Origin of the sequence: Streptomyces sp. NPDC005195 (assembly GCF_040608315.1) — a bacterium.
Taxonomy (GTDB): domain Bacteria; phylum Actinomycetota; class Actinomycetes; order Streptomycetales; family Streptomycetaceae; genus Streptomyces; species Streptomyces kaempferi.
The window spans coordinates 1-56274 of the sequence record NZ_JBEXHZ010000034.1 but is presented as its reverse complement, the minus strand read 5'-3'; the positions used below and the strand labels follow the sequence as shown (position 1 = coordinate 56274).

At 70.4% G+C, this 56274-nt stretch carries 58 protein-coding genes (1 of these 58 only partly in view); 4 read left to right on the top strand and 54 right to left on the bottom strand.

Features of this window, described 5'->3' with window-relative positions:
* From ABZV34_RS27275 to ABZV34_RS27210, 14 genes are all read right to left on the bottom strand, one after another.
* On the bottom strand, positions 1 to 793 hold the 5' portion of the coding sequence (locus ABZV34_RS27275) for a type II secretion system F family protein (RefSeq protein WP_356281906.1). It extends 161 nt beyond the left edge of the window; the window shows 793 of its 954 coding nt (coding positions 1-793); its start codon is at positions 791 to 793; the stop codon falls past the left edge of the window.
* On the bottom strand, positions 790 to 2292 hold the full coding sequence (locus ABZV34_RS27270; RefSeq protein WP_356281903.1) for a CpaF/VirB11 family protein: 1503 nt from the start codon (positions 2290 to 2292) through the stop codon (positions 790 to 792). Before ABZV34_RS27270 ends, ABZV34_RS27275 begins: the two co-directional genes overlap by 4 nt.
* Complete coding sequence (locus ABZV34_RS27265) at positions 2282 to 3106, bottom strand: hypothetical protein (RefSeq protein WP_356281900.1); 825 nt, start codon at positions 3104 to 3106, stop codon at positions 2282 to 2284. Before ABZV34_RS27265 ends, ABZV34_RS27270 begins: the two co-directional genes overlap by 11 nt.
* Complete coding sequence (locus ABZV34_RS27260) at positions 3106 to 3810, bottom strand: SAF domain-containing protein (protein WP_356281897.1); 705 nt, start codon at positions 3808 to 3810, stop codon at positions 3106 to 3108. The genes ABZV34_RS27265 and ABZV34_RS27260 overlap by 1 nt, the downstream gene beginning before the upstream one ends.
* Before the next feature lie 24 nt (positions 3811 to 3834).
* Entirely contained in the window at positions 3835 to 4641 is an 807-nt protein-coding gene (locus ABZV34_RS27255; RefSeq protein WP_356281894.1) for an ATP/GTP-binding protein, read from the bottom strand.
* A 35-nt stretch (positions 4642 to 4676) separates the two neighbouring features.
* Entirely contained in the window at positions 4677 to 5276 is a 600-nt protein-coding gene (locus ABZV34_RS27250; protein ID WP_356281887.1) for a hypothetical protein, read from the bottom strand.
* Positions 5277 to 5637: 361 nt separating this feature from the next.
* Positions 5638 to 8262, bottom strand: coding sequence for an ATP/GTP-binding protein (locus ABZV34_RS27245; RefSeq protein WP_356281884.1), 2625 nt, complete (start codon positions 8260 to 8262; stop codon positions 5638 to 5640).
* Entirely contained in the window at positions 8238 to 8888 is a 651-nt protein-coding gene (locus tag ABZV34_RS27240) for a hypothetical protein (RefSeq protein ID WP_356281881.1), read from the bottom strand. The genes ABZV34_RS27245 and ABZV34_RS27240 overlap by 25 nt, the downstream gene beginning before the upstream one ends.
* Positions 8885 to 10033: a bifunctional lytic transglycosylase/C40 family peptidase gene (locus tag ABZV34_RS27235; protein ID WP_356281879.1), complete on the bottom strand. Its 1149-nt coding sequence runs from the start codon at positions 10031 to 10033 to the stop codon at positions 8885 to 8887. The genes ABZV34_RS27240 and ABZV34_RS27235 overlap by 4 nt, the downstream gene beginning before the upstream one ends.
* Complete coding sequence (locus tag ABZV34_RS27230) at positions 10030 to 12789, bottom strand: hypothetical protein (RefSeq protein WP_356281877.1); 2760 nt, start codon at positions 12787 to 12789, stop codon at positions 10030 to 10032. The genes ABZV34_RS27235 and ABZV34_RS27230 overlap by 4 nt, the downstream gene beginning before the upstream one ends.
* Before the next feature lie 3 nt (positions 12790 to 12792).
* Positions 12793 to 15456: an ATP-binding protein gene (locus ABZV34_RS27225; protein ID WP_356281875.1), complete on the bottom strand. Its 2664-nt coding sequence runs from the start codon at positions 15454 to 15456 to the stop codon at positions 12793 to 12795.
* On the bottom strand, positions 15453 to 16037 hold the full coding sequence (locus ABZV34_RS27220; RefSeq protein ID WP_356281873.1) for a hypothetical protein: 585 nt from the start codon (positions 16035 to 16037) through the stop codon (positions 15453 to 15455). Before ABZV34_RS27220 ends, ABZV34_RS27225 begins: the two co-directional genes overlap by 4 nt.
* Entirely contained in the window at positions 16034 to 16363 is a 330-nt protein-coding gene (locus ABZV34_RS27215) for a hypothetical protein (protein WP_356281870.1), read from the bottom strand. The genes ABZV34_RS27220 and ABZV34_RS27215 overlap by 4 nt, the downstream gene beginning before the upstream one ends.
* The gene (locus ABZV34_RS27210; RefSeq protein ID WP_356281867.1) at positions 16360 to 17292 is read right to left on the bottom strand and encodes a conjugal transfer protein; all 933 of its coding nucleotides are present in this window, start codon (positions 17290 to 17292) and stop codon (positions 16360 to 16362) included. The genes ABZV34_RS27215 and ABZV34_RS27210 overlap by 4 nt, the downstream gene beginning before the upstream one ends.
* A 410-nt stretch (positions 17293 to 17702) precedes the next feature.
* On the opposite strand from ABZV34_RS27210, the gene ABZV34_RS27205 reads away from it, so the two are divergent.
* From ABZV34_RS27205 to ABZV34_RS27195, 3 genes are all read left to right on the top strand, one after another.
* Positions 17703 to 17861, top strand: coding sequence for a hypothetical protein (locus tag ABZV34_RS27205; RefSeq protein ID WP_356281864.1), 159 nt, complete (start codon positions 17703 to 17705; stop codon positions 17859 to 17861).
* A 123-nt stretch (positions 17862 to 17984) separates the two neighbouring features.
* Positions 17985 to 18980 (top strand): hypothetical protein, encoded by a 996-nt coding sequence (locus ABZV34_RS27200; RefSeq protein WP_356281861.1) that lies wholly within the window; start codon positions 17985 to 17987, stop codon positions 18978 to 18980.
* A 22-nt stretch (positions 18981 to 19002) separates the two neighbouring features.
* Complete coding sequence (locus ABZV34_RS27195; RefSeq protein WP_356281858.1) at positions 19003 to 20448, top strand: hypothetical protein; 1446 nt, start codon at positions 19003 to 19005, stop codon at positions 20446 to 20448.
* 117 nt (positions 20449 to 20565) lie between these two features.
* Here the strand turns inward: ABZV34_RS27195 and ABZV34_RS27190 are convergent, their stop codons facing one another.
* The 8 genes from ABZV34_RS27190 to ABZV34_RS27155 form a co-directional block, all read right to left on the bottom strand.
* Complete coding sequence (locus ABZV34_RS27190; RefSeq protein WP_356281855.1) at positions 20566 to 21510, bottom strand: replication-relaxation family protein; 945 nt, start codon at positions 21508 to 21510, stop codon at positions 20566 to 20568.
* A 522-nt stretch (positions 21511 to 22032) separates the two neighbouring features.
* On the bottom strand, positions 22033 to 22728 hold the full coding sequence (locus ABZV34_RS27185) for a hypothetical protein (RefSeq protein WP_356281852.1): 696 nt from the start codon (positions 22726 to 22728) through the stop codon (positions 22033 to 22035).
* A gap of 121 nt (positions 22729 to 22849) precedes the next feature.
* On the bottom strand, positions 22850 to 23194 hold the full coding sequence (locus ABZV34_RS27180) for a hypothetical protein (RefSeq protein ID WP_356281849.1): 345 nt from the start codon (positions 23192 to 23194) through the stop codon (positions 22850 to 22852).
* 438 nt (positions 23195 to 23632) lie between these two features.
* Positions 23633 to 24664, bottom strand: a complete 1032-nt coding sequence (locus ABZV34_RS27175) for a phosphoadenosine phosphosulfate reductase (RefSeq protein ID WP_356281846.1) — start codon at positions 24662 to 24664, stop codon at positions 23633 to 23635.
* 92 nt (positions 24665 to 24756) lie between these two features.
* Positions 24757 to 25656, bottom strand: coding sequence for a hypothetical protein (locus ABZV34_RS27170; protein ID WP_356281843.1), 900 nt, complete (start codon positions 25654 to 25656; stop codon positions 24757 to 24759).
* Positions 25653 to 27056, bottom strand: a complete 1404-nt coding sequence (locus ABZV34_RS27165) for a DNA cytosine methyltransferase (RefSeq protein WP_356281840.1) — start codon at positions 27054 to 27056, stop codon at positions 25653 to 25655. The genes ABZV34_RS27170 and ABZV34_RS27165 overlap by 4 nt, the downstream gene beginning before the upstream one ends.
* 175 nt (positions 27057 to 27231) lie before the next feature.
* Positions 27232 to 27996, bottom strand: coding sequence for a hypothetical protein (locus tag ABZV34_RS27160; RefSeq protein WP_356281837.1), 765 nt, complete (start codon positions 27994 to 27996; stop codon positions 27232 to 27234).
* A gap of 104 nt (positions 27997 to 28100) precedes the next feature.
* On the bottom strand, positions 28101 to 30803 hold the full coding sequence (locus tag ABZV34_RS27155; RefSeq protein WP_356281834.1) for a hypothetical protein: 2703 nt from the start codon (positions 30801 to 30803) through the stop codon (positions 28101 to 28103).
* Between the two features lie 183 nt (positions 30804 to 30986).
* On the opposite strand from ABZV34_RS27155, the gene ABZV34_RS27150 reads away from it, so the two are divergent.
* Positions 30987 to 31274 (top strand): helix-turn-helix transcriptional regulator, encoded by a 288-nt coding sequence (locus ABZV34_RS27150; protein WP_356281831.1) that lies wholly within the window; start codon positions 30987 to 30989, stop codon positions 31272 to 31274.
* Positions 31275 to 31292: 18 nt separating this feature from the next.
* Here ABZV34_RS27150 and ABZV34_RS27145 read toward each other — a convergent pair whose 3' ends face one another.
* From ABZV34_RS27145 to ABZV34_RS26990, 32 genes are all read right to left on the bottom strand, one after another.
* Positions 31293 to 31925 (bottom strand): hypothetical protein, encoded by a 633-nt coding sequence (locus ABZV34_RS27145; protein ID WP_356281828.1) that lies wholly within the window; start codon positions 31923 to 31925, stop codon positions 31293 to 31295.
* Between the two features lie 140 nt (positions 31926 to 32065).
* The gene (locus ABZV34_RS27140; RefSeq protein WP_356281825.1) at positions 32066 to 32329 is read right to left on the bottom strand and encodes a hypothetical protein; all 264 of its coding nucleotides are present in this window, start codon (positions 32327 to 32329) and stop codon (positions 32066 to 32068) included.
* Positions 32330 to 32440: 111 nt separating this feature from the next.
* Complete coding sequence (locus ABZV34_RS27135) at positions 32441 to 33670, bottom strand: hypothetical protein (RefSeq protein WP_356281822.1); 1230 nt, start codon at positions 33668 to 33670, stop codon at positions 32441 to 32443.
* A 10-nt stretch (positions 33671 to 33680) separates the two neighbouring features.
* Positions 33681 to 34226, bottom strand: coding sequence for a hypothetical protein (locus tag ABZV34_RS27130; protein WP_356281820.1), 546 nt, complete (start codon positions 34224 to 34226; stop codon positions 33681 to 33683).
* Positions 34227 to 34296: 70 nt separating this feature from the next.
* The gene (locus tag ABZV34_RS27125; RefSeq protein WP_356281817.1) at positions 34297 to 35121 is read right to left on the bottom strand and encodes a DNA-processing protein DprA; all 825 of its coding nucleotides are present in this window, start codon (positions 35119 to 35121) and stop codon (positions 34297 to 34299) included.
* A 96-nt stretch (positions 35122 to 35217) separates the two neighbouring features.
* Complete coding sequence (locus tag ABZV34_RS27120) at positions 35218 to 35739, bottom strand: single-stranded DNA-binding protein (protein ID WP_356281814.1); 522 nt, start codon at positions 35737 to 35739, stop codon at positions 35218 to 35220.
* A gap of 43 nt (positions 35740 to 35782) precedes the next feature.
* The gene (locus ABZV34_RS27115; RefSeq protein ID WP_356281811.1) at positions 35783 to 36577 is read right to left on the bottom strand and encodes a hypothetical protein; all 795 of its coding nucleotides are present in this window, start codon (positions 36575 to 36577) and stop codon (positions 35783 to 35785) included.
* A gap of 41 nt (positions 36578 to 36618) precedes the next feature.
* Positions 36619 to 37233 carry a cell envelope biogenesis protein OmpA gene (locus tag ABZV34_RS27110; protein WP_356281808.1) on the bottom strand — a complete coding sequence of 205 codons (615 nt, stop codon included), beginning with the start codon at positions 37231 to 37233 and terminating at the stop codon, positions 36619 to 36621.
* Between the two features lie 70 nt (positions 37234 to 37303).
* Positions 37304 to 38059: a hypothetical protein gene (locus tag ABZV34_RS27105; RefSeq protein WP_356281805.1), complete on the bottom strand. Its 756-nt coding sequence runs from the start codon at positions 38057 to 38059 to the stop codon at positions 37304 to 37306.
* Between the two features lie 379 nt (positions 38060 to 38438).
* The gene (locus ABZV34_RS27100) at positions 38439 to 38816 is read right to left on the bottom strand and encodes a hypothetical protein (protein WP_356281803.1); all 378 of its coding nucleotides are present in this window, start codon (positions 38814 to 38816) and stop codon (positions 38439 to 38441) included.
* Positions 38817 to 38932: 116 nt separating this feature from the next.
* Positions 38933 to 39307, bottom strand: a complete 375-nt coding sequence (locus ABZV34_RS27095; RefSeq protein ID WP_356281802.1) for a hypothetical protein — start codon at positions 39305 to 39307, stop codon at positions 38933 to 38935.
* A gap of 29 nt (positions 39308 to 39336) precedes the next feature.
* The gene (locus ABZV34_RS27090; protein ID WP_356281799.1) at positions 39337 to 40854 is read right to left on the bottom strand and encodes a ParB N-terminal domain-containing protein; all 1518 of its coding nucleotides are present in this window, start codon (positions 40852 to 40854) and stop codon (positions 39337 to 39339) included.
* Positions 40855 to 41589: 735 nt separating this feature from the next.
* Positions 41590 to 41892, bottom strand: a complete 303-nt coding sequence (locus ABZV34_RS27085; protein ID WP_356281796.1) for a hypothetical protein — start codon at positions 41890 to 41892, stop codon at positions 41590 to 41592.
* 667 nt (positions 41893 to 42559) lie between these two features.
* Entirely contained in the window at positions 42560 to 42886 is a 327-nt protein-coding gene (locus ABZV34_RS27080) for a hypothetical protein (RefSeq protein WP_356281794.1), read from the bottom strand.
* 222 nt (positions 42887 to 43108) lie between these two features.
* On the bottom strand, positions 43109 to 43600 hold the full coding sequence (locus ABZV34_RS27075; protein WP_356281791.1) for a hypothetical protein: 492 nt from the start codon (positions 43598 to 43600) through the stop codon (positions 43109 to 43111).
* A gap of 441 nt (positions 43601 to 44041) precedes the next feature.
* Positions 44042 to 44809, bottom strand: coding sequence for a hypothetical protein (locus ABZV34_RS27070; RefSeq protein ID WP_356281788.1), 768 nt, complete (start codon positions 44807 to 44809; stop codon positions 44042 to 44044).
* Between the two features lie 553 nt (positions 44810 to 45362).
* Positions 45363 to 45788, bottom strand: coding sequence for a hypothetical protein (locus ABZV34_RS27065; protein WP_356281785.1), 426 nt, complete (start codon positions 45786 to 45788; stop codon positions 45363 to 45365).
* 92 nt (positions 45789 to 45880) lie between these two features.
* The gene (locus tag ABZV34_RS27060; RefSeq protein ID WP_356281782.1) at positions 45881 to 46378 is read right to left on the bottom strand and encodes a hypothetical protein; all 498 of its coding nucleotides are present in this window, start codon (positions 46376 to 46378) and stop codon (positions 45881 to 45883) included.
* A gap of 31 nt (positions 46379 to 46409) precedes the next feature.
* Positions 46410 to 46649, bottom strand: a complete 240-nt coding sequence (locus ABZV34_RS27055; RefSeq protein ID WP_356281779.1) for a hypothetical protein — start codon at positions 46647 to 46649, stop codon at positions 46410 to 46412.
* 59 nt (positions 46650 to 46708) lie between these two features.
* Positions 46709 to 47053 (bottom strand): hypothetical protein, encoded by a 345-nt coding sequence (locus ABZV34_RS27050; protein WP_356281776.1) that lies wholly within the window; start codon positions 47051 to 47053, stop codon positions 46709 to 46711.
* A gap of 187 nt (positions 47054 to 47240) precedes the next feature.
* Positions 47241 to 47951 (bottom strand): hypothetical protein, encoded by a 711-nt coding sequence (locus ABZV34_RS27045; protein WP_356281773.1) that lies wholly within the window; start codon positions 47949 to 47951, stop codon positions 47241 to 47243.
* Between the two features lie 38 nt (positions 47952 to 47989).
* Positions 47990 to 48586: a hypothetical protein gene (locus tag ABZV34_RS27040; protein WP_356281770.1), complete on the bottom strand. Its 597-nt coding sequence runs from the start codon at positions 48584 to 48586 to the stop codon at positions 47990 to 47992.
* 63 nt (positions 48587 to 48649) lie between these two features.
* On the bottom strand, positions 48650 to 48943 hold the full coding sequence (locus tag ABZV34_RS27035; protein WP_356281767.1) for a hypothetical protein: 294 nt from the start codon (positions 48941 to 48943) through the stop codon (positions 48650 to 48652).
* Between the two features lie 158 nt (positions 48944 to 49101).
* A complete protein-coding gene (locus ABZV34_RS27030; protein ID WP_356281765.1) occupies positions 49102 to 49818 on the bottom strand; it encodes a protein phosphatase 2C domain-containing protein in 717 nt (238 codons plus the stop codon).
* A gap of 159 nt (positions 49819 to 49977) precedes the next feature.
* Positions 49978 to 50352 carry a hypothetical protein gene (locus tag ABZV34_RS27025; RefSeq protein ID WP_356281762.1) on the bottom strand — a complete coding sequence of 125 codons (375 nt, stop codon included), beginning with the start codon at positions 50350 to 50352 and terminating at the stop codon, positions 49978 to 49980.
* 15 nt (positions 50353 to 50367) lie between these two features.
* A complete protein-coding gene (locus ABZV34_RS27020; protein WP_356281759.1) occupies positions 50368 to 51603 on the bottom strand; it encodes a hypothetical protein in 1236 nt (411 codons plus the stop codon).
* 97 nt (positions 51604 to 51700) lie between these two features.
* A complete protein-coding gene (locus ABZV34_RS27015) occupies positions 51701 to 52030 on the bottom strand; it encodes a hypothetical protein (protein WP_356281757.1) in 330 nt (109 codons plus the stop codon).
* 164 nt (positions 52031 to 52194) lie between these two features.
* A complete protein-coding gene (locus ABZV34_RS27010) occupies positions 52195 to 52683 on the bottom strand; it encodes a hypothetical protein (protein ID WP_356281754.1) in 489 nt (162 codons plus the stop codon).
* A gap of 72 nt (positions 52684 to 52755) precedes the next feature.
* Positions 52756 to 53001 carry a hypothetical protein gene (locus tag ABZV34_RS27005; protein ID WP_356281752.1) on the bottom strand — a complete coding sequence of 82 codons (246 nt, stop codon included), beginning with the start codon at positions 52999 to 53001 and terminating at the stop codon, positions 52756 to 52758.
* Positions 53002 to 53252: 251 nt separating this feature from the next.
* Positions 53253 to 54431, bottom strand: coding sequence for a DUF932 domain-containing protein (locus ABZV34_RS27000; RefSeq protein WP_356281749.1), 1179 nt, complete (start codon positions 54429 to 54431; stop codon positions 53253 to 53255).
* Positions 54432 to 54554: 123 nt separating this feature from the next.
* Positions 54555 to 54935: a hypothetical protein gene (locus ABZV34_RS26995; RefSeq protein WP_356281746.1), complete on the bottom strand. Its 381-nt coding sequence runs from the start codon at positions 54933 to 54935 to the stop codon at positions 54555 to 54557.
* A gap of 95 nt (positions 54936 to 55030) precedes the next feature.
* Positions 55031 to 55399, bottom strand: a complete 369-nt coding sequence (locus ABZV34_RS26990; protein WP_356281744.1) for a hypothetical protein — start codon at positions 55397 to 55399, stop codon at positions 55031 to 55033.
* Between the last annotated feature and the right edge of the window lie 875 nt (positions 55400 to 56274).

Genomic DNA, 56274 nt, shown 5'->3' with positions numbered 1-56274 from the left:
ACCCGGCCGCCAGGAACGCCAGGACCAGCTGGCCCAGCAGTGTGGAGTACGGCCTGGTGTAGGAGGGGACGAAGAACCCGGCCACCACGACACCGGCGGTGATGATCGTCATCCACCGCACCGTCGTGCGGGGTTTCGCCCGCGCCGATTCGACCTCGCGCTTCTTGGCGACCTCCTCGCGGACCGTGCCTGCAAGGTCCTCCAGGCCTTGCGCGAGGCCCGGCCCGCGGTCGTTGACGGACAAAACGAGCGCGGCGATGACCCGGTCCGCCGTGACATCGTTCAGTTCATCGGCGAACGCACGCAGTGCGCCCTCCGGCCGCCACCCCAGCCGCAGCCGGTCGGACAGGTTGATGACCTGCGGGGCAATCTCCTCCGCAGCCCCCTGTCGGCTGGTCACCATCGCCTGCTCCAGCCCCATACCGAGGCGGAGCAGGCCGGCAAGCCGCTGCGTCCACTCGGACAGGCCCTCCAGCTGGCCGATACGTTCCTGCGCGATGCGGGCCGGGCGGATCAGCCACGGCACACCGATGACCGCGCCGCCGAGGAGCACGCCGCCCGCGAAGTTTCCCGAGACCAGCCACACCGCGACGAACACCACGCCGGCCGCGGCCGCGCTGGACCGTCGGCGCAGGTGCACCTCCTGGCCGCCACGCGTCCGGGCCGCTATCGCCCGCAGTCGCTGCCCGGGGGTGGCCCCGCGCGGTGCTGTGGTGCCCACGATCCCGGCGACGACACCGACCAGGCCGCCGACAGCAGTCATGCCGCACAGAAGTCCCCACACTGCGGTCACCGGCTCACTCCCACCTTGAGCGGCAGCGGCGCGGTCCAGGCCCCGTACGGCTGATGGAGCAGGGTGGAGTCGAAGCCGACGCGCCGCAGGTCATCCACGCAGCCCGGATCCATCCGAGGCACCGCACGCAGCTCACCGAACTCGGCACCGGGGGAGAAGACTTCGTTCGTGGCAGGACGCCCGGACTCCCCGATCCCGGTCACCTCCAGGACGTGGGAGACATAGCGGTGACGGCGGCCGCCGATCTGCGTCTCGTCCGTCATGTCGACGTACACGATGAAGTCCAGGCCGTTCGCCGTCTGCCGGTAGGCAAGAGCCTCGGACAGGTTCTCCTGGGCCAGCGCATACAGCTCGGCGATCCGGTCGAAGACGATGCCGGGGCGCCGGGCGTGGATGGTGCACAGGTTGCCGCCGGAGCCGTTCGTCAGGGCCTGCATCATCGCCACGACCTCGGGTCCTCGGACCTCGCCGACCACGATCCGCTCGAGCGACATCCGCAGTGCCGGGTGCATCAAGTCCAGCAGCGTCACCTCGCCGGCGCTGCGTCCGGCCGCGTCGCGCTCCCCGTTGGACTCGCGTCCGACCAGGGAGACCACCTGCCGGTGGTAGCCGTCTGTGTGGGCGAACAATTCGTCCTCGGTCTGAATGGTCGCGAACCGCGTCTCCGGGTCGAACTCGCGGAGCATCGCGCGCAGCAGCGTCGTCTTTCCCGCCTTCTGCTTGCCCGCGATCATGATGTTCTTCTCGGCGCGCACGCACGCGCCGAGGAACTCCCGCAGGACCGGGTCGATCGTGCCGAGGCGGACCAGGTCGTCCAGGCCGGCGTGAGAGACGCGGTGCCGGCGGATGACCGCGTACGTCATCGGTCCCAGCCCCGTGATCGCCTGCAGGCGGGACCCGTCCTGCAGGGACAGCGCGAGCGTCGGGTTCGCCGTGGAGATCGTGCGCTCGCCGTGCCCAGACCCACGGGCCAGCTCCCGCAGCAGGTCCAGGAGCTCCTCCTCCGAGTCGGCGATGGGCCCGACCCTGCGGCGCTCACCGTCGCCGTAGTCCAGCCACACCTCGCCCGGACCCTGGATAATGATGTCCTCGACCCGCTCGTCGTCCAGGTACGGCTGCAGCCGACCGGCCCGGAACAGCAGGTCATAGACGGCACGCCTCAGCACGGCGTCCTCGCTCGGGGCCATCGCCCGGGCGTCCGACCACAGCGCGACCGCCTCGTTGATCCACTCCAGGCAGCGCTGCTCCTCGCTGGCCCGGTCCACGTCTGGTGATGTCTTCAGCAACTCCTCGCGCTGCTTGGCGACCTGGGCCGCGATGTGCCGGGCCACCGCGTGATCGACGGTTGCCTGAGGCACAGCCGTGCCGAGGGCCTGTGTGTTCTCCGCGCTGCCGGCAGCCCGGCCGGGAGATCCGTCCGCCGGGCGCTGGCGTGCCTGCTGGGGCTGCCCGTGCGGCGGGGCGGCGACGGGGTCGGTGTGCAGAGGCTTACCGCGCACGGGCCACCTCGGCTCCTGCGGCGCGAAGGCCGGGATCGAGCCGGGCCCGGCGTACCGCGGCCCGCTGAACCAGCAGCGTGCTGCACGTCCGGGCGGCCTTCATCAGCGACGACTTCTCGAACCGGCGGGGCTGTTCGGCCCCGTCGGACAGCACGCGGGCGTCATCCGGCGCGTACGGCAGGTTCGCCACCACGGGTACCTGCAGGACACGCTGCACCTCGCCTGCCGGGTAGGGGCCCTCGTTGATCACCACCACGCTGACGTCGCCGACCCGCTCCTGGAGCGCTCGCACCCTGCCTTCGGCCGACTGCAGGCTGCGCAGGGTGTTGCGGACCACAACGAACACGGCGTCGGCCTGCTCGGCGAGCTCACCGGACGGGCCGAAGGCTCCGCGGCGCCCGAGGTCGATCAGGACGTCGTGGCCGTGCTCGGTGTCGATGCCGCGGAAGATGACGCCCAGGGCCTTCCAGACCGATCCCAGGCTCGCCGCCTGCACGGGATCGGTGATGCCCGGCAGCAGCAGGCGATCGTGTGCCGGCTCCGGTGTTGCGTCCTCGCCGCTCAGGTCGATCAGCTGGCGCCAGAAGCTGTCGCCGAGATCGCCCTGCCGGGCGGCGATCGACAGGTTCCGCAGCCCGTACCGGTCACCGAGTGTGCCCTGCAGCAGCCCGTGGAGCACCGCGCTGCCGTCGGGATCGCACTCGGCCAGGATCATCCGCCGCCCCGGCTCCAGCGGCCAGGACATCAGCAGGGCCAGGGCGGTAGTGGTCACGCCGGGAGCGCCACTGCAGCCGGCCAGCGCGATGACCGCCATCAGCGGGCGTCCGCAGCGGCGAGGACCAGGCGCAGCGTGCCCGCAGCCACCCAGGCGGCGGCCGTGGGACCGTCCGTGGCCGAGGTCGCCACGTCGACGACGACGATTCCGGTGCCCGGTGCCGCCTCGGAGGCCTTCACCACCCGCCCGTCGACGGTCCGCGGCCCGGCAGCGGAGGCACCGTCGGACTCCGTCGCCCCTGGGGCGGGGACGTGCACCAGCAGAACCTTCTGGCCCGGCACCAGCGCGGTGGCCGGGACCTGCTCGGGCTTCAGCCCGATGGGCACCACTTGCTCGCCGGGCTTCACCAGTACGTCTTTCGTGACCTGTGAGGAGGAGAGGAGGGAACCGGGCTTGAGCTCCACAGCTGCCCGCTGGCCGACCACCTGGTCCAGGGCGCCGGACCGCACCGCGTTGACGGCCGGGTCCAGTGCCACGGATGCCGTGCCCAGGTCGGCCTCGGTGAGGACCTGCCCGACCTGGACGTCGCGGACGACGGTCACCACTTCAGTGCGGTGTCCGACCTGCAGGAGCAGGACGGCAACGCCGGCGCCGCCGGCGGCGATCAGGGCCAGCGACAGGGCGATCACGCCCGGCCTTCGCCGGCGGGCCGACACCCGGGGAGGTGTCACCGCCCGGGCCACCTTTCCCTGCTGGGCCAGGCCGTTCGGGGATGTGTCTGTGCGAACTTGGGTCTTGCTCACCGATTTCCTGTCCTTCCTGCGGTACTACCTGACGACCTGCACTTCACCGACAGCCACCTGCACGTTGGTCTGCCGGACCTCGGTGAGCCGGCCGGCCGCTCCGCCGCCCTGCCAGCCGATGGTCCACGTGGACATCGCGCTCACCGGGAACCTGCCGTGGACGGCGCCGGCCGACGTCGTGGAGTACAGGTGTCCACACGTCGGCGACTGGGCCATGCCGACGGATGCCCGGTACGGCGTTCCCGGACCGTTGCACGTCACCGAGGTCCCGTCGCCCATCTGCCAAACGATCTTCGACACCTTGGCCGTCGCGGTCACGGTCACCCCGCCGGCTGCCGCTGAGGCGGTGTTCGGCCCGTACGTCGTGGCGCTCCGGTTGACCCACATCCACACCGGGACGCCGACGGTGTACCGCCCGGCCGCCCGCGGGCTCGCGATGTCCGGGCCGAGCAGCGTCATCGAGTCGGCGGCCCGCTGCGCCAGCTCCTGAGGATTGACCTGCTGCTGCGGGGTCTGGCCCTGCGGCACGGCCACGAACCCGTCAGGATTGTCGTCGGCGCCGTCGGAGCAGGAGTAGAAGTACAGGTCGCTCTTGTTCGGGTCGGCGCCCTTCCAGGCCGGGAAGTCGGCGGGCGGCTTCGGATCGACCTTCACGTAGCGGCACTTGACGTCGCTGTCGCTGCTGCCGCTGTGTGCGTCACCGGACTGTTCGCCGTGGCCGCTGTGATGGCCGTGCGTTCCCGCGCTGACGCAGAACTTGATGACATGGCAGGAGCCCGCGCCGACATGGGGATCGCCGTCACTGGCGTATGCGGTACCTGCTGCGGCCACAACGAGTGCCCCCGCGAGCAGGCCCAGGCGTCGCGTCAGCAGGCCTTCTCTTGCGCAGTCACCTTCGTGACCATCCATTTCGTCCCCCACTTTTCAAGCGTCGCGGTGCTGACGTATCTCAGGAGCCGTTCCGAGGGCAGTGGAACCTTCTTCTTCGAGGTCTTGTCGACCAGCGTCCAGGCGGTGATGTCGACGCAGTCCGTGAGCGTGGCCTTGGGAAACTTGCCGACCGTGACCTCGGGGTCTGCGGGGTGGATTGCTGGCTTCCCCGTCGTGATCTGGCCGGCCTTTCGCAGTTCCGTGAGGTCGGATTCGATATCCAGCAGCGCCCGGGCGGTGGTGGTCTTCCGCAGCGCGGTCCCTGCTGACGACGCCTTCGCGTAGGCCACGACCGACGCGTCCCAGGACTCCCGGTATGCGGCGAGCGCGGCAGCCTTTTCGTCGACGGCCCTCGGACTGGGAGAAGGCGAGGACACTGCTGTCTTTCCGGCGGGGCGGCTGGGCGACGACGGGCCGTCACCTGCGTTGGTGCATCCGGCGAGCGCCACCAGACTGCCGACCAGAAGGGCGGTGCAGTTCCGGGCAAGGATGGAGGGCTCCCTCATCCCCGGAATAGGTACTCGTGCTGCGGTCACGTTGTCTCCCCGTGCGACGCGATGCGGTGCGGATGCTGCCCCGTACCCACCGGCGGACGACGGTCCACATCCGCTGCCTGGCAGGTCGGAGACTGTGCGTTTGCGTGATCGAAAGGCTACGCATCGGCAGGTCAACTGCCCACCTTTCGAGACCAGTTCACCTGCACATCAGCGGATGAAAGCGGGCATCCTGACGATCGGATGTCGATTTGTAGGTGTGTATATTTCCGGGCCCTCCGCCAGCACGCCGCCCGGTTTGTCCGCCGCTGTGACGCGGCCCCCGAGCCCTGGCCGACGGCTTCTTCGGCCACCGGGCGGCGATGGCCCTGCCACTGGCATCGGCGTCGCTGCGGACAGCGGGTCACTTGTACCGCTTGGTCTGCCCAGGCGTCACCACGCCGGTGGGGGACTGGTCGGCCAGGAAGTCTGCGACCCGCTGGATCTGGTGGGCGGAGCGGGTGGTGAGCTCCGCGAGCGGAAGGGCGCCGGCATTCTTGAGGGCTGCGTGCTCGAGCGCGGGGGCGTGCTGAGGGCGAGCCTGTGCGGCGAAGACCGCGTCGAGGTGGGGCCCGCGCAGTTGCACCGGTCCCAGGCGCTGTCCGTGCACGTTCATGGAGATGTAGTGCTCGAAGCGCGCCATGGTCGCGACCCGCTCAGGAGTGGGGTTGTCCCCCCACTCGGCGGTGATCGGCGCGATCGCGGAGACCGATCCCGCCGTGGTAGCCAGCGTCGACGCGTTCTGGACCAGGGACAGACGGACCGCAGCCGGCAGGCGGGCCAGCAACTGCGTCATGCCGTGGACCTGGCAGCGGTACTTGCGGAAGTCCTCGAACATGGCGGCGATCGTCTCCGGTGCCGCTCCGGTCAGGGTGATCAACTCGTCGAAGTACGGCCGGAACGGCACCCGCTTATCCTCCGGGGTGTCACGGCGTGAACGCACCGCCCGCAGCAGATCCCGGGCGAGCAGTGCGGTGATGAGGCGGTCGGTGGGACCACTGCCGCCCGGGCACACCCACACGATCATCCGGGAGTCCATCGCCGCGCGGATGTCGTAGACGCCGACCGGCTGGCCGAGGAACGCCCGCGTGACCGGGTTGGCGGACAGCCGGGCGATCGGGTTGAGGACCACGCCGAACGCGTCCGGCGGCAGCGTCGGGTAGACCACGTCCCACCACGAGCGCGTCTCCTCGTCGAGGCGCCCCGCCACCGCGGTGAGCGCCGCCCGGCGGAACTCAGCATCGGCCAGCAGGGCCCGCACGTGGAAGATCGTGGACTGGGCCTCGGGCCGGCCTGCCCGGCAGGCGGCTTCGTTGACGGCGACCAGCACCGCCAGCGCGGAGGTGAGGATCGTGATGGCGCGCGGTGCGGTCACGTCGTCCCAGCCCAGTGCGGACGCGTACGCGTCGGTGATCGACTCGACGACCTCGTGTGCCGCCTGCCCGTGCTGCATGCCGAGCGGATTCCACGAACTCACCCGGGGCGCGGGGCCCAGGCCGTTGAGGTCGATCAGCGCGATGCGTTCCATCAGCGGCTCGTGCGCGAGGAACTTGGTGGCGCGCGGCCAGGAGTCCCGGTGCGGGTCGAGGAACATCAGCCCGCCGCCGGCGTGGGCCCATCCGATCGCCTGCGCGAGGGCGCGCTCGGTTTTCCCGCCGCCCGCTTTGCCCACCCCGACCTCGAACAGGGTCTCCTCGGCGTAGGTGGCGACCAGGCGCTGCCGCCCGTCGGGGCCCTGGTAGATGCCCTGAAGCAGCAGAGCCGGGTCTCCGAACTCGAAGGTCGGCAGATCACTGGCGAGGACGGGCAGACGGCAGTGCACGGTCGGCGGCTTGAGCAGTCCGGTCAGTTCTTCCAGACGCACCCAGTTGGCGCGCGGCGGCTGGCAGTGTCCGAGGTCCCAGCGGCGCTCGAAGCCGCGACGGGTGGGCCAGTGGTCGGCACCCACGCGCCATGGCCCCAGCCGCCATCCGCGCATCGCCCACCTGGAGCGGCCGCCGAACACGTCGAACGCGGCCTGCAGCTGGGCGAGTCTTGCCTGGGCTCGGCCTTCGATGTTCGATGCGCACATCACGAGGAGCTGCACGCGCACGAGCTGATCGTCGTCGGCGAGCTTGCCCAGCGCCTGGGCCGCTTCGACCCGGCGGGGCACTGGGGGCATGACCAGCCGCCGTCCGGCGCCACCCGAGCGCGGATTGTCACTGAGCAACTCCTGCAGATGCCAGCTCAGCGAGTCGTCGATGCTGCTGGCGTCCTGACGCAGCCAGCGTGCGGCCCGCTGGGCCTCCCGGCGCTCCGAGCGGCGGGCGGCACCCATCAGCTGCATCCGTCGTGCCTTTAAAGCCCACTTGGGGGCGCGCTGGATGTCGAGCCGGATCTCCGCGAGGTCCCCCAGGTCGCCGCGCAGGTCGGCCACCGCGTCGATGAGCGGCTGGAGCGGATCGGGGTTGAGCGGCACCTCGCGTAGCGGCGCGGTGGGCTTGCCGCGCAGGATGAACTCGGCCCGCACGGTGTGCTCGCGGGGCCTGTCGACGATCGGCAGGCCCTTGGTGACCGTCACGTCCGGGCCGAACGGGCCGATGGACAGCAGACGTTGACCACCCGCAGGGCCCTCAATGCGATACCGCAGAGGGCTGGAGCCGTCCGCACGCATGCGGATCTGCACTGCCTTCGCCCGGCGGGGAACCCACCAGGGCATGGCCGTGGACGCGCGGGCGAGCTGGACGCCGCGGCGGAAGATCTCCTCCAGACGTGGGTCGAAGTGCCGGTTGGGCACCAGTTCCAGGGCCATCCGTTCCTCCGACGCCTTGGCGGCCAGGCGCCGCACCACACTCTGGCCGGCCGCCCATCCTGCGCCGACGACAAGAGCCAGCACGTACCAGTGGTCGTACAGCCAGGCCATAACATCGACCACACGGGCGACCAGGTCGACGACCTGCCCGGCGGCCGCGGTCTCGCCGCCGGTCATGTTCGGGGCTGCGGGGTCCACGCGGAGCCTCCTCTGCTCGTGGTGCGAGTGAAATACAGATCGGTGACGCGGCCGTCGGTGTAGGTGCCGCCGCGGTCGGTGCCCGCCCACACCAGGTGCACCACGGCCCGCCCGGACGCGCCGTCACCACGGGCGATGACGGCCTGGACGCGGAACCGGGCCGTGCCATACGCCGGAACGATCACCTGCGCTCTCTCGCCGAAGAGACGGGGCCACTTCCCCCGCCCCACCCCGGTGGCATCCGCGCGCAACACCCCGGCACCGGCCACGCGCAGCTCCAGCTCGTCGCCGGCAGGCAGATTCGCCGGCCACGCCGCCTCCAGAGCGCGTTGAATGCCCTGATCACCAGGCACGCCCTCACCATGTGGCGGAAGTAGAGGAGTGCCGCGTGATGCCGACGGCGAGACCGTCTTCGCACCCGCGGACACGGCCCTGGTGGATGGCTGGGCGATGGCGCCCGGCTCGACGGTCGGCGCATGCATGGCGGGCGCCGCGGACGCGGATGATGCAGAGGGCAGAGGTGTGCCGGGGCCGTGCGGCGAGCCCAGCAGGACGGCGCCCGCGACGGCGAGAACCAGGCTCGCGACCAGCAGCAGGGCAGAGCTCTGCGGTGAAGGCGCTGTCATAGCAGGCGAGCCCCTCCCGCGAACCCCGACATCGCGCTGACCGCGTCCAGCCGTATGACGGTGCCGGGACGAGCGGCATTGATCATCTGGCCGCCGCCGGCGTAGATCCCGACGTGGTAGATCGTGGAGTCGAAGCCGGGAGCGTAGGCGTAGAAGACGAGGTCCCCCGCCTTGAGCCCGCCGGTACCCGCACTCGCGGGGATCCGCCGGCCGACTCCGGACTGGGCGGCCGCGGTGCGCGGTAGCCGTATCCCGGCCCTCGCGTACGCGTAGGTGGTGAGCCCAGAGCAGTCGAAGCCCTTGATGGCGACGCCGCTCTTCCCGCTGGGGGAACAGCAGATCCCGTACGACGCCCCGTTCACGTTGCCGCCGCCCCACGAGTACGGAACACCGCGCTGAGACAGAGCCGCGGCGAGGACGTCCTTGGCCCTCCCGGACACATGGCCCAGGCCCGGCGCCTGGGCGGCCGCCATGTACTGGTCGATCCAGCCCAGCACGTTCGTCACGTAGGCGTCGGAGTGGTTGTACTGCAAGATCGCGGCTTTCAGCTGCGAGCTTTGAGTGAGGTTGCGGCCGTCGCCGCACAGGTAGACGGCGGCGCCGAGCGCGGCGTCGTCGGCGTTGTGCGGGTCAGCCCGCTTGTCGCCGTTCGCGTCCTGGCCGATGCCCTCCCAGGTAGAGGGCAGGAACTGGAAGGGCCCCACGGCCCGTTCGCCGGCCGCGGTGCCGTCCCACTTTCCGCCGTCGGTGTCCGCCACCGCCGTGGTGTTGCCACCGGCCCCGGAGCCGTTGAGGAGCACTCCGTAGATCTTCGGACGGATGTCACCGTTGTCGGCGATCCCGCGGCCTGTGGCATGGTTGGACTCGATCTTGGCGATCCCGGCCAGGATCGGCCAGCGCATGCCCCGGCACTTCGGCACATGCTCTCCGACCTGCTGGACTGCCTTCTTGTAGGCGGTGAGCATGCGTGGCGGGATGTCGGCGGCACTGCCTCCCTCGGCGATTCCGCCGTCGTCGGCAGCCGCTTGCAGTGCGGTGACCGCGCCGATCGCGCTCGATATCGGTGCGGCGCAGCACACGGCGGCGAACATCAGCAGCGCGACGATGCATCCCCACCGGCGGATTCGGCGCCCGGGCAGCCTCATTCGTCCTCGTCCTCGTTCTCGGCCCTGCCCTGGCGGCGGGCCTGCTGCTGTTCCCGCTTCAGGCGTCTGCGTTCGGCCTCGGGCGCGGTGCGCCGCAGTAGCTCCTGCATCCGGACCGCCGCCTCTGCACGCGCAGCGCTGCTGGCGCGGCCGATGCCAGGAAGAACCGGGCCCTGCGGCTGGCTGCTCACCGGCGGTCGCACCGCGCTGCTGCGCCGTGCTGACGACGCCGGCCCAGAACCAGATGCGGCAGCGGCCGCGCCGCTCCCGCTCCCGGTTGGGGACGAGGTCGGGGCAGCGCTGGGAGCGGCGGGCGTGACCGTACGGCTCGCTGAGCTGCTCGTCGTCGCTGGTGTGCTTGTGGCCGGCAGACGGCGGCCGGTGAACGGTCCGCTTCCGCCGCTGTCGTCGGTACGTGTCCGCAGGACCTCGGAGACGTGCCGCCTTGTGTCGCCCCAGGCGCGGATGTCCTCACGGACGGTGTTCCCCCACACCCGCCGCTGCTGGCGGGCGTCCTGCGCCACCTGCGCACCTCCCGAGCGGGCCCGGCGCACGTTCGCCGGCAGGCCGACGGTCGCCCCGTACGCGGCCCGCCCGCCGCGGTGAAGAATGCGATACCCGCGAAAGCGCACCAGCCGGTTGTGGGCACGGGTCGAGAGCAGCGTGCGGTCGGAGTTCTGGTCGTGCAGCACCTTGTTCGCGCGGCCGTCGACCACCTGGCCGTCCTCATTGCGATAGCGGTCAGGAGGCCCGCTCGGCCGGCGCGGTCCGCCCGGACCGGACCCGGACGGCCCGCCGTCCAGCGGTCCGCCACCCTCCGGATCCCCGCCGGCGGTCGGCTTGCGCCACTTCGCCAGGTGCGCCGCGTCCGGACGCCGCCCGATCAGCAGCCAGCCCGCCCCCTTCACTCCGAGCCGCGCTCCCAGACCCCCCACGGCGACCGCCGCGGTGAGCGGGGCAAGACCGCGTCCTGCTTCGGCGGTGGCATCGGCGAGCAGGCTGCCGGTGTCGACGGGCATCCCGGCCCCGTCGGTGAAGGAGGCGAGCGCGCCCATCAGCCGCTGTCGGGTGCCCAGCAGCCCGAACCGGCCGCCGTAGCCGCCGGCGAATGACCGCAAGCCACCGCCGTAGCCGCCCATCGCGGCTGGGGAGTTCATGGCGAGGGCCGCGCCGAGCTCCGAGGTGTCGCCGGGCATGTGGGTGCCGCCGATCTTGGCGTAGCGCATCCGCATCGCCATCCGCTGACCGAAGGACGTGATCCCGGCCAGCAGACGGCGGTGGCCGGCCGCGCCGGCGATGGCGAGGACGTCGATGAGCAGGATCCGCTCCACCATCAGGTCGGGGCCGTTGGTGATGGTGGCGTCGATGGCGATGCCGAAGAACGGGATGAACGCACAGATCGCGACCACTGCCAGGACGGCGATGCCCCACAGGGACAGCCACTTCCACACGCTCTGACGCGCGGGACCAGGCAGCATGCCCGCGACGAAGGTGACGCCGCCGACGGCCGCTGCTGCAGCGCAGATGCCCTGGGTGCCGAGCAGAACGATCGCGCTGGACAGCAGCATGCCGCAGATGAACAGGGCGGCGATCAGCAGCAGGAAGACGCCCCCGACCCGCCACCAGGTGGGCTTTGTCGCGTAGGCGGCGCACGACTTGCCAACTGGTCCGGCCCGGCTCAGGTCGGCGAGGAACGCAGCGAAAGCCTGGTCCTGATCGGTGACGATCGCGTTGGCGGCATCAAGGAGCTGGCCTCCTCGCGTGAACGTCGGTAGATCGTCGTTCTTGCTCGGCCTGCCGTCGACGCCTCGCTCGCAGTACTTCTTGGCCGGTCCGTGGATCCGGCTGCAGGCGTCCTTCGCTCGATCCGAGGGAGCCGAGCTGGGCATATACCCACCGGTGACCCACTTCAGATGGACGGCGTAGGCCTTGCGGTCGGAGTCCTTGGCCGGGTCGAGAACGCGACCGTACTGAAGGAGCATGTACGGCTTGACGATCAGCGCGTTGGTGATCGAGTCCTGGAGCGGACGGGCCACTTCCCGTGCAGAGACCGGTCCTTCGTTTTCACGTTCCTCGCACTTGATCTCGGAGCCGCCGGCCATGCCGGCGCAGGGGTCGTAGCTGGCGAGTTTGCCGCCCCAGTCGTAGGAGTTGACGGATCGCTGGGCGACGTCGGCGGCCACCTGCTCGGACTGTCCCAGTGGTCCGTCCGGCGAGAGCAGGGTGTCGGGGCGGATGAGAGCGGAGGCGGCGAGCGCCGCAATGAGGAGGGTGAGGAAGATTTCGCCCAGGCCGCGCCCGACCCGCCCCCGCACGATCATGAATCCTGCGAACACGAATGCCCAGGCCAGCAGCAGACCCTTCAATCCGAGAGAGTCGACCACCACGCTGTCGTAGGTGTCGGCGACCTTCTGAGCCGGGTGGATGAGGATCTTCAGCAGCGGGAACCGGAAGGCGACTTCGATCGCCCACCCCGCCAGCCCGACCAGCAGCCGTATCAGGGTGAACAGCCCGGACAGGGCGAAGGCAAGGGCCTGCGTCCTGAAGGCGACGATGGAGCCGCCTGAAGCGTTGAGGTCGTACCCGTCGATCGGTACACCCTCGGACGAGTCGATGTTCAGCGGGGCAAGGAGGTCTCCCGTTTCGCTGCCACTGCTGGCCGCGTAGACGACCTGGCTGTTCACCAGGACGAACACGGTGGTGAGCAGCACGACGAATCCAGCGGTACGGAGAGTGCCGCGGTCTGGGCGCAACATGTCTCAGCCCGCCTCCTTCGCAGGGGCATCGCCGGCCGCATCGACGAGCGGCTCAGCGCGGCGCCCAGGCGTGGTCGTGATGGACGACTTGATGCGGGAGATGCGGGGGATGACGGCTTTGAAGCGGCCGGTGTTCTGCCGCGGGCAGGTCAGCAGGAACTCGCCCTCCCTGCCGCGCTGCCCGACCGGGGACAGGCCGGTCGTCACCAGCCGCACCAGCTCCGGATCGTCAGCGTCGAGCCCCACGAACTGGAGGCCCCGGCGTGCGCGTTCCCGGTCCGCGGTGCGGGCCAGCGCCCGGTAGGCCATGAGGCCGCGGTCGGGGCCCAGTTCCTCCGCGTCGTGGGAGGCGGCCAGCAGACCGGCACCGTGCTTGCGTCCGTCGTGCAGAATCTCGTGGACCAGTGCGGTGCCCTCGGCGGACGAAGTCAGCCAGTACAGCTCGTCCAAAACGACGGCGGTGAACCGTTCGGGGTCCTCGAACGCGGTCTGACGGGCGATCGCCGCAATCAGATACAGCACCGCACGTCCGATCAGGGCCTCCAGCGGCTGCTGGTGCAGGACCTCGGGGTTGTCGAACGCGGCCTTCGGCGGCAACTTCAGCCCTGTCGTCGTGATGACGATCATGTCGGAGGTGCTGGAGGCGTCCAGCCGCACCGACGGCAGCGCCGGGTCGAACACCATCGCCGCGAGCGGGTTGGTGGCCACCACGCGGATGAGGCCGGCCAGGGTAGCGGCCGCGTCCTGCCGCCTGCCCGCCTCGCGAGACGCCATCTCATCGAGGACCTCCAGGACACGGTACATGGACGGCTCCGCGCTGCTCGCGGCCACTTCCACGGCGTGGTGCAGGACCTCCCCGCTCGTGCTCATCGGCCCGATACCGAGCTGCAGCGTGAGGTAGGACAGGGCGTAGTGGCGGCCCTCGGGGCCCGCGAACATGCGCAGCGGGTCGATGGACACCTCGGCCTGGGCGGCATCGATGATCTGGACACGACCCTTCGCGGCGGTCCGGGCGAACGTCGCCCATTCACGGACCGGGGTGCGGTCGATACAGATCGCGCAGCCACCCCGCGCCCACACCGACTCCGCGATCAGCTTTTCCAGAACGCTCTTTCCCGCGCCGAGATCGCCGACGATCCCCATCGACGCGGACGCATCCTGCTTCGGCGCATCCGCGACGTTGATCATCACGGGGCGGGTGGTGCCGCAGTCCAGGTCGATGCCAAGGAACATGCCGCTCGGATCACCGACCTCAGCGAGGGTGAACGCCCCAGACAAGGCCCAGTCCTCCGAGACCTGGTGCTGCGTGAACTCCCGCACCACACCCGGCCGGACCGTGGCCGGAAGACCAAGCGTGAACAGGGCCTCCTGCAGGCCGGCCGGGCGCACCGCCCGGTAGTCAGCGCCGCCGAGCAGCGCGATCAGCGCCCGGGCCCGCGCGTCGCAGACCGCGGAAGTGGGCCCCCACACGGTGAGCACCGTCACGGACTGCACCTCGACCTCGACCGACGTCCGCGACAGCCGGGCATCCAGTTCGCCCAGATCGCGCGCCGCGTCGCTCAGCGACGCCGGCATGCCGGTGGGCCGGGCGTCGTACTGGTCGGCCTGGTCGATCAGCTCGTTCTTCTTGCGCCGCACCTGATCCCGAGCCTTCTCCGCCGGCACCAGGGTGAGGTCGATGGTGTAGTCGACGGGGAAATCGAGCATCTCCAGTTGGGCGAACAGGTCGGCCGCGCTCAGGCTGACAGCGGGCGGGCACTCGGCCAGAGCCAACTGCGCCTGGTAGCCCGTACCGGTGTCGGACTCGACCTGGAGCCAGCGCCGCCGCAGCGGGGAGCCGCTGCTCAGCCGCCACCACGCCCCCCGCCCCGACCGCGTGACCTGCCCTGCGCTTTTCAGGTCGCCGACGTCGTCGACCGCCGGATCGATGCCGCCCTCCTGCAGCCGCACCTGGCCGAGGTCGGCGTAGCTGGGGGAGTGCAGCATCCCGTCGCGCAGCGTGCCGCCGTAGAGGTCGCTTCGTTCCGCTTCGGTGAGCAGCGGTTCCGGCAGCCCGCGGTGCAGGGCGTGCTGGACCATCCACACGATCTCGGCCGGGCGGGCCGGACGGAACGCGATGCCGCCGGCGAGCGCTGCCTCCACACGCGAAGCCTGCTCGCGGTAAGCGTTCACCTCACGCCGGGCCACCGGCGCCGGCCGGATGCCCAGCATGGGGCCGACCTCGGCCCACATGGCGCCGAGCGACGCCGACACCTGCAGGGCGGCCGTCTCGGTCTGTAGCGGGACGGCCAGCCACAGGGTGCGGCGATGCATCTCCTGGCCCTCCAGCAGGTCCAGGGTCGCCTCGACGTTCTCCACCCACGGATGCGGCCCGTCATCCTGGCCGGTGCCCGGGTCGATGCCTTCGATCATGCGCAGGGCGACCTCGCCCGGATCGACCTGGGCGCACAGCCCGTACAGGCGGGGCGCCCCGGACAGGGACCGCACCAAGTGGGTGATCTTTGCCACTTGCTCGTCGCGGATCGCCGCCGGCACGTGGGTGCCCTGAACGGTTTCCTCGCGCCGGCCGTCCGCATCGGGGCCGGGGTGAAGGCGGTAGAGCGCCCACACGCTGCCGTGCGTCGACCAGACGAGATGTCCGGCGATGTGACGGACCGGGATCCTCACCGCGCACCTCCGCTCTGCTCGGCGAGGGCAAGCAGTTGCTGCACACCCGACATCGGCCCCAGCGGAATCGCTGGCCGGGCAACCGAGGAGCGGTGCGGTCTCCGACCAGCCGACCGGCGGGTGGCCCGGGCGGCAGACGCGCCGACTCGACCAGCCAGCCGACGGGCGGCCCGGGCAGAGGCCCCCGCCGTGCTGTCGTAGAGCGTGCCTTCGAGGGTGAAGCCGCCCAGAAGGGGGCGGGCGGCCCGGTCGCGCGCCGCCCGGCCGCCGATCCGGCCACCGCGGGGCTGCCAGCCCAGCAGCAGCCAGCCCAGCGCGGCCTGCATCGGTGCGCGGCCCCGGACCTTCGGCCGGCGCACGGTCCAGATCGCCAGCAGCCAGGCCACGATGGGAACGGGCCCCATCCACGACCACCAGCTGATGGTCTTGATCAGAAGGAAGCAGCCGCCGACCGCGACCGCGATCTGCGCCGGGGTATAGGGCCCGAGCGGGATCTTCCAGTCGGCGACCCTACCCAGTACCCACGGGTGACGACGGGCCGCAGTGTAGAAGCGCCCCACCCGTCCGTCGGCCGCGTTCACAGCTCGCCTCCCGCATTCCGGGAGCCGGAATCGACGGTGCGGACCACGCCGGGGAGCGCGGGGACGCTCTTGGACGGGTTCTTGACCTCGTCCTCGAACATGTTCGCCAGGTCCTCGCGGGAGTTGTACAACCCGAGCGCGATGATCATCAGCATCAGAGCGCCAATCCCGGCCTTGAGGCTGAACTTCTGAATCATGATCACGACGACGAGGCAGACGAGACCGGCCTGGAGCCCCTTGGTCGCCCAGTCCTTGAACATGGTGATCCACGAGTTGCCGAGGTCGTTCAGCTGACCGGAGAGGAGCACGCTGTGCACCGTATTCACCGGGCACCCCCGCTCTGGGCGGCTCCCGACTCCAGCACTGCCACTTCCCACCGGCCCGAGCGGGCCTTCATCGTGAGCTCGTACGCGAGCGGCCACCGCCCTGCCGCGTCCCGCGCTTCCACCTGGGCCGCGATCCGTACCACGGTGCCGTCGCCCGGCATCTGCTCGACTGCTGCCCCCTTCTCCACCGCCACCACCTGCTGGACCGTGACCGCCGTGTACGGGGCGGGAGTGACGGCCGCCAGCACTACACCGGGCGCCAGGTAGCGACCGATCTCGCCACTGCCCGTCAGATACGCGCCCAGGAACTCGCCTACGGCAGATGAAAGATCACCGTCCGGGACCGGCACTCCGTACGGCGACGCCGGCACAGCGACCCGTCCCGGCCCGGCGACCAGACCGGGGGCGCCGGTGACCGCGAACGCCCCACCCGAACGATCCGCGGACACCGGCACCGCGTAGTAGCGCACCGCCCCATCCGCGTACTGCGCAGCCACCGTTACCGACCAGGCGCCGCTACCGCGTTGTGCACTGCGCACCGCCGTCACGGAAGCCGGCTTCGACTGCGCACCGGGCGCCGGATCCGGCAGGTCAGCATCCGGCGCCATCGACTGCGCAAGCCGCGCCTGCGCACTCGTGACGTCAGCAGCGCTACTGCGCAACCAGGCGCCGACGAACAGCTGCGCATAACCGGAAGGGTCGGCTGCCGAGGACGCAGTGCGCACCGACGCGGGCGTGGCAGTCGTGGCCGCGGCGACCGTGGCCGGGGAGGAGGCGAGGGCGACAGCCAGGGCCACCGGGCCGGCCGCGATCACCGTCCAGACCACGAGCCGTGAAAGACGCACGCGGCGCCGCATCGCCTCCAGCCGGGCGCCCGCAGCCATCGGAGCGGCGGGTGGGCCGCCCGAGGCCTGCTTGCCAACAGACATGGTCGAACTCCCAGGTCAGATCGGGTGATTGCTGACCTCGAGACAACCGGCCACCCCCGACCCGACCACCGACCACCAGACCCCGACCACGGTCACGATGGGGACACGAAGCTCGTGGTCGGGTCTGTGGTCGCCCCGACCACAGACCCGACCACGCCCTCTCGCCTCCCGGACGGCCGGCCTCCCGGACAACGGCTCCGTCTCGGCATCGATGACCGCAGGCCTGCTCCCTGGAACGCCGTCCACGGCAGACGCTGCGCATTGCGCACCGCCGTCCCGGAAGCTGGTCGCGACCACGCACCGCTTCACCGTCGGAACACCGCACAAGTTGCGCACCCAGCGAGCGACCCGCCATTGCGCAACTGGGATCTGCAACTGCGCACGCCCAACGCCTCCGCGGACACTGCGCAATGCACCGGCCAAGCGGCGCGAGGCGACTGCGCAACTACCTGCACGAGGACCTGCGCAGGCGTGGCGACCGCGACCACGGCAGGCAGCTGGCGGCGTTGCCGGATCGTGACCGATGGTCGGGCCTCATGGCCGACAGCATGGTCGGGGCCAGCGGGTGAGCTGACAGCCATGGAACGTATGCACGCCTCCGCATCCGAACCGCCCTCCCGCCGACCTACAGGGACCGGCACGGCGGTGCACCCATGCGGCCCTCCCCCACCGCTGGCGCCGGAGACAGCGCGGTGAGCGGCTTCGGTGCCGGGATCCGGCGCGGGGTGATGGCGGCCGACCAGTTCATGCAGGTCACCATCAGGCTGTTCCGCGCCCCCCGCCTCTCCCTCAAAGCGAAAGGTCTCTTCGGCTACATCAGCACCCACCGCAGCGGCTGCCAGATCACCGTCGCCCACCTGGCCCGCCACGGCCAAGAACGCATCCACGCGGTGACCACAGGCTTGGAAGAGCTGCAGGAGCACGGATTCTTGGTGCGCGACCGCGCCCGCAACTCCGATGGCAGCCTCGGGGCCGCCCAGTACTGCATCACCGACCTGCCAGCCCTGCACAACCCCAGCTCACCACCAGGGTCGGGCTATCCAGGATTGGCTGAGCCGAGATTGGCTGATCCGGCCACTAAGAACACCATGCTCAAAAAGACCAACAAGCAGAACACCAAACCCCTCCGTCCGTGCGCAGCTCCAACAGCGCGTCCCGTACCGCCACCCCCGGCAGACGAGATGCATCCGGGGATCCGGCTGCTGCTGGAGATCGGCGCGAGCCGGCCCGAACTGCTGCTGACCGGCAAAGTACTCACCGAGCAGGGCCGCGTAGCCACCGTGATGCTGGACGTCGGCTGGAGCTGCGAACAACTGCGCCACGTCATCACCGACCGGCGCCTTCCGCATCCAGTACGTACCTCGGTCGGTGCGATCGTCGCCGCCCGACTCCGCGCGGCCCAGGCCTACCCGCCGCCCTCCACCACAGCGGATCACGACTACGCGCCCGCGTGGGATCAGCCGGCCACCCGGCTCTCGACGTCAGCAGCTGCCCGCACCGTGACAGAAGCCCTGACCTGCCGCGCGCTCACCGAGTGCGCCGGCTGCGGCGTGCCCACGACCGCGCCCGGCGACGACCTGTGTCCCGCCTGCCTCGGCTGGCCGCTGTGCCGCACCTGCCCAGGCCCCACCCGCAGACGCGCCCACCCCGACGGCGACGGCCGCTGCGCAACGTGCGCCACAGCCTGACCGGCCAATCGGAAGGACCACCATGACGAACACGCTCAATCCGACGGCGACCACAACCCAGCACCGGCGAGGGCCCTTCCCCAACGACCCGGGCCGCTGGAAGGCCGAACACGCACGCGCCCTACTGTCAGGCCACGACCGCGACGGCACGTGCTCGGACGACTGCGAACCGGTGCTGGTGTATGAACGCGCACGATGGGGCTGGCTCGCCTGGACCATGCCCGGCGACGGCACCTTCCCCGACCGCCCCCATCACGTCGGCATCCTCACCCCAGACGCGACCCGGATGCAGTGCCTGGCCCTGCGCTGGCTTACACGGCGCCCCCTCCAGCGCATCGCCCTGGCCCCGCACATCCCTGGATCTCTGCGGGCCTGGGCAGCCGTCACCGCACTCGCCGGCCTGGCAGCCGGTCTGCTCGCCATGTCGTACGGGGTTGCCTGGGACGTGGTGCTGCCGGCAGTGCTGCTCGCTCCGTCGCTGGCCGAGCATCTCCCCGGACAGTTGGATGCCCGGGCACGTCGGCACGTACGCACCGTCGACGGCGAGGCAGCCGTCCGCTACCTGCAGCGCCTGACGACCATGCAGACCGACCTCGACCAGGCCACCGCGGCCAGCGACCGCTACGAGGTGCGTCGCTCAGCTGAGATCGGCCAGCAGTTGCTGTGGGACGCCGCGGGGCTGCTGCAGAACCAGGACACCCGTGCAGCCTTCGCGGGGCTCATCGCCCGCGAGCGACTGATGGTGCAACTCGCCGACCAGGTGGCCTCGATCCTCACGCGTACCTCCCACCCGGCTGCCACGGGCCAGGACCGCGAACCCGGGCGGCAGCCGGGTCCGTACCCGCCCGAGCTCCGGCCGTCGACACAGCAGAGCCCGCACCGCACACCCAGCACATCGCCACGGAAGGGGAGCCTCTTCATGACCCAGCCAGCCCTCGGAGTCCGCACCGTGGACGTCTACCTGCTGTTCGCGCACGAGGCGTACTACCCGCACTCCGGCAGCCAGGAGATCAACACCACCGTCATAGCCGCCGACACCTTGCTCCACCCGCAGGTGCAACAGCCCGACGGCGCCCGGATCCACGACATCCTCACCCGAGGACGCGAGCCTGGCACCGTCGTACCGCTGGCCACCCTCACCCACGAACTGGCCGGCGGAGCCAACTGGCCCGAAGTCGGCGACTTCGTACGCGTCACCACCGACCTGGTCACCCTCGTACAAATGCAGCTGTGCGACGCCCTCAGCCTGGGACTTCCCGAGCTCGCGCGAGCGCTGATCTGCATCGGACCAGGCGTACACCAGGAGGTACGGACCTTCGACGCCTCAGCGGGAGACTTCACCGCTTACGGGCAGGACGCGCGCGCCGCGGTCCTGGCCGAGGTCAGCAGGCTACTCGCGGTCATTACGCCGGAGAGGCCTTTCTGGCCCGGTGATGGTCTGCTGCCACCGCTCGGCGGAAGCGTCTGACCCACCCATCGCAGCGGAAGAAGAACATCGGGGTGTGGTCACCAAGATGCTGGTGGGGCTGATTGGTCTCGGAGGAGCCTTGGCCGGGGCCGATCGTCGCCTCGGCCAGCGGCAATCTCACTGCCAAGCAGATCTCACGCTGCGGTCTTCCAAGTCCGACCACGGCCGCGCCGCACCGCCGACCAACGGCACCCACACTGCCTGAGCGGGACCGTATTCTTCGACGTCCTCCAACACGGCTGCCCCCAGGGGAACCTTACGGGCGAAGGCCGCTACGAGCGGGTGCTGAGCGACCATCGCCTGCAGGTCACTGACCCGATCGTCCAGCCTGGCCCGGGAGGCACCGGTCAGCATGAACAGCACGCGTGGAAAGACCGGGTACCAGCGCAGCCATGCGGGCCCCGCAGACGCCGCCCTGCGACGGCCGACAGGCTGGGCCTCATACCGGAACAGACGGGCGTACTCGATCAACTTCACAGCCAGCCGCTCGCTGCTCATGGTGCTCCGGTCGATTTCCACGAACGCGCGCAGCTTCTGCCGTTCCTCCCCGTCGACAACGGTGTAGTACATGACGGCGTCGGCCACGATCCGCTCGCCCTCGCCGATCGCGTGAGACACCTCCGGAGTCCAGTCCCAGGGCCCGTGCTCATGGCCCAGGCGCCGGGCGTCGGCGGCAAAGGCCAGATGGGCACGCACCGCGGCGAGCGTGTGATAGGTCTTTAGCGACGCAGCCGTGTCCGACGTGATGGGGTAGGGCGGCCGCCCCCGAAGAACAGGCAGGTCCCGCGTCAGGCGAGAACCCTCCGGAGTGAGGTACCAGACGCGGGTCCGTGAGCGGTTCGCATTCGGCAGCACTGCGGCGTCGGCGAGACCCCCGGAGCGCAGCCTGTTCAGGGCGCGGGACATCAACTGTCGTGACCCGTCAGGCCGCAGCATCTCCCGCAGCTGGCTGGTGGTCGCGATGCGGTGCTGGGCGAGCGCGGTCAGCGTCAGGTGACTCAAAGGCTCGGCCGGGATGGAGGCGCCCGCAGAAGCCAGAGACTCGTGTGCACGGACGGTCATACGTGATCCCTTCGACGCGCGGCTGCGACAGGCCGCGCAGCCGCAGCTCCGCATACGAGGAGCGAACCGATGCGACGCGAACGGCTGCCGCCTGCTGCGGATGCGCGCTTCTGCAGTCCAGAAGCTCCAACTGATGAAGAGGAAACCGGCAGCCCCCGACCACAACCCCGACCACGAGGCCCCGATCACGGTCACAAAGCGGACACGGCTCGGCGTTGCGCACCACGGACGGCATCCAGGGCCCCGACCACGGCGGCACCCGGGCGCGCGAGCGCACCTGCAGGTGGGCGGGGGTCCTGTGAGTCGCTCCCGTCCCAACGCGCGCAACCGCGGATTCGGGTGGCGGTTGATTCAACGAAGAATTGGGCGATGGCCGGTCCGCAGCTGCCGTAGCTGCTGCGGGGCGTGGTGGCGAGCCACGCCGTGCCGGCCATCGTTGCGGCACTCGGCCCGCAAGGGACCAACACCCCATAGCCGGGTGCCGCGTTCAGGGGGCGGTGGGAATGGCCGCACCGCCGGGTTTTACCTCTTCTGCCTGCGCTGTGCCGATTGTTCGAGGATCCGCTTGCGTGTCCACCGCCGGCGCCCGCTGTCCGTGAGAGCGTCCGGCGTCTTCAACAGGGGGAGATTGCCCTGGGCAAGACTGCTGGAGAAGGAACCCACGCTCTTGTAGCCGAGCAGCGCTGCGGCCTGGGTCGCTCCCAGCAACTCGTCGGGATCACCGTCGACCGGCACGGCTCGAAGTGCCGGCGCCGGGCGGTCGCTGTTCACGTACCGGCCACTCCCGGGCCGGGATGCTTTCCAGTCGAGCAGGGTCTGCACCCGCCACAGCAGCTTGCGGTAGGGGCGCTCAGGGGTGCCCATCTCCTCGACAACGTCCGGATCGGGGAAGTATCCGGGGTGGTCGCGGACGTAGTTGCTGACCTGATTGATGTTCTTGTAGCCGAGGAACCTCGAGGCAGCCGTACCGTTCAGCAGCTCGTCAGGGTCCAGGGCAGGCGGTTTGTGATCGCCGAGTCTCGCCAGGTCCCGCTGGGCGAACCACTTGGTGACTTCGGCGTGGTCCCAAAGCCTCGCGCGCCGGCGCATGCCGGCGACCTCCGGGAAACCACTGTCGTCTCGCGTGTTGTAAAGACGCGTGATCCGCGCCGAGGTCAGGCCCTGCTCGGCCGCGATCTCGGCAGCGTCAGCCAGGCGAGGCTTACGTGTCGAGGCCATGGCGGAACCGTCCGTCCAGTCAGTGCGCCGGCTTGCCCGGCTCACAACTCAGATAATGGCAGAAGATTTGGGGGTGGGTCTACCGTACTGCCCGGGAATTCTCGGACAGCGGGACAAGGCGTCACCCCTCAGGGATCAGGCACACACCACGACGGGCGGCGTCCTCGGCAATCTCGGAGTAGGCCAGAGCCGCTGGAGTCATCTGCCACTCGGCCAGTGCGAGGAGGGAGACCAGCTCCCTGCCGTCCTGCGAGACGTCGCACGGCAGGCCCGCCGCGTTCACGGTAGCGACCAGGGCTTCGGGCAACATTCCGGCGACCCGGTCCGCCACTGCGCCGCGCAGGACCTCGAAGCCCTGCTGGAACAGTTCGTTCGCCTCGGTCAGGAACAGCAGCACCATGTCCTCGTCGTGGCAGGCCGGTGCGGCCGCGGCGAGGTCGAGGAGTCGCTGGGTAGTCGTTGTCATCATGGTCAGTATGCCTTTCAACGTGTCGGATGGACCGCGCGGAAGTTTTTAAGAGCCGAGCGGGGAGACGGTCTTCGGCCGAAGCGCGGAGGCCCCAGAACGCTTCGAAGCTCATCCAAGAACTACTCACGGCAGAGTCAGGACCGTGAGACTGCTCTCACGTCCGGCCGGATGCGCAGGCCGAGCCACCGAGACCGTTCGAGGAGTTCCGAATGCGTATGCCCAAGCGCACCCTTGCCACCGCTCTCGTGGTCACTGCGGCGCTCGCCGCCCTCGGGGCGCCGGCTGTGACTGCGACGATGCCGTGGGATTCAGACAGGACCCCTGCCGCCGCAGTGGTGACAACTGACAACGGCACGGTCTCCGTGCTGTGCGGGGGTAGCTGCTACGAGTAGACGGTGGCGCGACGGTCGTGGCCTACCCGTAGATCAGGACCCTCTAGCCGTGGACGGCGCAGCCGCTGCACAGGGCGCGCCCGCCGTCACGGGCCAGGTCAGGCAGCTTGCGGGGCTCCACCTTGAGCGCAGCCCGGACTTGGTCCTGGAGTGCGGTGAAGTCGGGTCCGTCGTCGGGGCAGATGATGCCGGGGTCGGGTGCTCCGCAGGTTTTTGCGTGGCGGATGAGGTCGGTGATGCGCCAGTCGGCGCGGAAGCTGTCGCCGCGTACTTGTTCGACTTCGGCGTAGAGGTCGGCGAGCCGCGGCCGCCGCCCGGCCGAGAGCAGCAGGTCGCGGCGTGCGGCGTAGACGCACAGGGAGCAGGAGCAGCGGGTGGTGCCGGCCCAGTCGCCGGCGCCGGGTGCGGAGTCGTAGGTCCAGCAGTAGGGCACCGGCGCCGTAGCGTGCCACTCCTTCACGGCTGCGATGGGCCATTCCTTGATGGGCAGCCACTCGTCGACGATGCGGGCGCTGTTGGACTGGACGGTGCGGAAGGCGGGCCGCTTCTTGCGGTCGGGGCCTTCGTCGCTGCGCAGGCCCATGACCTTCAGGATCCGCACGGGGCGGCCGAGCTCGCGTTTCATGCGGGTGACCATCGGGGTCCAGGCCGCGGAGACGACGCTCTCCTTGGCGGCCTTGCGGCAGTAGGGGCTGCCCATGCGGGGGAAGCGGCCGTACGCGGCCATCTCGGTCAGCAGGCTGTGCACCATCCGCGTGCCGTCGGGGCCGGGGACGGTGCGGGTGACCTCGACGTGCCGGTCGGCCGGGATCCCGAACGCGGCGCTCTGCAGGGCGGCGAGTTCGGACACTCCCGGGTAGCGGATGCCGTCGACGACCACGGCCGGCCACTCCAGCACGCCGAGACTGGCGTGGTAGGAGATCACCCGGTCCGCGACCCCGGCGCGCTCGGCGGCGTCCATGAACACGTAGTTCATGACGGCGGAGTCCTTCCCGCCGGATAGCTGCGGGGCGAGCAGGTCGTAGGAGGCGAGGTCAGGTTCGGAGGCGGGGCGGTTGGCGGTACGGGACGTCATGACGGCTCCAGACAGTGCGGGGAATGGTGGGCAGGACGTGCGGTTCGGAACGGATGGCCGGCTCGCGGCCGCCGTCGCCGTTGTGGCGCGTGTCAGATGGAGGCGGGTTCGGGGTCGGGCTGCTTCGGGAAGGGGTGCAGGGCGGGGAGGCCGAGCCGGATCTCGTCGCGTTCGCGGCGGGTGCGGCCGAGCCGGAACACCCACCGGTGGGCGCCGCGGTGACGGACGTTGCGGGCGCCGACCGCGACCAGGGCCTCACGCAGCCAGACCGCCGGGTCGCCCCCGGACTGCGGCTTCGGAGCTCCGAGCGCGATGAGCTGCTCCTGTGCGTACCGGCAACCCTGCTCCTGGCGGCGGATCTTCTGCGCCGTACGGCCGTTGAAAATCGTGCCGTTCGGGAGGAGCTTCACGGTGCGGGCGGTGGCCCGGCCGGCGTACACGGCGTTCGTTGCGGCGTAGATGGTTCCCACGTGTCCGGGCATGACGAGGACTCCGGTGGAGGTGCGCCGCGGTACCGGGTCGGCGAAGGAGACGACTCCTCGTATTCCGTCGGCGAGCAGGGCGTGGAAGCACCGTGCGAGGAACCAGCTCTCCGAATTGCCGGGGCACTGCGGGAGGAGCACGAACCTCGAGCACTCGACGGACTGGCTGAACGGGCGGAGGTCGGGGAGCGGTTTGGTCAGGACACCGCTGCTGACCGGAACCCCGAACACGGCAGCGCCGGAGAGCCGGCGCACCCGGCCGGAGACGTCGTAGAGGCCGAACTGGACCTTTCCGACTGGGTAGGAGTGGGAGTAGTGGTGGGTGACCACGAAGGTTTTGGCTTGTTCCTCGTCGAGCGGGGCCACCTCGTACCGGCGTGCGTCGAACCCGCCGTCCCGCAGGTGCCTCCAGGAGTGGCGCCCCTGGTGCCAGCGCTGGCACCAGGGGGATATGGCAGGTGCTTCCGTGAGGTCCTCGAACGGCAGGGGGTCCTGAACGGGGAGTGTCATGTCGCGACCTGGCCCACTGACGCGGGCGGCCGGACGGTGCTGCGCTCGGGGAGGGAGACGTCTTCACCGGTGAGGGCTTCGACGACCATGCCGACGAGGTCGCGTGCGGCATTGGTGGTGACGGCGTTGCCGATCATCTCGATGGTCTGCTCGCGGTCGCCGATGAATTTGAAGGTGTCGGGGAATTCCATCGCGCGTGCCGCTTCGCGGGGGATGATCATGCGGTAGCGGCATTCCTCGAGGGAGGCGGCGTAGCCGATGAGGCCGTGGCGGTCTCGGGTGGTGAGCGTCGGCATGGGGGCGGTGACGGGCTGCGTGCTGCTGTTGCCGTAGTACGGCAGCAACTCGTGGACGCGGTCGGCGTAGACGACGCCGTGGTTGAGGCCGCCGGCGGTGAGTGTGGACATGGGGCGGGTGGCTGGGCGGTGGCTGGAGCCGCCGCCGTGCAGCTCGACCATGTACGGCTCGATCAGCGCCCCCACACCGTGCGCCCGCCGGTACTGGTTCCAGCCGGCTTCGATCTTCCGCATGGTGTTGGCCGCCAGGGGCCGGCTGCGCTCGGCGAGGGTGCGGGCGGGCAGCGTGAAGTCGATCGCCTCCGCTGCGCCCCGCACCTGCGGTTCGACGACTTCGTCGCGGCACGCGCGGTCCGGGCAGCGGTAGACGTACTGGCCAGTCTTGATGCCGTACACACCCCACGGCCGTTCCGGCGAGCACACCCGGGTCCGCTTGAACGACTGTATGAGGCGGACCCATCCGTGACGGAGGCAGAGTCCGTATGGGCGCAGCCACTTGTCGAAGTCGGGTGCGCGTTCGCCCTTGCGCCAGAACACGACGTACATCCGCGGCCGCCGCGACCGCGACCCGGGCCCGGCGGCCTGGGCGTGCGCGGAGTCGAGGTAGATGATCCGGTACTCGTACGGCCCCCACAGGGCGACGCTGCGTACCCAGTTGTCGAAGGCGAAGCCGGGGGCGTCTTCGGGGCCCCACCAGCGGGCGTCGGGGACGTTCTCGACGATGATCGCCCGGTAGCGGTGGTGTTCGGCGAACCGTGCGATGTCGTGCATGGTCGCCCGGGAGCGGATGGCGGCCTCGTCGGTGCCATCGGTGGCGAACAGGCCGCCGGTGAACTCGCCATGGCCGCGCTTCCTGCCGCTGGCCCGGGTCTGGTGAGTGCACTCGGGAGAGCCCCACAGGATGTCGGTGCGCGGGTAGCGGGTGGGGACGACCTGGGAGAGATCGGCGCAGTCGTGGTCGGTGGTGGGGTGGTTGTGCTGGTGGGTGTTGATGGCATGCCGGGAGTGGTTGGCGGCCATCACGACACGGACACCGGGAACCTTGAGGGCTCCGCAGGTCGATCCGCCGGCGCCACAGAACAGATCGGTCAGGGTGACGGGCATGTGGGCTTCTCCTGAGACTTGAGGGGGAGGTGCCAGAGGGCAGGCGGGGCGACGTGCCGGATCGGTGAGGGAATCCAGCGGACGTCTGGGAGGGCCGCGGCCGGCTGAATCGACCGCCACGTGAATGCGGCCGCGATGCATGCCGAAGTCTCGGCCGCTGTGTGGCTGGGCCGGGTCAGATGTCGCCGGGGGCGTCGGGGTGGATGGGGCACGGTCCGAAGCCCGGTTCCTGGCTGGCGGGGTGGACGTGGCGCCGGCCGGAGAGGCTGCAGGCCGTCTTGGGGTCCTCGTCGCAGAACTCCACGCAGGTGCAGTCCTGGATCTCGTCGGGCGCGGGATCAGCGGCGTCGCTGGCGCTGGGGACCCGGGGAAGGCACCGGTGCCGGTCGGCGAGGAGATCGAGGCGGGCCAGGGTCCAGCCCATGCCGTCGAACCCGGCCTGCGTGGTGATGCCACCGCAGGCGATGCACAGGACTTCCTCCGCCACGGTGTGCATGGCGCCGGAGCTGGAGACGACGACCTGGAAACCGTCCCGGGCAAGCGCGCCAGGCTCGGTGGCAGCGCTCTCGGCCGCGCCGGTGAGGAACTCCAGGAGCTCCAGGGGCAGATGGACCTCGTGCCCGCGCTGGTGGACGCTGCGCACGGCGGCTGCGGCACCGGTGGTGGCGGCCCGCCGGAGCGTGGAGACCTCGGCGGTCAGCCGCTCGACGTCTGCTTCGACGTCCAGCAGCCGGCGCAGAAAGGGGCCCATGCGATCGCCCATGTGCCACAGGAGGTTCAGGCAGTGCAGGTCCTCGCGGCATGCGCTGTGGTCGTGCTGCGCACGCTCGCGCACCTTGGCGGCCAGGTCGTGGACCAGGTCGTCCGAGGCGGGCTGCGCGCTGCCCAGCTGGGCGAGGAGTGCGGCGCGCCGTTCGGCGGGTATCGGGACGGTGGTCATGAGGAATCTCCGGTTCAGATGTTCCCGGCAGGGAGTGGACTGCGGTGGTCGGTCCTGGGCGGGGCGGGGCCCCACGCGGGGCTTCGTGCGTGCGGTGGTGGCGCTCAGCTGGTGGGGCGGTGCAGGGGCAGCGTGTGCAGGGCCGCGGGGACGTCGCGGATGCCGTGGGCCTCGAGCGCGGCTCCGAGGGTCAGGCGGGTGGTGTCCTGGCCGGCTTCGACGAGGGCGGTGAGGGCGGTGAACCAGGAGGTGCCGAGCAGGCGTGTGCTGCCGCGGGTCTGGTCGGGGGGCTCGGGCATCGCCGGCAGGGTGATCGTCTTGCGGTGCCCTTCCCACAGGCTCGGTTCGCCGTACTCGGCCATGAATGCGTCGTAGGCGGCCTGCTCCTGGCGCTCGTTCCAGATGGTCTGAGCGGTGCGGTAGAGGGTGCGGGCGGTGTCACGGATCTCTTCGCGGCGCCGCGCCACCGCCCGGTAGCGCACTTGGCAGGCCTCGGCGCGTTGCACGACGTCGGCGTCCGTGCTCAGCACGGTGACCTTCTGGTTCCATGACGCGTCCCAGGGGCGGCTGTTGCCGTGCCGGTCCCAGGTGCGCTCGTCGAAGGAGGCGGCCGGCCCGGGGATCGCGTGCTGGTGGCGGTCGCGGTGCCAGCGGAAGCCGTAGCCCTCGACCGTGACCGTCTCGGCCGGGCTGGTGGCGGGGTGGTCCTCGTCGACGTGGCCCCAGGACCGGATCGTCCACGCGATCACGGTGTGGCGGCCCTGGAGCGTGACGGCCGCGACCGGCCGGTCCGGGAACTCGGCGCGGGCGCGACGGACGGATTCCTCGGCGAGGGCTTCGCGCTCGGGGCCGGTGAGGTGCTCGGCGAGGGTGGCGCCGCGGTCCCACGTGTTCCAGCCGGGGGCGGTGTGCAGGGCGGTCCACCGGTTGGGCCGGGCACCGGGCAGTACCCACGGGCGGCTGCTGCGCGGCCGCCCGCGCCGGCTGTAGGTGTGCTCGGTGACGAACGGGCCGTCCCCGTGCGGGGTGAGCACGACCAGGTGCCCGGCGTGGGCCTGGGCGATCAGCAGCGCGTCCGGATGGATGGCTACCAGGTCTGCGACCACGTCCTGGCCGGCGAGGCCGGCGCCGGTGCGACGGCGGCGCTGGAACTCGGCGACGATGTCCTGGGCGGCCTTGGCGTCCGCGTCGGGGCCGCGGCCGGTCAGCGGCCGGTGCACCTGGTTGGCGAACTTCCACCAGTCGACCAGGTCGGTGACGGCTTCCTCGGCCGTCGCCCAGGTCGCGTCGGCATGGTCCATCAGCAGCCCGCACACCATCTGCCGGAACGGCTCCTCATCCGTCCGCTCGCGCTCCTTGGCCGCGAGGGCCGCGTTGATGACGGGGACCATGTCGAGGTAGTGCTCCCGGTCGGTGCGGTTGCGCAGGAAGCTGCGGAGCAGGTCGGGGTCGGCCGCGTCGTAGGCCAGCAGGAACGGATCCGCGGCGAAGACGGTGCACGACGCGCGGACCTTCGCGGCCCGCGGGCCGCGGGCGCCCCACACCTCGTCGGGGCGCTCGTAGCGGATCACGAGACCGCCGTCCGGACGCCGCTGCTCGATGGTGTGCACGGTCGCCGGGTCCGGGGCGCTGGCGGCCGCCGGGTGCAGACGCGAGTGTCCGTGGCGGTAGTCGTCCCGCCCGTAGGCGAGATCGCGGAAGGCCTCGCTCCTGGTGGCCACGATGACCCGCATCCCCGGGCGCAGCTGTGCGTTGACCCGCTTGTGCCAGTCGGTGAACCGCTCGCTGCCGTCCCCGAGCGCGTAGTTGTCCTCCGCGTCGGGGACCAGGACCACCCGCCCGGCATCGATGGCTTCCTGGTCCAGGAGGTTCAGCCCGCACGCGGGGTGCGGGTGCAGGATCGTGGTCCGGTCGGCCAGCCCCTGCAGCAGCAGACCGACCTTCATGTACTGGCGCCGGGTGGCATCGGCCTGCTCCTGCGCCCGCTCCCACTGCCGGCTGCCCGGCTCCAGCGGGAGCCCGTGGTGATCGCGGAACAGGCGCGCGAACTCGTCCGCTGCCGGGAACAGCCGCCGCTCCAGCGGGAGCTCGTTGAAGACGACATAGAGCCGCTCGCCGTTGCGGACCAGGAAGAACGTCGCCACGTTCGCTTCCTTCATCGCGGCGTTGAACCAGGCGTCGCCCGCATACCGGCGGTCGGTGCGACTGGGCACCAGCGCCACGATGCCCTTCGCCTCGGGCAGGACCTGGTCGAGGTTGCGCCGGTCGGCCAGCAGCCACGCGAAGAAGCCGTCCAGGCTCCGCACGTCCAGGCCGCCGCTTTCCGCGGCGACCATGCACTCCTGGTCGGCGGAGAGCACCAGCTGACGCAGCACCACCGGTGTCTCTGCCGGGGCCGGCTCCCCGTCCCGCAGCGTCTCGATGCCCTCCTCGATCCCGAGATACAGCGTGATCGCGGCGATGCCCTCCTGCATCCGCGCGGCCTGCGCCCGCAGCGGCTCCAGCGCCCGGTACGCGGCGGCCATCTGGGCCTCCATCAGTTCCCGCAGCCGCGCGCGCCGCTGGTCGATGCCCGACTGCAGGCGCTGCAGCCGGGCGAGCTGGCGGACCATGCCGGCCTTGGCCTCGACGGCCTGCGGTCCGCCGGCGGCGACGAGCGCACTGCCCGGCTCGGAGTCCGGCCGCGCCGCGGCGTCCAGCCGCTGTGCCTCGGCGCCGAGTTGGGCGAGCTCCGCGGTCAGCCGGGTGATCTCGGCTGCCGGATCCTTGGCTGGCCCGCTGTGGGGGGAGGGCAGGTTGTCGGTCACGGGGGAGCTCCTGAAGTCGGCCCGGGCACTGGTTGCACGGGCGGGTGGGCGGAGAGCTGGCGGCTGGCGGGAGACGTCCCGGCCGGAAGGCCAAGCGGTAGGTCACTCGGTCTCGATGTCGCTTATAAGCTACATACTATGTCGCTTATAGGTTACGTCCAGAGGGTCGGATACCGTGTGCGCATGCCGCACGAGCCCGATGACGCCGTTGACCTGGCTGTTCTGGCGCGTCGTGAGGCGCTGGGCCGCCGGTTGAAGGCGCTGCGCGGGGCCGCGGGTCTGTCGCAGGCGCAGCTGGCGCGGGCAGCGGGCATGAACCGGGTCTTCTATGTCGGTGTGGAGGGCGGCCGGCGCAACGTGTCGCTGGACAAGGTGTTCGCCCTGGCCGACGCGCTGAACGTCGACGTCGGCGAGCTCTTCCGCGACCTGAACAGCCTCACCACCACCCCGCCGCAGCAGCCCGGCGACTGACGCCGCGGCGCACCGATGTCAGTCCCCTTCGCCGAACAGTGCGGGGGCGGTGTGGAGTTCGTCGAGCCAGGCCAGGAGCCGGGGCAGGTTGGTGTCGGGCCCGAAGGCGAGGTAGGTGCCGTCCGCACTCGTGCACCCGAAGGCATCGGCGAGGCGTAGCCGGCGGCGGGAGTTGACGCGGCCCATGTGCACGCGGAGGCCGCGCCCGCGCGCTTCACGGGCCAGACGGTGGGCGACCGGAGAGGTCTTCCACTCGGTGGAGCCCGCGAGGAACAGCACGTCGACGAGCTCCCAGGGGACGAGGCCGTGCTCGCTGCCGTCCTGCGCGGCGAAGGCGGCCGGGATACCCAGCGCGCGGATCTCCTCCAGCCACGGCAGCGACTCGGCGAGCGTCGCCGCGGCGTCCATGGGCACGTCCGGGGCGACGGCCCACAGGCACCGCTCGCTGCCGTAGCGCTCCACGGTCGTCGTGAGCCACGCGAACCAGGCGGCTGCTCCGGGCCAGCCCTTGCCGAACTTCCCGTTGTCGCACGCGTACAGGGCGCCGGCGGGGATGACGTTGCCCTGGGCGGGGGTGGTCATGCAGGCCAGGAGTCCGGCCTGCATGGCGGCCCGTACGTCAGCACCGGAGGGCGTGGCCAGATGCAGCATGGCGGCAGACCAGCGGGGTGAGGGCGGCGGATCCGGGCGTGGCTGATCGCATGACAGGTCCTTCCGGGCACGGGGTGATGGGGGGGCGAGCGCGAAGCGGCTCAGGCAGGCTGAGAAGCCGGACCAGCGCAGCGAGGGGGTTACAGTCGGCTGTCGGCGAGGAGGGCGGCCAGCACGGTGTCGGGTTCGAACCCGTCCGTGTAGCGGCAGATCTCGTAGCCGCCGGGGTTCGCGTGCGTGGTGATCAGATGGTCCGCGGCTGCGTCGTGCGTGGTGAAGGGGCCGTAGGCGGTGGCGTACTCGCGCCAGTCGAACGCGCCCTTCGGGGCGTCCCCGTCTTCGAGGACGTAGTACCACTGGCCATGTTTGACCTCGATGAACTGGCACTCCAGACCGGTACTCATGAGCAGGCGCAGGACGGACGGCGGCCGGAGGCCTGAGCGGATTCGGGCATGGCTGATCCCACGAGGGGTCCTTACAGGGGAGGTAGGCGGGCCGCGGGGGCGCGCTCTGGTTCAGGCGAGCGGGAGTTGCGCGGCCGTGCCGGAGATCAGGGAGCGCCACTGCGTCTCGAAGTTCTTGTCCTGCTTGTCGGTGACGCGGGCGGGGGCGGTGGTGATCAGTTCCTCCGCCATGGGCCAGGCCTCGCCGCGGGGGCGGAGCCAGGCGCGGGCGCGCCCGTAGTGGTGGTCGCGTTCGACGTCGATGCCGTGGCGGTGGGAGACGGCGGTGAGGCGGTGGGCGAGTTGCTGGGGCCGGCCGAGGTCGAGCTGTTCGGTGGAGCGCATGACGGGGCGGTGCCCGCCGTCGGCGGAGAGCAGGAAGAGTCGTCGGACCCGGTAGAGCGCCCAGGGGATGTCGAGCTCGCGCTGGAAGGCGTCCAGGCAGGCCCGGTCCCGGGACTGGGCCGGGTCGAAGAGCTCCAGGAGGGACTTCTTGCCGTAGAGGCGCGCGTTGGGATTCAGGCTCATCGCCGTGTACTCCAGCCGCAGCACCTCCCCGGCTATCTCCGGGTGGGCGCGCATCCGCTCCATGTGGGCTGGCAGCGAGCCCATGGAAATCGGGTAGCAGCAGAAGGTGCAGTAGCTCTTGGGCCAGTGCACGCCGAAGCGCTCCAGCAGGTAGTCCTCGACCTCGCGCCGGCCCCACCCCCAGTCCACGAGCGGGAACTCCCCCCGGCGGCCGAGGAGTTTGGAGTTGGCCTGGTCCTTGAGGCAGCGTCCGGCCTCGTCGGCGTTGAAGCCGATGATCTGCCGGAAGCTGCGCCCGCCCATCACGGAGGTGATCCACCGGTCTCCGACGTCGCCCTTCGCCCGGAGGCTGCACTTTCTGGTGCCGGCCTGCTGGGGAACGGTGCCGACGGACTCCATCTCGTCCCACAACGTCCACGCCCCGCGGGCGTGGAGGCGTCCGGGGCGGCGGGAGTCGTCCAGGACGGTGATGCCGTCCGCGGCGAGGTGCCCGTTGCGGGCCAGCTGCACGAACCGCACACCCTGCTCGCGCAGGATCGGGAGCATGAACTCCTCCACCAGGAACCGGGTCTCGGGCCACTCGCTGCCGGTGGCCATGTAGACGACCGCGGTGCGCTCGAGGTCGATGCCGTGTGCGGCGGGGTCGGTGAGCATCTTTGCGAGGTAGGCGGTGGAGTCGGCGCCGAGCCCCCAGTTGATGACTGTGTCCAGGGACTCGTTGTCGGCGGCGGTGAGGCCGGGCAGCGCGGGCGCGTACGTGACGGCGGTGGTCATGACCGTGCTCTCAGTGGCCGGGGGCCGGGAAGGGTGCGGACGGGCGGAGGCGCACGGGGGGCCGGGGTGCGCTGTAGGGGCGGGCCAGACGCCGGGCGTCGTCGCCGCCGAAGTCCCAGCCGAAGTCCCAGCAGCCGGGGCGTGCATCGGCGGAGAGCAGCAGACAGGAGTGGTCGTCGGTGATGGTGTCGCAGGGCAGGTCGTCGGGCACGTCGTCGAAGATCGCGTTGGCCTGCCGGAGGCCGTGGACGGCCTGTTCCAGTGAGGCGGGGTCGGCAGGGTCGAGCTGACCCCACGCCGCACTGAGCGGTGAGTCTCCCGCGAGCGTGGGCAGCATGTCTGCGTCGCTGAAGGAGAACAGGGTGCGGCCACCTGCGTCGAGGATGCTGTGCAGCCAGCGGACGTCGCCGTCCTCGTCTTCTTCCAGGATCAGGTACGCAGCGTCACCGAACTGGGTAGTGAGGGTGTCGGCGATGAGCCGGGCCAGTGCGCCGGCGGCTTCGTTCAAGAGGTCGGTGGCCTTCAGGAAGGCGGGCCACGCGAGCGGGAGGGTCATGGTGAGGTCCCTTCGGTGCGGGCCCGTGCCCGGACGGGGGAGGTCCGGGCACGGGCGGTCTCGGGAGTGGTCACAGCAGTTCGAGGGCCCGGGCGGGGTCGGTGCAGGGGAGGGCGAGGCCTTCGGCGAGCAGGCGGGCGTTGCCGTCGGAGCGGAGGCTGCCGTCGGGCGGGACGGCGAGCAGGGTTCGTTTGAGGGCGATCGCGGCTTCGGCGGTGCGCAGGGCCTCGGTGTGGTCCAGTGCCTCGATGAGGATCACCGCGTGGGAGAGGGCGGCCAGGAGTCTGGCGGTGGCCTTGAGGCGGGCGCCGCTGGCTTCGGTGCCGGGCCGGTAGAGGCTGACGGCTGCTCCGCCGTTTTGGGTGATGGAGTGCAGGAGCGGGGCGTGGGTGTGGGGGTAGGCGTGGTCCAGGCCGCGCGGCAGGACAGCGAGGGTCCTGCCACCCATGAGTTCGGCGGCCTGGTGGGCGGCGGCGTCCACGCCGTAGGCGATCGTGGCGGCGACGGTGTGACCGGTCTCCGTGACAGCTCCGGCGAACGCCCGGGCGCGGTCGATGACCTTCGCGATGGCCGCGCGGTTGCCGGTCACGACGACGCTGCTCGCGGTCAGGTCGGGCAGGTGCTCGTATCCGCGGACCCACAGCCCCAGAGGGCAGTCGCGCCCGAGATCCGAGAGGGCGGCGGGCCACTGCGGATCGGAGGGAATGACGAACCGGCAGGACAGCTGCGCCCTGGTGAGTTCGTCTTCCGGCCGGTACTGGGCGAGGCGGCCGGTGTGGTCGAGGCTGACGCGCTGCTGCCACACCTCGGCGGGGGCGTACCGGGTGAGGTCGGCGGCGACCTCGTCGGGAGTGAAGTAGACGGAGAGCGCGGCAAGGGAGGCACGGTCGGGCATGGCTGCCTTTCGGGCACGGCGCGGCACCGGCAGGCGAGACGGTGCCGCGCCCGGTGGGCGGGTGAAGGAGGAACGAGGAGGGGAGCGAGCGGGAGGTCAGGCTCCGGCGTGAACGGGAGAGGCGTCTGTTGCCGGGGATGCGCCCGGGTCGGACCAGCCGGAGGACCGACGGTCGTCCCACCAGCCGGGCGGGCTCCCGGGCTGCCGGGTGTTGGCCCTGGCCACCTGTTCAGCGGGCTGTGGCATGGCGGGCGGGCTGACGGGAGCGGCGGCCTCCGGGCCCGGCAGACCTGCCTCGGTGTAGGCGATCCGATTGCGGAGGCTGAGACCCAGGTCATCGACGCTGAGCCAGATCGCGTCGTCCTTGACGCCTGTGACGCGGCCACGGATGAGGACCGACGAGCCGTCGACGAGCGACTCCGTGGCGTTCCGTGCCAGGTCGCCCCAGGCCGTGCACACGTAGAGGATCGGGGCCCCGTCTCGCCACTCCCGGGTGGCGGAGTCCCATTGGCGGGGCACATCGGTGAGGCGGAATCGGCAGATGGTGAGACCTGAGTCGGTGAAGCGGATTTCGACCGCACCCGTGACGGCGCCGGACACGTGCGTGGTGGGTGACATGCGAGCACCTCCAATATCAATAATAATGTAACTTGGGTGGGCGTCAATCCCCCCTTTGACGACGCATCGAGCGCATGCGGCGGAGCCATGGGCGCAGCCGGCCGGAACGTATGCGCTCCGGGACAGGTCCGGCGGGAGCGCTGAACACCGTGGTGTTCCCGATCTGGATGTGCAGAGGGATGGCCGCGTCGCCACGTACGAGTGGTTCGGCGGTGGTGTCGAGGTCGACCGACACGCGTACTGCCTTCATGTCGGGGTCCAGGTAGGCGAAGACCAGGACGCCGCCGATCTCCATACAGGGAAGGCCCTCGTCGTCGGGGCCGGTCATGGGGTGGAAGCGGGCCGCGCTGTTCATCCAGGCGCACAGTTCCGGGCCGGGGAAGAGGAATGCGTGCGGCGCCGGCGGTGCGAGGGTGTTGATGTCCGCGGCATACAGCCAGTAGTCCTCGTCCCCGCGGCTGTCGCTGGGGCCGTAGTACAGGTCGACGGCCTCGCGGTCGTCGTCGGGCGGGGTATCCGGGATGTCGTCGGCTCCGGCGACGTTGTCCCAGTTGCAGCGGACCTCGCGTGCCAGGGCGGAGAGTGCGGATGCCTCGTCGGCCCACAGTGTCACCGTGTCCTCGTGGCGGTCCTGGCGGCGCAGCACGCAGGCGCTTCCCGTGACCCAGTACGTCGGGGCGGGCGGCCGGGTGAAGTCGAAGTCCGCCAGCCATGCGGCGAGGATGTCGACGGTGTCGGCGCCGGGCCACTCGCCCGTGCGGTTTTCGAGAGCTTGCAGCCGGTCGTGGAGGTCGATGACGGCGGCCCCTTCGGGCGTGGCCGGGTCGGGTGTGATCACGGGATTCTCCTTCGGTGAATGCGGCGGCAGGCTGCACGGGTTCAGGGGGTGGTGTCGAAGAGGTCGCGCACCATGCTCAGCAGGTGCTGCTGGTCGGAGGTGAGGGTTGCTTCGCGCAGCAACCGGCGGCGCAGGACGGGCACGTTGGTGCTGATGCCGGAGATCACGCCGGGGCGGTCGGCGGGACCGGTGAGGCGGTAGGAGCGGGTGTGGATCATCCAGGCTTCGTACCGGTCTGCCGGGGCGCCGCTGCGGGCGGTGTGGCCGTCGTCGGGCGCGGGGAAGGGGCACGGGCAGGACGGGTCGGTGCAGGGCCTTCCGGCAGGATGGCCGGCCAGGACGGGGCGGTCTCGGTAGTGCGTGGCGGTGCCGTTGAGGAGGGGGCAGCGTACGGCGGTGTAGGGCAGGCACTCGGGGTGCAGAGCGGGTTCCGGCGAGGTGCCGCGGGTCGCGTCGGCCGGGCGGACGATCAGGTAGCAGCGCTCTTCGAGTCGTTCGCCGCAGATCTGGCACAGGCGTCCCAGGAACGCGGCCCGGGCGTGCTCGGCGTCAAGGCTTCCGAACGCGGCGCGGCCGCCGTGGACGAAGGACACGTACGGCACGACGAGCCCCCCGGAGAGAGGCCGGCGCATGCAGCGCTGGGGAATCGGGTGCATGGGCGGGGGTCCTTTGAGTTTGCGACGGGAGCGGGCGGCTGACCGGGCACCGGCCGCCACCCGGGGGGCGTCAACCGCCGGGCGCCGGGGGCGGGTCGGAGGTATCGCCGGTCAGGAGCTCGTCCAGGGGGAGGTAGCGGCACTCGGTCGCTTCGTGCAGGCGCAGATGCAGCCAGCTGAGGTCCTGTCCGGCCGACAGGACTGCCTCGGCCCCGATGGCCGCGCCGCGCGGGTAGACGGTGGCGTCGTCGAGGCCGGCACAGACGACGATCAGGCCCGGGCGGCGCGGCATGTGCCGGAGCTCGAACGTGCCGTGACTGCGGTCGTCGAGCAGCACGAGGGGGGCGAGCCGGTACTCCCGCGCGCTGAACTGCGCCGACGGGAGCTTGCGCAGCGGCACGTGGCACGGCAGCAGGCCGACCGGGTCGTCGCCGGGGTTGTCACTGATGATCAGTACCGGCCGCAGGGGCCAGACGGGGTGGACGTCGTCGTCACCGAGACGGAACTCCGCGTCGAGCGCCGTGTCGCGGATGACCCACGGCTGCGGATCGTCGTGCTGGCGGGGCCGGTGGGCGGCCTCGTGGAAGGAACGGACCTCGCGGATCTCGGCGCCTCCGGCGAGCGCGGCCGCCAGGCGCTCTCGGCGGTTCTGCTTCCTGGGACCGTGAACATACTCAGCGTCGAACCTGCGGGAGAACTCCCGGCCGGGACCGCTGCCCACGGCGGTGAAGCGGAACAGGAAGGAAGCGGCCTCGATCATCTCTGCGCTCAGGTCCACGGTGTAGTGCTGGTCCGTGAGGGCGGCGGTGTCCAGGGCGGTGCGCAAGGGGTGGCTTCCCCGAACGGGCCGATTGCCGAGCCGCAGGTGACGGAGTAGCAGGGCCCGCTGGGCAGGGGAGAGATGGACCAACATCACAGGGGTTCCTGTCGGGAGAGGTGGCCGGAGCACGCCGCGCCATGCGGCGGCAGGAGGGCAGCCGTGTGGCGGCGTCCGCTGGCGTCGGACGTATGGGCGGTGCTCACCTCGTCCTCCGCGCCGGGCCGAGCGTTGCTGGGCAGCCGCCCCTTGAGGAGAGGTGGGAGGGAAGAGCGGTGTCGTGCCGGGGTGCTCTGCGGCTGCGGCCGCGCCGGCCGATCCCCCGGCCTGATGCGGTGAGTGCCGGGGCGCCGGGGGCAGCATGGGAGCTGCCCCCGGCCGGTAGGTTCTAGGCGCCGGTGGGGTTGTCGGTGAGCTTGAGGCAGCCCGCCGGTACGGCTTTGAGGCGGAAGCGCTCCGCGTCAGCGGGGATCTTGTACCAGCGGTTCGTCTGGTCGTTGCGCAGGCGGTTGGTGGATGCCGCGTCGAGGTAGATGTCGAAGCGGCTGCCGGTGCGGTTGGGCTGCTGGACGGTGCCGGTCAGGTAGCGCAGGCAGGGCCTGCTGATCGTGGAGTCGATCTCGACGGACCGGCCGGTTGTGATGGCGGGCTGCTCGGGCGTGTCCAGCTGGAGGAGCCGTGCGGTGGCGGCTTCCCGTACGGCGATCAGGGAGCCGACGTCCGTGAGTTCGCGGATGTGGTCGCGGACCTCGGAGGTGGTGGGCATGGGGGTGTTCCTCTCGTCTTGCAGGGCGACCGGGCAGGATCTGCCCGGGGTCTTCGGGGCTCGATTCCGGCCGGGCTCCGGCGAGCGGCAGCACCTGCCGGGGCAGTGCGGTGCGGTCAGCCGAGCGGGTAGAGGACGAGGGCTGCGACGGCGTCGTCGGGGATGTCGGGGTACAGCTCGCGCAGTTCCTTGTCCTTGGCGAGTGCGCTGTGCAGCGGGTAGATCTCGCCGCTGAGGTCGTGGACGGGCGAATAGCGGTGGTGGGTGTAGGTGCTGAGCGGCGAGAAGCCGTTGCCGCTGGCGTCCCGGGAGAGGACGACCAGCGTCTTTCCGGGCAGGGTGCCCAGTCGTTGCGCATGAGGAAGCGCAGGACGTCGAGGGTGAGCGGCTCGTCGATTCGGCGGCGGCCTGCCGGGGGTCGACGGGGGTGGGCGACGGCATGACGAACTCCCGGTGCGGTGGGTCGTGCGGGTGGAGGGCGGCCGGGGCACGGTGTGCCCCGGCCGTGGGGCGTGAGGGGTCAGGCCGCGTCCGGCGTCTTCGGCCGGTGCGACGCGGCGGCCTGTTCCTCGACCTCGGAGAGGGCGTAGCTGCCGTTGTCGGCCTGCCCGAGCGTTTCGAGGAGCAGCAGGTAGGCGGCCTGTCGGGGGCTGAGGGATTCCCAGAGGTAGGCGGCCCGGTAGCGGACCATGTCGTAGGTCTTCGGGTCGCGGATGTCGGCCTCGAACGCGGCGGCGACCTGCGCGAACAGCACGTTCGCGAACTTGGCCTTCGGCAGGGCTGCGGCAAGTTCCGCCGCCGTGGTCCGCTCGCCGTCCTTGGCGCCCAGGAAGCGCGCCACATCGGTGGTGTCCCGCTTGGTGGCCCACTTGCCGTAGAACTCGGGCAGCTCCAGCAGCACGGACTGAGCGAAGACGCGGGCCTCCTCGGGCAGCGTCTTGCCCTTCACCAGGCGGGTGATGAACTGCTGGCGGGGTCCGGCTGCGGCCTTCCACGCCCGGTTGCAGGCCACCACCCGCGCTCGCTCGGCCGACTTCTGGGCGGCCTGCTCCTCCTCGTCGGGGGTGCGGCGCGGCTTGGGCTGCTTGCGGACCTTGTGGCCGTGGGCGGCCGGGTCCGCGCAGTACCAGACGGGCTGGTTGTCCTCGTCGAGCCTGACGCAGTGGCCGGGGCAGCCGTGGTGCTTGGCGGCGTCGATCGGTGCCCCGAGCCCGGTCGTGAGATCCGACAGCGGTTTGACCGTCTGCCGCTGGTCGTAGGAGAGGGTGGAGGCCAGGGTGACGCCGGACTTCTCCAGAGCGGCGACGGCGTCCGCGCGGGCCTTGGTGCTGGCCTGCTCCTCGGTGAGGAGCGCGAACTCCTGGTCCCAGTGACCGCGCCCGCCCCGGCCCTCTTCCTGGTCCTTCGCGAGGGCCTTGAGGAGTCGCCGCGTGGCGTCGGGGATGGATTCGACCTCGGTGAGCTGGGCGGTCTGCTCCAGGTCCATGCCTCCGGCAGTGGCCTGCCGCAGGGTCGCGTCATCGAGCTTCTGGGCGGTGCGCAGGTGCTTGACCGCGCCGCGCTTGAGGCCCATCGCCTTGGCGGCCCTGGCCTGGTCCACCTCGTCCATGCCGACCAGGGACAGTTCCTGGGCCTTGAGGGTGTCGCGGGCGTCCATCTCCTGGCGGTGGTCGTTCTCCACCAGGGACAGGAAGCGGGTGTACCCGTCCTTGTCCACCAGGTCGGCGCGGACGAACGCCTTGACCGTGCGGACGGGACGGCCGTCCTGCTCGGCGGTCTCGTTGGCGATCTGCGCGGCCTGCGCGCGCCGCCAGCCCTTGAACACTCCGTAGGTGCCGTCCGGGCGGGGGCGGACACTGATGGGCTCCTCCACGCCGAGTTCCTTGACGGAGGTGATCAGCTTCTCGTCCGGCTCGGTGTCGTGCTCGCGGGCATTGCATTCGTCCCGTACGAGCAGTGCCGAGTCGAGCTGGGTGATCTGCTGGACGGGCTCCTCCTGGGCGTGGGCGGTGGCCGGGGTCGAGACGGCGGTGGCCATGCGGCTCTCCTTGTCCTTGTCTCAGCGGCAGGTTGGCGGGGACCAACCCCCTGCATACTTCAATAATAGTACTATTTTGGATAGTGGCTAGATACCCTCTGACCTGCGCAAATGGCGGTCGGTCAGCTCAAGTCGTGCACGAAGAGCCAGGCCGGGCCGGACAGGACGCGCAGCCCCAGCCGCCCTGCCATGCCGAGCAGCTCGCCCCGCCAGGCCGGGCTGACCGGGAGCGTGTCCACGGACCGGAACTCGTTGGGCTCCAGCCCTTCGTAGGCCGTGCCCAGGATGAGGAGTTCGCTGTCGCCGGCCGTGAAGAGCTGAACGGGCGCCGGCTCCGGCTCCGGGCATCCGGGGGGCGTCTGCGCCCTCAGAGCAGAGCGGAGCGGGCCGAGATCCCGGGGCTGTTTTCGCCGGGCAGTTTTGGCCCCACTCTGCCGAGTTGTTTTGGCCCACTTTTGAGCCGTGTGGGGGAACGGTGCAGGAGGGCTGCGGGAAGAACTGATTGTGTTGGCCCCACCCTCGATCGGGTGGCGTTTCGCCGATGTCCTGGGGCGGAGTGGTGCAGGTGCCGGCCGTGGTCCGCGGCGGCCGGTAGCGTGTGACCCACGGAGCCCGCCCGGCTGCTTCCCCTGACAGGAAAGCGGACGGACGGGCGCCTTGTTGTAGCGTTTCGACGCGGTGGCTCATGCGTAGACGACACGCGGGCTCGTGAGCAGAGGTCGTCGCAGATGCGTCTCAGCTAGCGCGCGTGAAGGTGACGAGGTCGCAGTTGTCGGGGTCGCCACCGACTGCGTAGAGACGTGGATTCTCTCGGCTGCCGCTGACCATGAGACCGTCCCCGTAGTACCCGCCGCGGACATCGCTGTCCCAGTAGTCGCTGATCTTGTGAAAGCTGAAGGAGACAGGCCAGTCCGAGTCGATGGCGGCAGTCCGTTCCCAGGTTCCGCTTCCGGTTCTGCTCTGTGGGTCGCTGGTGGCGCCTTCCAGATTTGTGGGCCACCCGATCGTCGTGAACGTTCCGTCGCTGTTGAGGGTCAAGCGTCCGACAGAGCTCCGGTAGGTGCCGACCAGGTCCCGCGTGCTGAGTCCTTCTGGCCGTTGGCCCGCGCCCGGACACGAGGAGCTCGGGCTGCTGAAGCAACCGGTCGTACTCACTGACGTCACCAGGATCAGCGCGCATGCCAGGCCGACCAGCCGTCGGTTCACATCCCACCCCCAAGACACTTCAGTCGTTTCAGTGTCCCAGTGAGCCGCTCAAGTCTTGCGCGGGGTGTCCGTTGTCGACGGCTTCAATTCGCGGTGAGAGCGGGGGCACCGGCCTCTGCTCGCACGGCGGGACCGCTCTTGTCCGGCGGTGACGGCGTCGCCACCGATCCCGAAGCCGGTTCTTGAGCCGGTCGGCCTCCTGACACGGCCAGCCGACAACTCGCACGGCGTGATCCCGGCCACAAACCCGGGTTAATCCGGCATTATTTCAAAAGAGTGCTTCCCGCCCGATCAACTGCCGGGTGGCGCCAAAACAATCCGCTCCTCTGCTGGGGCCGGAACAACCCGGTACCCCGGGGCCAAAAGAGGCCGCCGTAAACACGGGGCTCCTCGAACACCACGCCGTAGACGGCATACACGGAATGGGAAACGGACACGACCGGCCTCCTTGCGGACAGGGTGCGGCGGAGGCGGAACGCCTCGAAGGGCTGGGCTGGGGTCACGGGCGAAGGGCGCGCCGGCTCCTGGCGTCGGCGTCGCGGATCTCGGCGTCGAACTCCGGGTACTGGCGGGACGCGGACGGCAGCGCGGCGTAGCGCACGTCCATGGCCCGGGTGAGCGCGTCCAACTGCGCGGGCGCCAGCACCCAGGGCCCGCGTTCGTCGACATCCAGCATGGCCAGCACACCCGCGGCGGTCGCAGCGGCCCGGGGGCTCGGGAAGACACCGCGGGCCGCGTGGATGCGCAGCGCGAGAGCCAGGCTCGCGCCCAGGTGCGGCGCGTAGACGCGCCGGTCGGGAGTGACCACCTGGTGGCCATCCGGCACGGACAGGATCTGGAGGACGCCCGCCAGGACGACGAGCCGCTCCTCGTCCCCGAGAGGGAACGCGGCACCCGCGACCCGGCTGCCGCAGGACCGGCAGGAGTAGGAGTCCGGGCCCCGGACTTGATACCGCCCCTGGCGGCACTCGTGGCAGAGAATCGGAACCGGAAATTTCGGCTGCTCCTCCTGCGTGCGGGCGCCGCAGCGTTCGCACGCGGTGACGGCTCAGGGCGTCAGGCGGGTGACCTGACGGGTGGGCAGGTGGACGCGCAGGACGTCCGTATGGCTGGGCGGGTCGAGCGCCGCGAGCCGGTTGAGTGCGTTGCGCAGATGAGGGTCGGCGAAGATCTCCTCGGACAACGCCGCCTCCCGCATCGGCACGGCTACGGCAGTGGTGCGCGCGTGTGTGAGATCCGGGATGTCCTCGGTGCTCGCGAGCGCCGCGACGAAGGGGCTCCACCCGGGATGCGTACCGGCCTGCGTCGTACGCTCCGTCGGCGTGAAGTACGCAGCCACGATCCGGGGGCCGTCAACGGACTGCCCGGCTAGGAACGCCGCGACCCGGTCGACCACGACCCGCTGCCACGCCTTCTCGGCGGCCGCGAGAGCCTCGATGATGAGCTCGTCGAGGGCGTGCGGCGGCATGTGACGCAGCGCCTCGCGCACCGTGGGCGCAGTCGGCGTAGCCAGGAGTCCGGACAATTCGAGGGACTTCACCAGAGGGTTCCTTCCGGCTTCCATGTCCTGCGGCGCTCTCACCGCTCCAACAAGTGCAATAATAGTGTAAATATCGTGAGTGTGAACCCACCCCTGACCAGCGGTTTCGACTGCGGACCAGGGGTCGAACAGGTACGTCCACGGGCGGTCCAGTCGGCGGCCACGCTTGGCCACGCTCGTTCACCTGCCGACGCGGGAACAGGTGCGGACTGGAGGGGCACGGCTTTCGCCTCCTGATCCGTCACCAGGTCGTGAGTGTGCCGGTCGCCACGCACGAGGTCTCGGTCTCGTCTGCGCCGTCGTGCAGGCGTCCAGCTTGACCGTCGGCCGATCTGGTTCCGGTCCACCCACCCACGACGGAGCTCTCCTCAGACGGCGCGGTGCAGAAGGAACCCCGCGTGCTCGGCGGCGGGGCGGTGTGGCCTGAGACCCGGGCGGAAGTCACGCACCTGACGGTCGGCCGTCGCTGAGGTTGCTGGTGGTGCCTTCGCGGTGGTGCTGTTCGGCCATCGCGCGGGCGCCGAGTTGGGATGGTGAGGTCGTTGTCCACCCGCAGGAGCAGGATGACGTGGTGGAGCTGTCGTACATCTGACCGCCGTTGCGTTCGCGCCCGTTGCCGGTGTTTCCGGGGCGGTCGTAGGGGCGTGACCATCCTCTCGGCTGGCCGGTGCGGGTGATGTGCTGGGCTTCGGGTGCGCAGAGCAGGCGTAGGCCGGCATCCGCCACGGTGGCCACCTGGAACTGGTCCCACTGCGAACCTTCCAGCTGTCCGGACAGGACGGGGCCGGTGGTGCTTCGCAGTTCGAGGCGGCCGTCTGGCCAGAGGCGTGCGGTGGCGCCGGGGATGCTCCAGCCGACCGATCCGTCCCGCAGGCGCGGGATGCCGAGGCGGTGGGCGGGCGTCATCCGTGCGAGCAGCCGTACCGATCCCGTGGGCAGGGACGGGTGGCGGTGGTCTGCGGTGTCCGGGGCGGCCTGGGCGATGGCGGCCAGCCACGTCGGGGCGAGCGGGTAGGCGTCGGGGTGGAAGGTGAGCAGGGCGGCGCGGTCCTGGCCATTGCCGGACCGTACGGCGACCCGGATGAAGTCGCCGTGCCGGGCGTAGCGCCGTACGGTCACCGGGCCGCGGGCGGTGGTGAACCACGCCCGCTGACCGTGGGCGAGGGCCGACAGGTCGGTGGCGGCGAGCGGGGTCCTGTCCTGGGTCACGAGAGCTTCCTTTCGCGGGCGGCGTGAGAGGGGCGGTGTCAGCGGGTGACGCAGGCCCGGGCGCAGTGCCACGGGGAGGTGCGCGAGAGGTCAGCCCGGGATGGGGGCTCCCGACTTCAGCAGAGAGCTACCGCACCGGAGCAAGGTGCAGGGACAGGAGGTGTTCGCCCGCCTCTGGGGTCGGGGAACATATGGACGTCTCCTGCGAAGAGACGCATGGGGTGATGCTGACCGCTCACACCCTGGGGGAGGGCTCAGACGGTGGGCGGGCTGTCGGCGTGGCGCTGCTCGCGGCGTACGGTGTCGCGTTGGGCGTCTTGGGCGGTGTATCCGGTGTCGCAGTGCGGGCGGCAGTACGCGCCGGCGGGGGCGTGGCACGTCTCGCAGGGCTCGGTGAAGTCCTCACCGGGAAGCCACGGGCGCGGTTCGTGCCCGGGAGTTCGGCCTGCGCTGGCAGGGGGCTTGTCGGTCCTCCGCGGTTGCCGGGCCCGGCGGCGGGAAGCGGGTCGGTGCGCCGTGACGCGGTCGCGTCTCCCGCCGCCGGCTGATGGGTTCAGCGTCCGGCGATCTGGCGCAGGCGCGCGAGGGCGGCGTCTGCTTCTCCGGTCCACAGGTGGTGGCCGGGCTCCAGCGCTAGGGCGTCGTCTGCGACGGTCGCGATGTCGCGGCGCTCGCCGGTCTTGAGGGCGTAGCTGCGGGCGTATCCCTCGTACAGGGTGTCGCTGTTGAGGCGGCTGGTGACCTTCGCCAGGCTGGTGCCGTTGACCAGGGTCCAGCCGGTGAGGTGGGCGGCCCATGCGGCGCCGCACAGGGTGGCGCCGTACGGCGGTGTGACGTTCGGGGGCAGCGGCGCGCCGTCGGGCAGCCAGCACCAGGCGTGCATGCTGAACGCCTCCGGGTGGGCCTCGATGGCGTCGAGGACGGCCCCGGCGACGCCTGCCGGTGTGCTGGGGGCGGTCGTGGTGAGCGTGTCGGTCATCGCAACTCCTTTGGTGGGGTCGGGCGTTCGCGGGTGTGCTGAGCGGCGCCGTGCCGTGCCCGCCCCGGGGGCGGTTGCGGTGTGGGCCTGCGTCAGGCGGGGCGGAGGTCTTCGAGCGGGGGTACGTCGAAGGTGCCGTCTTCGAGCTCGATGCGTGCCACGGCTTGGCCCTGGCCGGCCCACACGTCCCGGATGTGGCCCTGGCCGCCGGGCACGTGTTTGGGGCCGTCGGGGAATGTCACGGTGCGGGCGTCGTACTCGACCAGGTCACCGAGGCGGAGTGGTGATTCCGCGACCTGGCGGCGGGCGGCCGCGTCCAGCTGCGCGGCGGTGGCCGGTGCCTGGACCCAGTGGTCGCCGCGGTCGTTGTGCACGACGGTCACGGCGCCGTTCTCGGAGGTGACGTTCTTGCCTGCCATCAGGGCTGTGTGGACGTTGTTCACCGCGGCTTCGTGCGGGACGATGACCTCGAACGAGGCGCCGTGCACGGTGCCGCGGAGCAGGTAGGGGCCGGGGGCGGTGACAAGGTCCTCGGCCTGCGTCTTTGCGTCGGCGGATGACGGGCGGGCGTTGGCGGCCGGATCGGCCATGACGGGGTGCTCCTCGGTGCGGTCGGCTTTCTCAGGCCTTGGGCAGGGGCCGGTATCCAGAGAAGACGTATTGGCCGAGCCCGCGCAGTGTGTCGGCGGTGTGGTCGACATCGTCGGGGCTGTGTCCGGTCGGCCGGGTGTAGGCGTCGATCTCCCTGTTCCAGTCGAATCCGTCGCTGGTGAGAAAGCCTTCGATCTCGGGCGTGAGGTCGTCGGAGGACTCGGGGGCGGCAACGAGTCCGTGAGCGGGGTCGGGGACGACGAGGAACACCGGAGCTCCTTTCCGGTGGGCCGTCCCGGGCGGGGCGGCCCACCGGTGTGGTCGGCTGGTCAGCGGGTGACGTTGATCGTGGGGTCGGCTTCCAGGACTCCGAGGGCGGCGCGGATGGCGGCGCGCGTTGCGGGGGTGGGGACGGAGTAGGGGAAGTGCAGGGCGTGTACGGCGTCGTCCAACTGCTCGTTGGTCAAGGGGAGGTGGTGACCGCTGCGGTAGAGAGCGACGGCCGTCGCCGTGGCGACGCGCACGCGGTTGTAGGTGATCGCCTCGGTTGCCGTGGCCGCGCCGCCGAGTACATCCCGGGCGGTGGGCGGCAGATCCGGCGCTCCGGCTGTGAGCGGCCGGACGGCAAGGCGGAGACGGGACCGGAGCAGGGCGCGGAGCAGCGTTCGCAACATGGCAACTCCTGAGACTGGTGTGGAGAGAAGTAGCGGCGACGGCGTGCCTGCTCCGGCAGGCAGCGTGTGCGAGGTGCCGCTGAACTCGATAACTAAATAATAGTGGATATGTGTCTGATGTGAACCCGCCCCTGAGCAGCGGAAACGCTCTTCCTCGGCAGCCGGATTGTTCGGTCGAGTCCGCACGTCATGGTCGGAGCTGCGGGGCGTATGCGGCGAGCGGCTCGGGGAGGTGCTGTGGGTGGGTGTAGAGGCCTTCCAGGCCGGCGGGTGCGATCGCCACGCCCCTGTTGAAGGTGTCGCGGTCGGCGTAGAACTGCCCGCGCCTGGGGTGAGGGGTGGGGATCTGGCGCAGGACTCCGATGCTGTAGACCTCCACGGTGCCTTCCCGGAACCCGCGGCGCTGCTCGTCGGTGGCGTCGAGCCCGAATTTGAAGGTCTCCTCTTCGGCGACGACAGCGACGACGGGGCTCGGGTCGTCTTCGACGGGCCCGAACATGCTGCGCCGCCAGGCGAGTTCTGCCATGGCATCCACGCGACTGGTTCGGGTGTTGAGGTAGTGGTCACCAGCGCGGTAGAGGTGCGGGTAGTCGGTTTCCTGCAGCCAGGCTTCGAACAGGGTCGGCGCGCCGATGCCGCGCCCGGCGTGACGGCGACGCAGGAAACCGAAGGGCTGGCCGTCGACGGGCACCGGGATGCGCTGGGTGCACACCTCGCAGGTGATCCCGGTGTGGTGCAGGAAGCGCTGCAGTCGGGGAAAGCGGGCGAAGCGGGTGCCGCAGTTGCAGCACGTGAACACCTCCCACCGGGAGGGGACCGCGACGGTGTCGTGAGCGCACTGCGGGCACTGATGAGGCTTGTTGATGTTCCATTCGGTGACCGTTGACAGGTCGGGCACGACGACTCCTTGCCTGGGGCGGGACGGGGCGGTGGGGTTCACTGCTGGGCGAAGGCGGCCAGCATGGCGACGATTCCCTCGATGCAGCCGGAGGTCTCGACGCTCAACCTCTCGCCTGAAGCTCCGATGACGGCGTGCACGGAGTCCGTCTCGACGGGTTCGGTCTGCTCCTGAGGTGCGCGCTGCCAGAACACCTCCGTGCAGCGGTACTGCTCGTTGATGCGGGCGCCTGGGAGCGCTCCGGCGACCGCTTGCGCCACGGCGCGGCGACTGGCGGCCTCGGTCTCCCGCAGAGCGGTGAGCTCGGCGGCGAGCGCTATGGCCTCGGCGTGTCGCGGATGTAGCCGCCGGGTGATCTCCCGCGCCACGTGGCGGGCACTGCTGGCCGTGACGCCGATCGGCGGCGACAGGACTCCGGAATTCTCCGGCAACCTCGCGTAGACCTTCAGGCGAGCGGGCTGGCTGCAGTCGTGCTGGCGCAGACTCAGCACGCGTCCGGCGCTGTCGGTGATGAGCCGCGCCAGCATGTGCGTGTACCCGGGGTCCGGGGCGGTGGAGCATTCCGCCCCCAGCTCGCGGGCCACCTCGTCGGCGAACCTGTCGAACTGCTCCTGAGTCGTCAACTCCGTGGGCATGGCGGGGTCCGCTCCTTCGGTCGGGGCTTGTGGAGGCCGCGGGGCGGTGGGTGCCGCCGGTGGCTAGGCGGGGAAGTCGCGGATGTGAGCGGCGACGGCGCGGGCCGACAGCACCGGGCTGCGGTGGCGCGCTTGCGGGCAACAGGCCTCCCACAGGCTCGCCGGCCGGGAGGGGACGATCTGGTTGCTGGTGGCGGCCGCGATGCTCCAGCGGCGCCCGGCCGGGTCGGTGACGGTGTACGTGAGCAGGTGGGGGCGGTCCTGGTTGCCGTTGTCCTGCCAGGTGAGGCCGGCGGCGGTGAGGGCACGCTCTAGCTGCCCGCAGCGTTCGGGGGTGATGTGGGCGAACGTGGCCACGGGACGGTTCTCCTTCGGCCTGTGGGCGCGGTCCTGCGGTGGCGCAGGGTGCAGAGTGCGCGATCCGGGCGGCTCTCGCACTTCAGAGGCGGCAGAGGCGGTGCGCGGGCACCGCCTCTGCAAGGGTGGAAGGGGCCCGCCACCCGACCGGGGGCGGCTTACGCCACGGCTTCTTCTGCGGGGATGTCGCTGATCAGGACGGTGGCGTTGTCGGCGTGGCTCGATGCGTGGTCGATGGCGGCGGTGACGAAGTCGGTGGCGGCGTGCTTCGGGGTCCCGGTGAGGTAGTGGGTGAGGTCGCGGGCGGAGTCTTCCAGGGGCTCGTACGCGCCGTCGCTGGCGAGCAGTAGCCGGCAGGCGCCGGTGGGGCCGGTCGCGGACTCGATCGCCGGATGCTGGTAGCGGGCTTTGCACTCCTTGTCGGACTCCGTCGCCCCCAGGTAGGACGTCACTCGGTTGCGGCTTCCGCCGAAGACGCGCCGGCTGTTGTGGTCGGCGGTGAGGCACCGCAGCGTGCCGCTGGGGGTGAGGGTGTAGGCGCGCACGTCCCCGCACCATGCGACGGTCAGGGGCTTGCCGGGGACCGTGACGGCGACGGCTGCGCACGCGTTGGGGAGGTCCGTGAACGGGCTGCTGCGCTCGGGTTCGGCGGCGTAGTGGTCGTAGACGGCGCGGAGTCCGGTCTCGGCGTCGGCGTGGCGGGCGGCGGCGCGGGCGATGCGTCGGGCGGCGGTGAGCGTCCAGGCCTGCACCTCGTCGCTGGAGCCGATCCCGTCACACAGGACATACGCGCGGGCTCCGCTGTGCGTGGCGGTGGCGGTGGCGTCGCACTGGTGGGAACGGTCGCCGATCAGCTGGGCGGATGCATGGGCCATGGGAGGTCTCCTGAGCTGGGGCAACGGGCTTGCCGGGTAGGGGTTCCTCGGTCCGGCGACTGGGCCGGGGTGCGGGAGGGGGTCGGGGGGTGACCCCCTCCCGCAACATCAATAATAGCGTAAGTTGGCGTGGTGTGAACCTGCCTCTGACCTGCGGACTTACGGAAGAATCTCGCGACTTGAGTCCAGGCCAGGGCTTTTGACCTGGCGCTGACGGGCGTCGGCGGTCGGGTTCTGGTGGTCGCGGTAGTCGGTGACCACCACGTATCCGCCGGGCTGTGTGTCGAGGCGGAGCAGGGGGTCCCATTCCTCGGTCACTTGGCGGGGGAGGTGCTCGATGTCGTCGACCTCGACCTGTGCGGCCCAGGCGGTCACGTCGCCGTTGAACTGCCGTGCCCAGGCACGGACGATGGGGAAGAGCTGTCCGCAGTCGTCCACCAGGGCACTGGCGCGGGCCTGTCCTGGCGGCGGGCACTCGGCGTAGGCGGGAGTGTCCGGGCGGGTGCGCTCTCCGAGTGTCATCAGCCAACGCATGATCAGGAAGTCTCCTCAAGGATGGGGCGGGGCGGTGGTCGGCCGGCTGCCGGTCTCCTGGGTCCCGTGGTGGCCGTGCAGGAACCGCGCGGCCCATTCGCGGCTGCGCGGGATTCGCCGCTGCTGCCGGGGCGCTGCCTGGACCGGCGGGATGATGCGTCCGGGTGCTACGCGGTGCGCTGCCGCCTCGAGACCGGGGCAGGCTCCGCCCTCGTACTCCCACCCATCGACGCTGCCGGGATCGGGCCGTGCGGGGAGCGGCTCGACGCGCGCCCGGCGGATGACGTCAGTGGGCTGGTAGGTCGACCACTCACCCGTCACGCGGTATCCCTGGCGGGTGATCAGGTCGGCGATGCGGTCCATGGGGACGGCGGCCAGGCTGAGGTAGTGGCATCCCTTGTCGTCCCACACGGTGGCGCTTTCCCAGGGCCGGCCTGGGTGGCGTTGTCCGCATCCGCATTCCAGGCGCAGGGCGGTCCCGTTCATCCTGGTGCAGGTGAGGATGGCGTGCCGGGCGGTCTTGGTGCAGGTGAGGGACTGTTCCCATGCCGCGTACGCCCCGTCGAACACCCCGAACGTGAGCATGTCGGAGGAGATCACCCAGCGGGCGAATTCGCGCCCCTGCGCCGGGCTGCGCCCTTGTTCGATCGCGTGGGCGGTGAGGTCTTCGTGGTAGGCGGCGTTCGAGGTGAGGTAGTCGGCGGGGAGCGCTGACAGGACCGGATCGGCATCGGGCGCGGCGTCGTGCCCGCCGGTGATCAGCAGGCAGTCGGCTCCGACGTAGTCACGCCCGACGAACCGTGACGGGTACAGCGTCACGGGGACGGTGGGCTTCGCCCACGGCCGCAGCATGACCGGCACTTTGCCCGCCGGCGTCGCGGCGATGTCCGCGGAAACCACCTCGGCCGTGACCGGTGACGCGCTGCGCTCCCCGTACTTCGACAGATCAGGGCGGGCGGGGAGCGTGGTGGACACCAGTGTCCCGACCTCGCGCCACGCGATACCGTCCCGCGCCTTCTGGCCGTTGACGGTGAGGACTGCGCCGTCCCACCGGTACCCGTGGGCGGTGGACTTCCATACGCACCGCAGGACGGTTTCCCCGGACGCTGGGAGGGCGGTGAGCACCAGCGCGCAGTAGGCGGGCTGCGCCTCGGTGGCGGCGGTCCATCCGGCAGCCTGTGCCTTGGCCCGGAGCCGGGTCAGGTTACGGGGCAGGTCGACGGGTGTCTCGATGGTCTGAGTCGAGTGCATGGGCGGCTGCTCCTGGTGGTGGTCGACGTGGGAGCCGGCGAGCCGGTGGGTCCGTGGTTCGGCCCGGCGCGGTGGCCGGGCCGAACGGGGTGGTGGGTCAGTACAGGTGGCCGATGTACTCGGCCACCTGCTCCGCGATGGCGTCGACGTCGCTTTCCGCGTCGGTGTGCGGCAGGTGCATCACGTCGCCGGTTCCGTCGTTGCGTAGGAAGACGGCTCCGGCCTCGCACACTCCGATGGTGAACACGTCGCGTGAGCCGCTGCGTACGTGGCCGGTGCGGCCTGCGGGGCCTTCGGCGGCGCTCCACTGGTCTCCGAGCAGCGTCACGGCTCCCTGCGCCACGGTGAGCAGCAGGCTTGCGGGGGCTGCCTCATCCTCGTCGAACGGCTGGGACGTCCAGGTGAACGCGTAACCGGAAGTGGGCATAGCTGCTCCTCATGACGGTGGTCTGGTGGGTGGCTGTGGTCTGCCCGCGCCCGTCGAAGGGGAGGGGCGGGCGCGGGCAGACAGAGGGTGGCCAGTGGCGATCTGGCCGGAGGCCGTGCGCGCTCCCCTCGGGGGGTCGGGGAAGGCGCACGGGGTCTTGGGGGCTACGCAGGCGCGGTGTAGGACCTGGGCTTGGGGGCCAATAGCGCTGGAGCCGGGGACACCTCGCGCGTGATGGCCGTGGGATCGTCGGCACAGGGGATGACAGCGTCCCGGAGCTGGGCGGTGGGCATGGGGTGCAGCCACGCATCACGCACGGTCCACCCCCAGGTACGCGGGTGGGGTTCGGTGGCCGTGGTCGCTATCAGCACGGCGCTGCGTACCGTGCTCCCCTCCAACGCGAATACCAGCAGCGTGCGCCACTCCTGGTAGGCAGCCTCGTCAAGCACGGCCATACGCACCGGGGAGGCGCCGAGAGAGACGTCGGCGTTTGCCGGAAGAATCACGCCGTCGGTCCGCTCCACGATGAGATTCAGCGTGTGTTCTCCGTCGCCGAGTGCTTGCCACAGAGCGGCAATCGCCCACAGGGTGCGGTCCATGGCGGCCTCAATGGATGCGTCGTCGGGGCGGATGACTTCGGGGTGTCCGGACATGGCAGATCTCCATGACAGAGGTGGTCGGCAAAGGGGCCTGCGTGTGGGTTCCGCCAAGGGGGGGGGCGGTCGTCAGTCCCAGTTCTGGGGAGCGGGCCGGAACCGGGCTTTGAACGCGGCGGCTTCCTTGGCCGTGGCGGGGCGCCAGTCGGCGGTCTTCTCCGCGAGGGAGGAGTAGACGGTGGCCTCGACCATGTCCCGGTAGTCGTCGGCGGACCGGTAGGTGATGTGGTGCCTGTCGACCACCATCACTTCCACCGTCACCGGTCCGTCGCGGAGGTCCCAGGAGACGTACGAGCCTTCGGCGAACTGCGGCACAGTGCTGCTCCTTGCGGTGAGAGGGCGGTGGGCGATGGGCGGTGAGAGCGGAAAGGCCGGCGCGCTGCACCCGGGGATGTGTTCGGCCGAGTTGTTTCCTGCAACCGCGGGCCGGACGGCGGGTCCGTATGCACTGAGGGGGTGTGCGCGGGCCGGGCGGGGAGTTCCCGGCCCGCGCGGTGTGCGGCCCTGGCGGGCGTGGGGCCCGTGCGGGCCGGGTGTCGGGGTCACCCGGCCCGCACGGGGGTCTGTCAGCCGTGTGCGGCGGCTGCGGTGAGGGCGGGGAGCGCGAGCGCTTCCAGGGTGGCGGCCTGGTCGGCGTCGGTGAGGGTCTGCGCGGTCGACGTGATGGCTTGCATCACGCCTCCGGCGGTCATCTGCCCGCCCCGGATGAAGTGGGAGAGGATCGTCTCCTTGGTCTCGTTGCTGATCTTGAGCGTCTTGGTGACGTGCTCGATCGTCTTCGTCGGCTCGGTCACGGGCCTGCCTGCGGCGGCTTCGATCTCGCGCACCTTGGCCTCGACGTAGTCTCGGGAGAGGAACGTGCGGACGGCGTCGGCGGTCTTGGACGTGATGACCGCGAGTTCCTTGCGCTGGGTCTCCTCGGACCAGTTCACGACTCCCTCGTCGTGCTTGGCGCCGATGTGCACGGCGCGCATGACGTCCTGCGTCATGGTCAGTCCGTTGGTGCACACCTGGATGACGGCGCGCGGGGTGATCGACCATGCTCCGGCGCCGACTTCACTGTTCGTGATGACGAACCCTGCGGAGATCAGGGGGAGTTCGTCACCGGTGCGCCCGTTGAACGGGGAGCGGTAGCCCTTCAACAGTTCGGGGGCGCGGAGCGCGACGGCCTCGGACTGCACCCGCACGTACATGCGGCGGTCGGTGAGGTCGCACCCTGTGACGTTGGTGGGGTGCCCGGACTTCTGGACCCCGTCCAGGGCGGCGAGCAGGATGTCGAGATTATCCATGACCTTGTAGCTGTCGGACATGAGCGCGCGGGCCACGCCTTCGGCGGGAGCGGCGCCGGGGGCGCTGTCGCCCCGCAGCGCGCGGAGCATGTAACGGCGGCTGGGGTCCTGCCGGAGCCACGCGTTCACGTTCTCGTCCAGCAGCGGGACGTTCTCGGCGCGCATGCGGCGGAGGTAGGAAACCGGGATCTTCAGCCGGTCGGCTATCCCCTCGTCCGCGACGGCGGTGGGGCGGTAGGTGCCGTCAACGTCCGAGACACCGTCGGCGGTGATCTGCCGCTCGATGCCCTCGACCCGCACGTTTCCGTTCTCGAACGACAGGGCGCCTGCGGACGCGACGACGTCCAACTTCCGGTTCCGCTGGTCCTCCAGGATGGTGACCAGGTCTCGCAGGTCGGCGTTCCGGGCTCCCCTGGGCGCTGCTGCGGTGGCGCGCTCGGCGTACTGCTGAGTCATGCGATGTTCCCCTTCGCTGTCGGTTTTTGCGGTTCGGGGGGGCGGGGCCACCGCCCCCCCGAACAACTTCAACAATAGTGGAAATCAGGGGTGAGTAAACCCACCCCTGACCTGCACTTTCCTCTACTTGTGGTTCATGCCCAACATCGACATGACGGCGTCAGACCAGTGGAAGTGCTCGAAGAACGCCAACGGCACGAGCGCGAACACTCCGGCCAACAGGTAATCGTCGACCTTCGTCCACGTGCGCCTGACCGTGTGCCGGACGGTCCGGCGCCACGTGATCTCCACCTGAACCTCACACCCGAACTCGCTCGGGTGAAACGCGCGGTGGATCCGCCCCCGCCGCCCGCCGGGGCGCGACACGTGAACGTGGTGCACTCCGTCACGGTGGAGGTGGATGCGCTCGAACTTCCACGCGTGGGGGGCTGCGGCGCCTTCCTGCCCGTGGAGCGTCCGGCCCTGCTTGATCTCCTCGCCGCTTAACCGCGAAATCAGTTTCATGACCAGTATTCCCCTTTGCCGATCACGGTTGCTGACTGGATGTGCCCGGGGGAATGGCCGAGTGCCCCGTGCCATTCCCCCGGATGAATTTCCGGCTAGTTCAGGAAGCCGCGCGACTGGAGGAACTCACCGAAGATGAGTGCGATTCCCTGCGGCTTATAGATCTGCGGGAAGCGGCGCATCTCTACCTCGGTGCGCCCGGTTTCGCTCGGCTCCGGAAGCTGGTGGACGAGACGGTAGGGGTCCTCGCCGGTCGGCATTTCCAGCACGATCGGACCGCGCTTGGTGTCGACGCGAATGCCGGTGTATTTGTCATCGAGGTTGTGCACGATGTTCACCCCTGCGCGCCGGACGGAAAGCGGCAGGAAGTTTGCAATCGTACGGGCCTGAACGGCAATGCCGTTTACCGGCGCGTCCGGGCCGGACACACGGCGGACAATGCCGCCAGAGATCTGGATTTCCACGGTTTCCCCTTCGTTGGTTCCTTGCGGTTCCGGGGGTCGCCTCCCCCAGGACTCAAATAATAGTGGAACATGAGGGAGAATGGAACCCCCGTTGCAGACGATGCTGCATACAGGGTTGCCTTCTGACGTTGCGTCAGGTGTTGCGCTCGGTGTTGCGGGCCGGATTCGCCGGCTTCTACGTATGCCCAGTTCAGAGGCCATGTGCAGTGTGGTCGCTTTGCTGACATCCCCTCAGCTGCCACTTTTCCCGCACCGCAGAAGGACGAGTAGAGGAATGGGGGCGGGGTGTGGTCGGGCGGCGGCTTCGGGGATCGGGCTGGGCGTGTGTTAGCGGGTGGCGCGGCGCCGGTGTCGCCGCGCTGGGTGTTGGGGGCCTGGTGGCCCGTCAGACGTCCTGTGGGGCGCCTGGTGGAGTGTTGGGTGTGTGAGTGTCCGGAGGACTCCTGAGCTCTTTATGGTCGCCTGACAGGTTCTCACTCTCCGTGCGGTCCGGCCGGGTTGGCCCCGGAGGGGCCAACCCTCCTTAGAATTCCGTGGTTTAATTATCTCAAGGAATTCAGCGAATCCCTTTTCTCTTTCGTGGTAGGGAATTCGGAGAATCCCTACCAGCCCCCGGGAAGGGACTGGAAGGCCCGACCCGCCCCCGGCACCCGAAAACCGGTCTGACACCCCCTCAAAACCCGTCCGCAAACATCAACCCCCCACACCCACAACGCTTTTCGTGCCGGAGGCACGCACGTTTATGAATTCGCCCGGAGGGCAAATTCATAAACGCGCGACCGGCCGTACGCGGCCGCGCGGTTCCCCTGCGCCTACGGGGTGTCCTCGGCCGGGGTGTCCTCTTCCAGGGCCTTCTCGGCCGGGGTCTTCTCGGC

Coding starts and splice junctions, on each gene's coding strand:
- ABZV34_RS27090 (WP_356281799.1), bottom strand. CDS start 40,854: ATGGCCACCGCCGTCTCGACCCCGGCCACCGCCCACGCCCAGGAGGAG.
- ABZV34_RS27145 (WP_356281828.1), bottom strand. CDS start 31,925: ATGCTGCATCTGGCCACGCCCTCCGGTGCTGACGTACGGGCCGCCATG.
- ABZV34_RS27205 (WP_356281864.1), top strand. CDS start 17,703: ATGCACCGGCCAAGCGGCGCGAGGCGACTGCGCAACTACCTGCACGAG.
- ABZV34_RS27170 (WP_356281843.1), bottom strand. CDS start 25,656: ATGACACTCCCCGTTCAGGACCCCCTGCCGTTCGAGGACCTCACGGAA.
- ABZV34_RS27100 (WP_356281803.1), bottom strand. CDS start 38,816: ATGCCCACCACCTCCGAGGTCCGCGACCACATCCGCGAACTCACGGAC.
- ABZV34_RS27140 (WP_356281825.1), bottom strand. CDS start 32,329: ATGAGTACCGGTCTGGAGTGCCAGTTCATCGAGGTCAAACATGGCCAG.
- ABZV34_RS27235 (WP_356281879.1), bottom strand. CDS start 10,033: ATGAGGCTGCCCGGGCGCCGAATCCGCCGGTGGGGATGCATCGTCGCG.
- ABZV34_RS27030 (WP_356281765.1), bottom strand. CDS start 49,818: ATGGCCCATGCATCCGCCCAGCTGATCGGCGACCGTTCCCACCAGTGC.
- ABZV34_RS27160 (WP_356281837.1), bottom strand. CDS start 27,996: ATGACCACCGTCCCGATACCCGCCGAACGGCGCGCCGCACTCCTCGCC.
- ABZV34_RS27165 (WP_356281840.1), bottom strand. CDS start 27,056: ATGCCCGTCACCCTGACCGATCTGTTCTGTGGCGCCGGCGGATCGACC.
- ABZV34_RS27210 (WP_356281867.1), bottom strand. CDS start 17,292: ATGTCTGTTGGCAAGCAGGCCTCGGGCGGCCCACCCGCCGCTCCGATG.
- ABZV34_RS27010 (WP_356281754.1), bottom strand. CDS start 52,683: ATGTCCGGACACCCCGAAGTCATCCGCCCCGACGACGCATCCATTGAG.
- ABZV34_RS27020 (WP_356281759.1), bottom strand. CDS start 51,603: ATGCACTCGACTCAGACCATCGAGACACCCGTCGACCTGCCCCGTAAC.
- ABZV34_RS27175 (WP_356281846.1), bottom strand. CDS start 24,664: ATGACGTCCCGTACCGCCAACCGCCCCGCCTCCGAACCTGACCTCGCC.
- ABZV34_RS27195 (WP_356281858.1), top strand. CDS start 19,003: ATGACGAACACGCTCAATCCGACGGCGACCACAACCCAGCACCGGCGA.
- ABZV34_RS27025 (WP_356281762.1), bottom strand. CDS start 50,352: ATGCGTTGGCTGATGACACTCGGAGAGCGCACCCGCCCGGACACTCCC.
- ABZV34_RS27040 (WP_356281770.1), bottom strand. CDS start 48,586: ATGCCCACGGAGTTGACGACTCAGGAGCAGTTCGACAGGTTCGCCGAC.
- ABZV34_RS26995 (WP_356281746.1), bottom strand. CDS start 54,935: ATGAAACTGATTTCGCGGTTAAGCGGCGAGGAGATCAAGCAGGGCCGG.
- ABZV34_RS27120 (WP_356281814.1), bottom strand. CDS start 35,739: ATGTCACCCACCACGCACGTGTCCGGCGCCGTCACGGGTGCGGTCGAA.
- ABZV34_RS27265 (WP_356281900.1), bottom strand. CDS start 3,106: ATGGCGGTCATCGCGCTGGCCGGCTGCAGTGGCGCTCCCGGCGTGACC.
- ABZV34_RS27135 (WP_356281822.1), bottom strand. CDS start 33,670: ATGACCACCGCCGTCACGTACGCGCCCGCGCTGCCCGGCCTCACCGCC.
- ABZV34_RS27230 (WP_356281877.1), bottom strand. CDS start 12,789: ATGTTGCGCCCAGACCGCGGCACTCTCCGTACCGCTGGATTCGTCGTG.
- ABZV34_RS27060 (WP_356281782.1), bottom strand. CDS start 46,378: ATGGCCGATCCGGCCGCCAACGCCCGCCCGTCATCCGCCGACGCAAAG.
- ABZV34_RS27015 (WP_356281757.1), bottom strand. CDS start 52,030: ATGCCCACTTCCGGTTACGCGTTCACCTGGACGTCCCAGCCGTTCGAC.
- ABZV34_RS27150 (WP_356281831.1), top strand. CDS start 30,987: ATGCCGCACGAGCCCGATGACGCCGTTGACCTGGCTGTTCTGGCGCGT.
- ABZV34_RS27065 (WP_356281785.1), bottom strand. CDS start 45,788: ATGACCGACACGCTCACCACGACCGCCCCCAGCACACCGGCAGGCGTC.
- ABZV34_RS27190 (WP_356281855.1), bottom strand. CDS start 21,510: ATGACCGTCCGTGCACACGAGTCTCTGGCTTCTGCGGGCGCCTCCATC.
- ABZV34_RS27050 (WP_356281776.1), bottom strand. CDS start 47,053: ATGTTGCGAACGCTGCTCCGCGCCCTGCTCCGGTCCCGTCTCCGCCTT.
- ABZV34_RS27240 (WP_356281881.1), bottom strand. CDS start 8,888: ATGACAGCGCCTTCACCGCAGAGCTCTGCCCTGCTGCTGGTCGCGAGC.
- ABZV34_RS27185 (WP_356281852.1), bottom strand. CDS start 22,728: ATGGCCTCGACACGTAAGCCTCGCCTGGCTGACGCTGCCGAGATCGCG.
- ABZV34_RS27125 (WP_356281817.1), bottom strand. CDS start 35,121: ATGCCCGACCGTGCCTCCCTTGCCGCGCTCTCCGTCTACTTCACTCCC.
- ABZV34_RS27130 (WP_356281820.1), bottom strand. CDS start 34,226: ATGACCCTCCCGCTCGCGTGGCCCGCCTTCCTGAAGGCCACCGACCTC.
- ABZV34_RS27000 (WP_356281749.1), bottom strand. CDS start 54,431: ATGACTCAGCAGTACGCCGAGCGCGCCACCGCAGCAGCGCCCAGGGGA.
- ABZV34_RS27180 (WP_356281849.1), bottom strand. CDS start 23,194: ATGACAACGACTACCCAGCGACTCCTCGACCTCGCCGCGGCCGCACCG.
- ABZV34_RS27110 (WP_356281808.1), bottom strand. CDS start 37,233: ATGCACCCGATTCCCCAGCGCTGCATGCGCCGGCCTCTCTCCGGGGGG.